Origin of the sequence: Pseudomonas sp. MS15a(2019), from assembly GCF_013277805.1 — a bacterium.
GTDB classification, from domain to species: Bacteria; Pseudomonadota; Gammaproteobacteria; order Pseudomonadales; family Pseudomonadaceae; genus Chryseomonas; species Chryseomonas benzopyrenica.
The window spans coordinates 226,651-284,001 of the sequence record NZ_VBTN01000007.1 but is presented as its reverse complement, the minus strand read 5'-3'; the positions used below and the strand labels follow the sequence as shown (position 1 = coordinate 284,001).

Genomic DNA, 57,351 nt, shown 5'->3' with positions numbered 1-57,351 from the left:
CAGCCCGGAACCGCTGACGGTGCGGGCGCGATTGCCTCGGGTGAAGGGATTGAAGATGTCCTGCAGGTCCTTGGGATCGATGCCGGGACCACGATCCATGACGCTCAGGGCGACATAGGGCGCCGTGGCCGATCCCGCGACCTGCCCGACCACCTCGATACCGCCACCGCCGCCATGGCGCAGGGCGTTTTCCACCAGGTTGGTCAGCAGCCGCTTGAAGGAGATGCGTCGCACCGGCAGCGGCGGCAGGACGTCCAGCATCAGCCGCACCCGCTCCGTGTGCTGGTTGTAGGGCGCCACCACCTGGCGAGCCAGCTCGTTGAGGTTGGTGAGTTCCTGAGGTTCGTCGCGACCGTCACGGACGAAGGCGAGGAACTGGTCGAGGATGGCGTTCATGTCCTCGATGTCGCGGATCATGTCCTCCGCCTCTTCGCGCTCGGCCGGCGGCATCAGCTCCACCGCCAGCCGCAGGCGAGTCAGGGGCGTGCGCAGGTCATGGGAGACGCCGGCCAGCATCAGCTCGCGCTCGCGACCGGCCTGCTCGACGTCTTCGGCCATCTGGTTGAAGGCGTGGTAGACGTCCTGGATCTCGCTGGGGGCATCGGTTTCCGGCAGCCGTACGCTACGCCCCTTGCCCAGCTCGCGCGCGGCATTCACCAGGCGACGCAAGGGCTGGTTGAGCTGCCGCACGAAGACCCAGGCGGCGCCGACGGACAGCAGGCCGATGGCCAGGAACCAGCCGAGTACGCTCCAGATGTGCTGACCGCGCAGGGGGTGGGCCATCAGCGGGATCTTGATCCAGTCCGGCCCAAGGGTGGGCGCCAGCACCCAGAGCGCTGGCCCGTGCTGGACCCGCACCCGCACCTCGGTCTCCTCGCCCAGCTCCTGTTTCATCTGGCGCTCGAAGATCTCGCTGTAGGGCCAGTGGTACTCCCCGGCCGGTACGGTCTCGGGCGACTCGTAGCGCAGGCCGGCGGCCTGGGCGATGCGCGGCCGCTCGGCTTCCGGGGTGGCCCAGTAGGCCCTGAGCGTCAGAGCCGCGCCATGACTGTACTGGCGATCGACCAGGACGTCCTCGTTGAGCAGCAGATAGACCAGGGTCAGCGCCTTGGAAAACAGCACCGCGAGCAGGACCATCCATAGCGAGCGGGCGAAGAAACTCTGGGGAAACCAGCTAGGCGCCTTCATCGACCAGGATTTCCGCGCAAAACGGCGCGAAAGCCATCACAACCTCTGGGGTTGCAGGGTTCAGATAGGCAACCCGACATGGAAACATTCGGATACATTTGCTCGTCCATTTTTTCCCTTCGACCTGGAGTTCTCTCGTGTCCGACATCTGCCAGACCGGCCTGGACATCGGCTTCGCCTCGCTCAGCTATGCGCAGATCGCCTTTCTCGGCGTGGTGCAGGGTATCACCGAGCTGCTTCCCATTTCGTCCACGGCGCACATGCGGGTGGTCCCGGCGCTGCTCGGCTGGCGCGATCCCGGTTCGGCCTTTTCCGCCGCCATGCAGATGGCGGCCCTAGCCGCGGTGATCAGCTACTTCTGGCGCGATGTCAGCGGTGTGACCCGGGGCAGCCTCGCTGCGGTGCGCCAGCGCGACTTCGACAGCCCGGACTTCCTGCTGGCAGTGATGATCGTGCTGGCGACCATTCCCATCTGCATCGCCGGACTCTTGCTGGCGCCCCTGCTCAACGCCTGCGACTCGCCCCTGCGCGGCCTGAGCGTTATCGGCTATGCCTGTCTGGCCATGGCCGCCCTGCTGGCCCTGGCGGAGCGGCTCTGCCGGCATAACAGAGACATCTCGCAGATGCGCCTGCGCGATGCCCTGATCGTGGGGATCGCCCAGGTCGGCGCGCTGATTCCGGGCGTGTCCCGCTCGGGCTCGACCCTGACCGCCGCCATGTTCCTCAATCTGCGTCGCGAGGAAGCCGCACGCTTCTCCTTCCTGCTGGGCCTGCCGGCCATCGCCCTGGCTGGACTCAAGGAGCTGGTGGTGCTCTGGCACGCGCACATCCCGGCCGAGGCCTGGTCGCTGCTGCTGGTGGGATTGCTGGTGGCGAGCCTATCGGCCTTTGCCGCGATCTGGGGCCTGATGCGCTTTCTGGAACGCTTCTCGACCTGGCCCTTCATCATCTATCGCGCGCTGCTGGGGATCTTTCTGCTGGTGGGCGTGCATCAAGGCTTGTTCGCCTGAGCCCCCCTTAGCCGGGGCGCGATGCCCCGGCTACCTGCCTTACTTGCCGGCGCCATCCGGCACGAAGACGTAACCCACGCCCCAGACGGTCTGGATATAGCGCGGCTTGGATGGATCGGGCTCGATCATCCGGCGCAGACGCGAAATCTGGACGTCGATGGAGCGCTCCAATGCATCCCATTCGCGACCGCGGGCCAGATTCATCAGCTTGTCGCGGGTCAGCGGCTCGCGGGCGTGATCGACCAGTGCCTTGAGCACGGCGAATTCGCCGGTGGTGAGCATGTGGGTCTCTTCGCCACGCTTGAGTTCGCGGGTGGCCAGGTGCAGGGCGTAGTCGCCAAAGGTCACCACCTCGTCGGTCCCGGCGGGGGCGCCAGGTACCACCGGGGCCTGTCGACGCAGCACGGCCTTGATGCGGGCCACCAGCTCCAGCGGGTTGAAGGGCTTGGCCAGATAGTCGTCGGCACCCTGGTCGAGGCCCTGGATGCGGCTGCCTTCGTCGCCCTTGGCGGTCAGCATGATGATGGGAATGCGATTGCCGCTCTCACGCAGCCGACCGCAGGCGGACAGGCCGTCTTCGCCAGGCATCATCAGATCGAGAACGACCAGATTGAAGACTTCCCGCGCCAACAGGCGGTCCATCTGTTCGGCGCTCTCGACGGTGCGTACGCGATAACCCTGTTCGGCTAGAAAACGCTCCAAGAGGCGGCGCAGCCGGGCGTCGTCATCGACGACCAGGATCTTTTCACCTTCTGGGGCAGCAGGGGTGCTCATAATATCTCCTTGTGATCTAGCACTGGATTATGCCGTAGGCCATCCGACCGCGGCGTTGGGCCATTGTTAGCAGATTTTGCCCCACCGCGGGCGGTGGTGGTGGCGCAGGAAGCGGCGGCCCGGTGGGCTCGGGTATACTGCGGCCCGCTTTTTCTTGTGCCAGCCAGGTAACCCGATGGATATCAATAGCCGTATCGCCGAGGAGCTCGGCGCCCGCCCGCAACAGGTCGCCGCCGCCGTGGCGCTGCTCGACGAAGGGTCGACCGTGCCCTTCATCGCCCGTTACCGCAAGGAAGTCACTGGCAGCCTGGACGACACCCAGCTGCGTCATCTCGAAGAGCGACTGCGCTATCTGCGCGAGCTGGAAGAGCGCCGCGGTGCGGTACTGGCCAGCATCGAGGAACAGGGCAAGCTGACCGCCGAACTGGCGCGCGAGATCAATCTGGCCGATACCAAGACGCGGCTGGAGGACCTCTATCTGCCCTACAAGCAGAAGCGCCGCACCAAGGGCCAGATCGCCCTAGAGGCCGGCCTCGGTCCGCTGGCCGAAGCGCTGTTGGGCGATCCGACCCTGAATCCCGAGTCCGAGGCGGCCGCCTATGTCGACGCGGACAAGGGCGTGGCGGACGTCAAGGCCGCCCTGGAAGGCGCCAAGTACATCCTCATGGAGCGCTTCGCCGAAGACGCCGACCTGCTGGCGCGGCTGCGCGGCGTCCTGCAGCAGGACGCCATCCTCAGCGCGCGCCTGGTGCCCGGCAAGGAGACCGAAGGCGCCAAGTTCAGCGATTACTTCGAGCATGACGAGCCCTTCAAGGCGGTGCCCTCGCATCGGGCCCTGGCGATCTTCCGCGGGCGCAACGAGGGCATCCTCAGCGCCGCGCTCAAGCTCGGCGACGAAGGCCCAGGCATCGCCCATCCCTGCGAAGGGCTGATCGCCGCGCATTTCGGCCTGAAGAACGAAGGTCGCGCCGCGGACAGGTGGCTGGCCGAGGTGGTGCGCTGGACCTGGAAGGTCAAGCTCTATACCTCCCTGGAAACCGATCTGCTCGGCGAGTTGCGCGAAAAGGCCGAAGAAGAGGCCATCGCGGTCTTTGCCCGCAATCTGCACGACCTGCTGCTGGCCGCGCCGGCCGGTCCGCGCACCACCCTGGCGCTGGACCCGGGTCTGCGCACCGGGTGCAAGGTCGCCGTGGTGGATGCCACCGGCAAGCTGCTGGCCACCGACACCGTCTATCCCCATGCGCCGCGCAATCAGTGGGACCAGACCCTGGCCACCCTCGGCGTGCTCTGCACCAAGCACGGCGTGGACCTGATCGCCATCGGCAACGGCACCGCCAGCCGCGAGAGCGACAAGCTGGCCGGCGAGCTGATCAGCAAGTACCCGGGCCTGGGCCTGACCAAGGTGATGGTCAGCGAAGCCGGCGCCTCGGTGTACTCCGCCTCGGAACTGGCCGCCCGTGAATTCCCCGAGCTGGACGTCTCCCTGCGTGGCGCCGTGTCCATCGCCCGCCGCCTGCAGGATCCGCTGGCCGAGCTGGTGAAGATCGAGCCCAAGTCCATCGGCGTCGGCCAGTACCAGCACGACGTCTCCCAGCTCAAGCTGGCGCGCAGCCTGGACGCCGTGGTGGAAGACTGCGTGAACGCCGTGGGCGTGGACGTGAACACGGCTTCCGCCGCCCTGCTGGCGCGGATTTCCGGCCTCAACGCCACCCTGGCGCAGAACATCGTGCAATTCCGCGACGCCAACGGCGCCTTCGCCACCCGCGAGGCGCTGAAGAAGGTGCCGCGGCTGGGCGAGAAGACCTTCGAGCAGGCCGCCGGCTTCCTGCGCGTCATGAGCGGCGCCAATCCGCTGGACGCCTCGGCGGTGCACCCGGAGACCTATCCGCTGGTGCAGCGCATCGCCGCCGACACCGGCCGCGACATCCGCTCGCTGATCGGCGACTCGGCCTTTCTCAAGCGCCTGGATCCGAAGAAATTCACCGACGAGAGCTTTGGCCTGCCGACGGTGACCGACATCCTCCAGGAACTGGACAAGCCGGGTCGCGATCCACGTCCAGAATTCAAGACCGCGGTGTTCCAGGACGGCGTGGAGAAACTCTCCGACCTCAAGCCGGGCATGGTGCTGGAGGGCGTCATCACCAACGTCACCAACTTCGGCGCCTTCGTCGACATCGGCGTGCACCAGGATGGCCTGGTGCACATCAGCGCCCTGTCGGAGAAGTTCGTCAAGGACCCCTACGAGGTGGTCAAGGCGGGCGACATCGTCAAGGTCAAGGTGATGGAGGTGGACGTGCCGCGCAATCGCGTGGGGCTGTCCATGCGCATGGGCGACACCCCCGGTGAGAAGGTCGACGGCAAGCCCGGCGGCCAGGCTCACGGCAACGGCGGCAAGCCCCGCGCCGACAAGAGCGCCCCGCGTCAGACCCAGGCCACGCCGGCCAACAATGCCATGGCGTCGCTGTTCGCCAACGCCAAGCAACTGAGGAAATAGGCATGAGCGGTTCTCCCGTAGGCAAGGACAGCGCCTTCAGCACCCTGCTGGGCATGACCATCCACAAAGCCGAGGCCGGCGAGTCCGAGGTGCGCATGAGCGTGCAGGACAGGCTCATCAACCTGCATGGCAAGCTGCACGGCGGGGCCATCTTCTCGCTGATCGACACCGCCCTGGGCCAGGCCAGCCACAGCCTGTTCGACGGCCAGCCCGGCAGCGTGACCCTGGAGTGCAAGGTCAACTACGTGCGTGGCGTCAGCGAAGGCGAACTGGTCTGTCGCGCCCGGGTGATCCACCCGGGTCGCAAGACCCATGTGCTGGAAGCCCAGGTGCATCAAGGCGACAAGCTGATCGCCCTGGCCCAGGCGACCTTCGCCTGTCTGTGACCGGCCAGCCCGGGCGGCAGCGAAGCGGCGCATATCGCCCTTTGCCGCTGCCTGAGCTACGCTGGGAGACAACTGAGCGGGTTGCGGTCTGAGGCTTGAACCCGGACCGCAGCAGTGACTGCTGCCCCCGCGTCGGCCCTGGCCGGCAACCCTCATTTCAGTCGGTTTCTTCTACCCTGCCCGGGGCGAGTACCGCCAAAGGAAGTCAACTTGAGCGATATCCTGTCCCGCCGCCTGGCCCTGCTCGGCGCTGATCCCACCCTTCTGGCCGAATGCCTGCACGGCATCGAGCGCGAGACCCTGCGGGTGGACGCCCGTGGCCAGTTGTCCCGGCACCCCCATCCGCAGGCGCTGGGCTCGGCCCTGACCCATCCGCAGATCACCACGGACTACTCCGAGGCCCTGCTGGAATTCATCACCCCCACCGGTACCCGCACCCCCGAGGTGCTGGCCGCCCTGGATCGGGTGCATCGCGCCGCGGTCGCCGAACTCGATGGCGAGCGCCTCTGGAGCGGTTCCATGCCCTGCGCGTTGCCGGCCGAAGACGAGATCCCCATCGCCGACTACGGCAGCTCCAACATCGGCCGGCTCAAGCACGTCTATCGGCGTGGTCTGGCCCTGCGCTACAGCCGCACCATGCAATGCATCGCCGGCATCCACTACAACTTCTCGCTGCCGGAAGCGGCCTGGGAACTGCTGCGCCAGCAGGAGGGTGACGCCCGCGACGCCCGCGACTACCAGTCGGCTCGCTACATCGCCCTGATCCGCAACTTCCGCCGTTATAGCTGGCTGCTGATGTACCTGTTCGGCGCCTCGCCGGCACTGGACGTGGGGTTCCTGCGCGGCCGGCCGCACCAGCTGCAGACCCTCGACGAGCGGACTCTGTACCTGCCCCATGCCACCAGCCTGCGCATGAGCGACCTGGGCTACCAGAGCAACGCCCAGGCCAGCCTGACGCCGGACTACAACGACCTGACCACCTACACCGAGAGCCTGAGACGCGCGGTGGGCACGCCCTACCCGCCCTATGCGGAAATCGGCACGCACCAGAACGGCGAGTGGGTGCAGCTCAACACCAACATCCTGCAGATCGAGAACGAGTACTACGCCACCATCCGCCCGAAGCGCGTCACCCGCAGCGGCGAGCGGCCGGTGCAGGCGCTGATGGCGCGTGGCGTGCAGTACATCGAGGTGCGCTGCCTGGACATCGATCCCTTCCTGCCGCTGGGCATCGATACCACCACCGCCCTCTTCCTCGACGCCTTCCTGCTCTATTGCGCCCTGGAAGGCAGCCCGCCGCTCAACGGCGAGTGCAGCGAATGCACCGACAACTTCGCCAGCGTGGTGCGCGAAGGCCGCAAGCCGGGTCTGCGCCTGCAGCGCCATGGCGCCTCGGTGACCATGATCGACTGGGCGGCGGAGATGCTCGACCAGATCGAGCGCTGCGCCGAGACCCTGGACGCCAGCCTGGGCGGTGACGCCCACCGCCGGGCGGTGGCGGCACAGCGGCAGAAGGTCGCCGACGTCCGCCTCACCCCCTCGGCGCGGATGCTGCAGGAGCTGCGCGAACGCGGCGAGAGCTTTGCCGACTTCGGCCTGCGCCAGAGCGAGGCTCATGCGGCCTATTTCGCCAGCCATCCGCTGAGCGAAGGCGAGCAGGCGTGCTATGCCCAGATGGCGCGCCAGTCGCTGGACGAGCAGGCGGAGATCGAGGCGGCGCCCCAGGGGGATTTCGATACCTTCGTGGCGGCCTATCAGGCGAGTATTCTGGCGACGATCGGGGTGTAGGCAGGTAGGTTGGGTTGAGACGGCTCCATCGTCGAAGCCCAACGTTGCGGTGCCAAAGAGTTTGTTGGTGCCCTAGCTGATTATCGTGTTCTGCTGGTGGATCTTGTTTCGCCCACCCGGGCGACTCACTTTTTTCAAACGCGAAAAAAGTAAGCAAAAACGCTTGCCCCACGTTTCGGCCCTCCGCTGCGTTGCGGGTCCCCTCGCTCCGGTGCCGCTCCAAGGGCACGGCACGAAGGGGCATCCTGCCCCTCGCGCCTTGCTCGGCGTCCTGCCTCGCATCCCCCTCCGCAACACCTACACTCGGCCTCACTGACGGGGCGGGGCGCTAGCCTGAGGCTTGGTGCTTACACCTTTGTAGCGTGGAAAACCGCGCAGCGTTTTCCATTGGTGGGTACCGACGCTATCAGTGGACAAGGCTTCGCCGTTGTCCACACTACGGACGGTTATGGCTCTTCAACCAACACTTTCAGGCTAGCGAACCGCCCCGTTCAGGAGGGCGAACGCCAGTGTCGTGGAGTGGGTCGAGCCGCATGGATGCGGCGAGAGGCCTAACGGGCCATGGACGGCCCGTGTAGGCCGACCCCGGAACGGCGCTGGGGTGAGCGGACCTGGAGCGAAGCGGAAGGCCGGATGGTCGGGGCAAGCGTTTTTGGTTACTTTTGCCGCGACTGGCAAAAGTGACTCGCCCGAGGGGGCGAAACAAAAACCATCTGAAAGCTCGGTAATCAGCCAGAAGCCAGCCAGAACGTTGGGCTTCGACGATAGAGCCGTCTCAGCCCAACCTACGAGCGCGCGCTCTTACAAGCCCTTCTCGAAGATCTTCGAATTGCGCTGGAAGTTGTACAGCGAGGCCCGCGCCGCAGGGAGCCGCTCCACGCTGCTGGGTTCGAAGCCGCGTTCGCGGAACCAATGGGCGGTCTTGGTGGTGAGCACGAACAGGGTGCCGAGGCCGCGCTCACGGGCGCGTTGTTCGATGCGTGCCAGCAGGGCGTCGCCGCGGCCGCCGTGGCGGTAGTCGGGATTGACCGCGAGGCAAGCCAGCTCGCCCGCCGCCGAGTCGGCGATGGGATAGAGCGCCGCGCAGGCGATGATCAGGCCTTCGCGTTCGACGATGCTGAATTGCTCGATCTCGCGCTCCAGCACCTCGCGGGAACGGCGCACTAGGATGCCCTGCTCTTCCAGCGGGCGGATCAGTTCCATCAGGCCGCCGACGTCGGCGATGGTCGCTTCGCGCAGGGTCTCGAAGGGTTCCTGGGCCACCAGGGTGCCGCTGCCGGCGCGGGTGAAGAGTTCGGTGAGCAGGGCGCCGTCCTCGGCGTAGCCGACGATGTGGCAGCGGCGAACACCGCCACGGGTGGCCTGGGCGGCGGCATCGAGCAATTCGGCCTGGTAGGAACTGCCCAGGCGCGCCAGATGGGTGGGGATCTGCTGCGGGCCGATCTCGCGGATCAGGGCGCCGTGCTCGTCCAGCAGGCCTGGCTCGGCGCCGTAGAGCACCAGCTTGTCGGCGCCCAGGTCGATGGCGGCGCGCATGGCGACGTCTTCGCAGGCCAGGTTGAAGGTCTCGCCGGTGGGGGAATAGCCCAGCGGCGAGAGCAGCACGATGGTGCGCTCGTCGAGCAGGCGACCAATGCCGCGGCGGTCGATGCGGCGGACTTCGCCGGTATGGTGGAAGTCGACGCCGTCCTGCACCCCCACCGGGCGCGCGGTGACCAGGTTGCCACTGGCGACCCTCAGCCGCGAGCCCTGCATGGGCGAGGCGGCCATGTCCATGGACAGCCGCGCCTCGATGGCGCTGCGCAGGCTGCCGACGGCATCGATCACCGCTTCCAGGGTCGGGCCGTCGGTGATGCGCAGGTCGTTGTAGAAGCGCGGCTCGATGCCACGGGCGGCCAGGCGCGATTCGATCTGCGGACGGGAGCCGTGCACCAGCACCAGGCGCACGCCCAGGCTGTGCAGCAGTACCAGGTCGTGGACGATGTTGCCGAAGTTGGGGTGGGCGACGCCGTCACCGGGCAGCATGACGACGAAGGTGGCGTCGCGGTGGGCATTGATATAGGGCGAGGCGTGGCGGAGCCAGTTGACGTAGTCGTGCATCGAGACGAAGACCCTTGGTGGATAGGCGTGAGGGTGAACGAGGGCAGGCAGGGCGTTCAGCGTCGTCGCAGCACGGAGGTTCCTCGACAGGGAGCGGATGGGCAGGGTCAGTAGACCGCCTGGAGTTTACAAAAAGTCACGCCAAGCGCGCGGATCTGTTCATCGGGCGACCGCCGCCTGCTCCAGGCAGTAGTGGCCGATCAGTTGCTGCAGCAGCTTGACGGTAGGTGCGATCCGCGCCAGCGCCAGGTGCTCCTCGGGCTGGTGCGCGCAGCCGATGTCGCCGGGGCCGAGGACCAGCACCTCCTGGGCGATCGCCTGCAGATAGGGCGCCTCGGTGGCGAAGGCCACGGCGTCGGCGGCGTGGCCGGTGAGGCGCTCGGCCAGGCGCACCAGCTCGGCGTCGGCCGGCTGCTCGAAGGGCGGCACGGCGGGAAACAGTGGCTGGTAGTCGATGCGTACCCCGAAGCGCTCGGCGACGGGCAGCAGGCGTCCGCGGATGGCCTGGCGCAGGACTTCGGGCTGCATGCCCGGCAGCGGGCGCAGGTCGAATTCCAGGGCGCACTGGCCGCAGATGCGGTTGGGGTTGTCGCCGCCATGGATGCAGCCGAGGTTGAGGGTCGGCTGGGGCACCAGGAACAGCGGATTGCGGTACTCGCGCTGCCACTGGGCGCGCAGGTCGAGCAGTTCGCCCATTACCGCCTGCATGGCCTCCAGGGCGCTGTGCCCCAGACTCGGGTCGGAGGAATGGCCGCTCTGGCCGAGGATGTCGATGCGCTCCATGAGGATGCCCTTGTGCAGGCGGATCGGCCGCAGCCCGGTCGGCTCGCCGATCACCGCGGCGCGGCCCAGCGGGCGACCGGCCTCGGCCAGCACCCGGGCGCCGTCCATGGAGGATTCTTCGTCGCAGGTGGCGAGCACGATCAGCGGCTGGCGCAACTGCCGCAGATCCAGTTCGCGTACCGCCTCGAGGATCAATGCGAAGAAGCCCTTCATGTCGCAACTGCCCAGCCCGTACCAGCGATCGTCGGCTTCGCGCAGACGCAGGGGATCGGCCTGCCAGAGCGCCTCGTCATAGGGCACGGTATCGGTATGACCCGCCAGCACCAGGCCACCCGGTCCGCTGCCCAGGGTGGCGATCAGGTTGAACTTGCCCGGCGCCACCTCCTGGGTCGCGCAGGCGAAACCCAGGGCGCCGAACCAGTCGCTCAGGCGGGCGATGACGCCGGCGTTGGACTGGTCCAGCGCCGGCTGGGTGCAGCTCACCGAGCTTTCGGCGATGAGGGTTGAGAACAGAGCTTTCAGCGCGGGCAGGGTCATGCGGGGTCTCCTGGTCACGGCTCCATCATGGCGCCATCCGCCGTGCGATGAAACCTTCATGGGCCTTGGCGACGCGGACCGGCTAAACTAGCGGCCACGTTCTCGCCGTCCGTCATCACGACGCGCTCGGCACGGAGCCGGACCGTTCTCTTCCGGCGCCAGGATCTTCCAATGGCCAAAGAAACCGAAATCAAGCTGCGCGCCAGTGCGGCCACCCTTGACGCCCTGCGCGCTCATCCGCTGCTGAAAAAGCGCTGCAAGGAAGGCTGGCAGCGCCACGAACTCTCCAATTGCTATTACGACACCGATACCCGCGACCTGGCCCATGCCAAGGTCGCCCTGCGCGTGCGGCGTGATGGCGACCGCTATATCCAGACGCTCAAGAGCCGCGGCCAGAGCCTGGCCGGGCTGTCCGAGCGCAACGAGTGGGAGTGGCCGCTGGCCGATGCCACCCTGGACACCGCGCTGTTCGACGACAGCTGCTGGCCGGCGGAGCTGGCCGACCTCGACCTGCGCCGCCTGCAGCCGGTGTTCGATACCGATTTCGTCCGCGACGCCGCGGAAATCGCCTGGGGCCGGGGCAAGACCCGTACCGTGATCGAGGTGGCCCTGGACCAGGGCGAGGTGCGCGTGGGCGAGCAGCGCGAGGCCATCGCCGAGGTCGAGCTGGAATTGCGCCAGGGCGAACCGGCGGCGTTGCTGGAACTGGCCGAGCAACTGGCGGCCGAATTCCCGTTGATGCCGTGCGACATCAGCAAGGCCGAGCGCGGCTATCGCCTGCACGATGCGGCCAGCTACACCCTCTATCTGTCCGCGCCGGAACTGGACGCCGAGACGCCGTTGGACGAAGCCGTCGCGCGCCTGGGCTGGCACCTGCTGGCCGGCAGTCAGCGCCTGGCCGAACAGTATCGCTGGAATGGCCACTGGCGCCTGCTGGTGGACTGGGTGCATCAGCTGATCGATCTGCGCGCCTTGCTCGGCAGTCTCGGCCAGGCCGCGCCGCGTGCCACCAGCCGCGAGCTGCGCCAGGCCCTCGATGACCTGCTCGCCGACTGGCGCCCGCTGGCGGCCATCGGCCAGGACGACGAAGAGGCCCGCCGCCAGGCGCCGCAGCGCTTCGCCGCCGAGCTGGAACAGCCGCGCTGGGGTCTGTTCTCCCTGCGTGCGGCGCGCTGGCTGCATGAGCGCGCCTGGATCCAGGGGCGTACCGGCCGCGGCGAGCGCCAGGGCGTGACGCCCCTAGGCCAATGGCTGCCGCGCCTGCTGGCCCAGGAGGCGGCCGAACTGCCGCTGCTGCGCGCCATCACCGAACCCGAGTTGATCCAGCAGCAGTTGCCCCGTCTGGAGCGGATGCAGGTCTGGCTGCACCTGGCGCGGGGCGCCCTGGACCTACCCGAAGCCGACCGCCTGTATGGCGAACTGGGCAAGCTGGCGCCGCTGAGCGCCCATGGCGATCTCGCCGGGGTGGCCGAACAGGCGCGCCTGGTCCATGGCCTGACGCCCTGGAAAGCCCTGGCCTGAGCCACCGGACGGCAGGAACGCCTGGCGCGCCCAGCCGTCCATCCTGATGGCACAAGGCCGCGAGCGATTCCTTAAAACAAAGTCGCTATGCTGGAGGAGGCGACCAACCTGGCGGTACGGCAGGCGGGTCGTTCCCGGTCAGGCACCGGGCGCCACCCGAGTGTGACCACCTTTTCAAGGAGTCCAGATGTCCGCCATAGCTTCCCCTTCCGCTGATCGTTGGCTCGACCTGGGCGACATCCTGCGCGAGCTGGTCAGCCAGCAGCGGATCGACCAGCAGACCGCTGAGCAGTGCCTGCTCTTGCGCCGTGGCTCGGCCAATCCGCAGCAGCATCCGCTGGAGTTCCTGGCGGCGCAGAGCGTGGACGACCTCAGCCGACCGGGGCGCAAGCTGGATCTGGACAGCCTGACCCGCTGGCTCGCCGAGTACTCGGGCCAACCCTTCTACCGCATCGATCCGCTCAAGGTGGACGTGGCCTCGGTCACCCCGCTGATGTCCTATGCTTTCGCCCAGCGCAACAAGATCCTCGCCGTGGCGGTGAGCCCGGACGAGGTGACGGTGGCCAGCGCCCAGCCCTTCGTGCACAGCTGGGAGAGCAACCTCACCCATGTGCTGCAGCGACCGATCAAGCGGGTGGTGGCCAGCCCCGCGGACATCACCCGCTATACCCAGGAATTCTTTCGCCTGGCGCGCTCGGTCACCGGCGCCTCGGCGGTGGAGCAGAAGACCAGCGGCGTCGGCAACTTCGAGCAGTTGGTCAATCTCGGTGCCGCCGATGGCGAGCCGGATGCCAACGATGCCCACATCGTCAACATCGTCGACTGGCTGTTCCAGTACGCCTTCCAGCAGCGCGCCAGCGATATCCACGTCGAGCCGCGCCGCGAGCAGGGCGCGGTGCGCTTTCGCATCGACGGGGTGCTGCACACCGTCTACCAGTTCCCCGCCCAGGTCACCCTGGCGGTGGTCAGCCGGATCAAGAACCTCGGCCGCATGAACGTCGCCGAGAAGCGCAAGCCCCAGGATGGCCGGATCAAGACGCGCATGGCCGGCGAAAAGGAAGTCGAACTGCGCCTTTCGACCATGCCCACCGCCTTTGGCGAAAAGCTGGTGATGCGGATCTTCGACCCGGACGTGCTGCTCAAGAGCTTCGACCAGCTCGGCTTCTCCGCCGATGACCTGCGCCGCTGGGCCGGCATGACCGGGCAACCCAACGGCATCATCCTGGTCACCGGCCCCACCGGTTCGGGCAAGACCACCACGCTGTACACCACCCTCAAGCAGCTGGCCACGCCCGAAGTGAACGTCTGCACCATCGAAGACCCCATCGAGATGGTGGAGGACGCCTTCAACCAGATGCAGGTGCAGCCCAATATCGAGGTGACCTTCGCCAGTGGCGTCAGGGCACTGATGCGGCAGGACCCGGACATCATCATGATCGGCGAGATCCGCGACCTGGAAACCGCCGAGATGGCCATCCAGGCGGCGCTGACCGGCCACCTGGTGCTTTCCACCCTGCACACCAACGACGCCCCCAGCTCGGTGAGTCGGCTGATCGAACTGGGCGTGCCCTATTACCTGATCCGCGCCACGGTGCTGGGCGTCATGGCTCAGCGGCTGGTGCGCACCCTCTGCCCGGCCTGCAAGACGCCCACCGAGCTGGACCCGGCAGCCTGGCAGGAACTGACCAAGCCTTGGAACGCGCCGCTGCCCACCGGGGCCATGCAGCCGGTGGGTTGTCCGGAGTGTCGCGACACCGGTTACCGCGGTCGTGCCGGGGTATACGAAATCCTCACCCTCTCCGATAGTCTGCGCGAACTGGTGACGGCGGATACCGACATCACCGCGCTGCGGCGGCAGGCGTTCAAGGAAGGCATGCGCAGCCTGCGGCTGTCCGGTGCGCAAAAGATCGCCGCCGGCTTCACCACCGTGGAAGAAGTCCTGCGCGTCACGCCCCAGAGCGAGCGTTAGCGCCCCAGCATCCCGCGAGCGGAACAAGGATAGCCAGCCGTGCAGACAACCGTCGTGAATCCTGCCGTAGGCGCCGAGGACCCCGAACAGCGCCGTCGCCGCCAGGAGGTCCTGACCGCTTACGGCGTGCTCGACGACCAGCCGGAGCCGGCCCTCGACGACCTGGTGGAACTGGCGGCCACCCTGTGCGAGACGCCCATCGCCGCGGTCAACCTGCTCGGTGAAGAGCAGCAGTTGTTCATCGCCGAGCGCGGCCTGGGCGTGGCGGAGATCCCCCTGGCCCTGTCCTTCTGCCAACACCTGCACGCGGCCCAGGAGGCACGGCAGATCGAAGACCTGAGCCAGGACCCACGCTTCACCGACAATCCCCTGGTCACCGATCCGGCCGGGCTGAGATTCTATGCCGGCGCTCCGCTGCGCACGGCGGACGGTGTCTTTCTCGGCACCCTCTGCGTGCTGGACTGGCAACCGCGCGAATTGAGCGCCGCGCGCCTGAGCGGACTCGAACGCCTGGCGCGCCAGGTGCTGCGCCTGTTCGAGACTCGCCTGCAGGCGGCGTCGCCCACCCGGCACAGCACCCTCGACGAAACCCATTACCGCGCCCTGATGGACGTCAATCCACAGATCATCTGGTTCGCGCGACCCGATGGCAGCTTCGAATACGCCAATCGCTACTGGTACGAATACAGCGGCCTGAGTCCGGCCAACGTGGTCGCCGATCCCGATCTCTGGGCCGGCGCCATCCATCCCGAGCAGCGCCCGCAATTGCTGCGCCGCTGGCGCGAGGTGCGCGAGCAAAGAGTCGCCGGCAGCCTGGAGTTGCAGCTGCGCGATGCCGAGGGTCGCTACCGCTGGTTCGAAACCCGCACCATGCCCTTCACCAATGCCAGCGGCGAGATCGAGCACTGGGTCGGCGTGGCCCAGGACATCGACAGCCGCAAGCGGGCGGAAACGGCGCTGCGGGAGAGCGAGGCCTTCGCCCATCTGCTCCTCGAATCGACCCACGAAGGCTTCTGCGCCCTGGATCGCGACGGCCGCGCCACCCTGTGCAATCGCGCCTTCCGGCAGATGCTCGGGCTGTCCGAGGAACGAGACCTCCTCGGCGAACGCCTGGATACGCGACTCAGCTCCGCCCGCAGCGAGGATGGCGCCCGAGCCCTGCAACGTGCTGCCAGCGAAGGCGCCACCCTGCACCTGTCCGCCGATGCGCTGTTGCGCGAGGACGGCAGTCTGCTGCCGGTGGAATGGCGCGCCCAGCCGCTGTGGCGCGACGGCGAGGTCCAGGGCGCCATCTGCACCTTCGTCGATCTCAGCGAACGCATCCGCAGCCATGATCGCCAGCGCTTCCTGCTCGAACTGGGCGATCTGCTGCATGGCGTGACCCACACCGGCGAGGTCGCCTCGGTACTGGGCGACAGCCTTGGCCACCTGCTGGCCGTGCAGCGCATCGGCTACGCCAGGGTCGGTCGCAACGGCAGCCTGACCATCGACAGCGACTGGCTCGAACAGGGCCGTACCCATCGCCTCAACCTGCCCAGCCTGGGTCACTGGCACACCTCGGCGGTGGAGGAATTGCGCCGTGGCATCATCGTCAGCGTGGAAGACAGCGCCCAGGACAGTCGCCTGGGCGAGATGCGCGCCCAGCTGGTCGAGCATGGCGTGCGCGCCGGCCTGGTGGTGCCCTTGCTCGCCGAAGAACAGCTGGTTGGCCTGTTGTTCCTCTATGCCGACACGCCCCGTCACTGGACCATCGGCGATGTGGCCCTGGTGCGCGAGGTGGCCGAGCGCATCCGCATCGTCATCGAACGCACCGCGGCGGCCGAGGCCCTGCGCCTGGCCGAGCAGCGCATCGCCCTGGCCATGGACGTGGCCGACCTGGGCGTCTGGGACTATGACATCGACCGTGACCTGATCAGCTGGGATTCCCGCCTCGCCCACCTGGTCGGTGCCGCCGAGCGCCGCTGCACGATGCGCGGTGCGGCCCTGCTGCGCGCCCTGCATCCGGCCGATGCGCCGCGGGTGCGCGCCTATGTGAGCGCGGCCATCCAGGGCGGCGGCAATGCCTATGACCTGCGGCTGACCTTTCGCGTCCGCACGTCACGCCAGGGCGAATCCGTATGGCTGAGCATCCGCGGGCGCGAGCGCCTGGAGCCCGGCGGGCAACGTCGGCTGGTGGGCATCGCCCGCGACATCACCCGTGAACGCCACGACGCCGATCGCATCAGCGAGACTAACCGCCAGTTGCGCCGACAGATCGAGGAGCGCCGCGCCGCCGAGGCGCGTCAGCACGCCCTCATCGAACTGGGCGACCGCTTGCGTGAAGGGGATCCGGAAAGCACCGGCGTCGCTGCCGCCCTGGAGCTGGTGGGTACGCGACTGGGCCTGCGCCGGGTCGGCTATGCCCATCTGGACGAGAATCGCGGCACCTTCGTCCCGCAGCAGATGTGGACGCCCAACGGCCATTGCGATCAGGCCCTGGCCTATCCCCTGCTCGCTCCCGACAGCCTGGGCAACCAGGAGGGCGCACCACCCCTGGTCATCGACGATGTCAGCCAGGATCCGCGGGCCCAGGCCAATGCCCAGCCCCTGCTCGAACTGGAGATCGCGGCGCTGGTGGACATCCCGCTCTATGAGGACGGTCGCCTGCGGGCGCTGTTCGTCGCCCATGACCAGCGCGCTCGGTTGTGGACGGAAGGCGAGGTGCAATTCCTGCGCGATGTCACCGACCGCCTCTGGGCGGCCATCTGCCGGCAGCGCTCCCAGGACGCCCAGCGCGAGAGCGAGGGCCGCTTCCGCCTCATGGCCGACAGCGCCCCGGTGCTGATCTGGGCCTGCGATGCCGATGGCCAGTTGCAATTCGTCAACCAGCGCTTCGCCCGCGAATTCGATCTGCACGACGCCGATCTGCATGACCAGGGCTGGAGTGCCCTGCTCCCGGACAGCGAATGCCCGGCCTTCGAGGGCGCCTTCAAGCAGGCCATCGCCACCCACAGCGCCCTGCGCGCCGAGGTGCGGGTGCGCAATGCCCAGGGTGAGTGGCGCTGGCTACGGCTGGAAGGTACGCCGCGACTGGAGCTCGACGGTGAATTCCATGGCCTGGTGGGCTGTGGCGTGGACGTCACCGAGGCGCGCCAGACCACCGACCAGCTGGAGCAGCGCATCGCCGAACGCACCCAGGAGTTGGGACGCAGCCATGCGCGGCTGATCGCCGAGATCTACGAACGCGAGCGCACCGAAGAAGCCTTGCGCCAGTCACAGAAGATGGAAGCCATCGGTCAGCTCACCGGTGGTATCGCCCATGACTTCAACAACATGCTCACCGGCATCGTCGGGGCCCTCGACCTGATCCGCCTGCGCATCGCCAACGGGCGCACCCAGGACCTGGATCGCTACATCAACGCCGCGGTCAATTCGGCCGATCGCGCCGCTGCTCTTACCCATCGGCTGCTGGCCTTCGCCCGCCGCCAGACCCTGGATCCGCAGCCGGTGGACGTGCACCAGCTGGTCGGCTCGCTGCAGGACCTGCTGGTGCGTACCGTGGGCGAGAACGTCGCTCTGCGCCTGGATCTGGCGCCGGTCGCCTGGCTCGCCCACAGCGATACCCACCAGCTGGAAAACGCCCTGCTCAACCTGGTCATCAACGGCCGCGACGCCATGCCGGCGGGCGGCGAGCTGTGCATCGCCACGGCCAACCTCAGCCTCGACGCCGAGGCCGCCGCGCGCGAATCCCTGACGCCGGGCGACTACGTGCGCCTGAGCGTGGCCGACACCGGCACCGGTATGCCGCCGGAGGTCAAGGCCAAGGCCTTCGAGCCCTTCTTCACCACCAAGCCGGCCGGCCAGGGCACGGGGCTCGGCCTGTCGATGATCTACGGCTTCGTCAAGCAATCCGGCGGCACCGCGCGCATCGACACCGAGCAGGGTCAGGGCACCACCATCAGCCTCTATCTGCCGCGTCATCCCGAGCTGGCGGCAGCCACCACCGAGCAACCGACGCTCAAGGTCGCGCCCCGTGCCGAGGCCGGCCAGACCGTGCTGGTGGTGGAAGACGAGTACGCGGTACGCATGATCGTGCTGGAGGTGCTCGCCGAACTGGGCTACATCGCGCTGGAGGCGAGCGACGCCGATGGCGCCCTGCCGATCATCGAGAGCGGCCAGCGGCTGGACCTGCTCATCAGCGACGTCGGCCTGCCCGGCATGAACGGCCGCCAACTCGCCGAGATCGCCCGCGGTCGGCGGCCCGAGCTCAAGGTGCTGTTCATCACCGGCTATGCCAAGAACGCCAAGGTGCGTGGCGAATTCCTCGGCGAGAACATGGACATGCTGATCAAGCCCTTCGACATCGATGCCCTGGCGGAACGCATCCACAGCATGATCCAGGGCTAAGCGCGGTCGGAAGGCGCCTGCACAGCCCTCTGGAACTCAAAGGATGTCTGAGCTCTCTATAGGAAACCTCAAGAAGGAGATCTCATCCATGCGCCTGAAGAAGCTTGCTCTGGTTTCCCTGATCGGCCTGCCGCTGTTGGCCGCGACCACCGCCGCCAATGCGGATGCGCGGTTCTGGCGGCATGCCGCGACCCTGGGGGCGACCTCCGGCTCGTTCTATACCACCAGCCGTGACGACCACAAGATCGTCGCCGCCACCCAGGACGACGCCAGCTCCTACCTGGCCAGCAACGGCCAGATCCGTGGTCCCTACCTGGAAGCCGCGCTGCGTGACATGCGCGCCGCCGAGCCGGGCCTCAAGGCCAGCGACAACGATCTCGCCATGCGTATCCTGACCCAATAAGGGCTAGGCAAAAAAGAACCCCGCCGGTCAACGCCGCGCGGGGTTCTTTTTTGCCGGTTGCCTGGGCGTGAGGCTGTCGCCTCAGCTCTCGCTGGCCGCGCGATAGCCGTCGGCGTCGAGCAGCCTGTCCAGCTCGGCCGCGTCCTGCGGCTTGAGCTTGAAGAACCAGGCGCCATAGGGCTCGCCATTGACCTGCTCGGGGGCGTCGGCCAAGGCCTCGTTGACGGCGATCACCTCGCCGCCCACCGGGGCATAGATGTCCGAGGCCGCCTTGACCGACTCCACCACCCCGGCCTGGTCACCGGCCGCGAGGGTCTTGCCGACGTCCGGCAGTTCGATGAAGACCACATCGCCCAGGGCTTCCTGGGCATGGTCGGAAATGCCGACGGTCACGCTACCGTCGGCTTCCAGGCGCGCCCATTCGTGGCTGGCGGCATAACGCAGGTCGGCGGGAATCTGGCTCATGAGGGGTCCTCGGGGCTGGCACGGTTAAAACTCAAGGGTAGCCTGCCGACCCCAGGGACCGCCATCGCTGACCGGGCTTAATTGGGCCCGATGCTGGCGCAGCTGGTGTTGTCGACGTACTTCTTCAGGGTCGCCCACTGGGGACGATCCACGCCGTTGATGGGTTCCACCGCCAGGTTGTAGTTGCCCCAGCCCGGACCGGCAGCCCAATAGCTGGCCGGGATGCAGTGCTGCTTGAGATAGGCCAGCATGTTGTCCATGGCCACCAGCCAGCGCGGATCGTCGTCCGGCACACCGAATTCGCCGATATAGCCCTGCTTGCCGTTCTTTTTCAGCCAGTCGACGAAGGGCTTGACGCGCTTCACCCCGACCTGGGGATCGAAGCCGCTCATGTCCTTGCTGGCGTACTGGCCGCCGCCGTCGTTGTCGAAATAGACGTGGGCGGAAAAGATCAGCTTGTTGGCCGGATCCTTGAGCGCCAGCAGCGGATCGTTCCACTGTGGCCAACGGGCGGCGCTGGACCAGCCGTTGCCCTCGACGATGATCGGATGGACGTTGTCCACGGTACGGATGCCGTTGATGCCATGCTGGGCGGCGGTCGGCCAGAAGGCCACGGCGTCGTGGGGCTCGTTCATGATGTCGTAGCCAAAGAGCGCCGGGTGCTTGCCGAAGCGGAAAGCCACGCGATAGGTCACGTCCCAGTAGTTGAAGTAGGTGACCTTGCCGGCGCCGATGACCTCGCCGCGATAGCGCGCATAGTTGTGCAGGTCGAGGATCACCTTGACGCCATGCTTCTGGGCGTAATTCAGCGTCTGGGTGACCAGGGCGCCGTAGTCCGGATCCAGCATCGAATTCAGGGTGGGCTGGATGCGCTCCCAGATGATCGGAAAGCGCACCAGCTTGATGCCCTTGGCGCTCCAGTCCTTGAAGTGCTGTTCGCTGGGAAAGATGTAGTTGCGGTTGTTGAGGCCGGGCAGCACCTGGCTGGCGAAGCCGGCACCGGAGAAGTTGAGACCGACCAGGTCGACCGCCTGGGCCGAACCCAGAAGAGCGCTGCTCAGGGCCAGGGTACCGGCCAGCCGCAGGGAAAACTGGCGCAAGCGCCGGGTAAGGGATTGCATGACTGCACCTGTGAAAAGAAAGACTCCCCGCCCCCGCAAGCTAGCGGGTTCTGGCGTAGGCGAGTTCAGGCGGCCGCGTCCGCTTGCGGCGCCGCTGGGTGCGACTTCGTCGTCATTGTTGGGGCAGCTATCGGCGTCACCGCCCCCAGCTTTAGTGAATTTTTTCCTGCAAAAACAGCCAGTTACGTCATGATTCGCGTCAGATAGCCGCCGTTTTTCCGCAACTGCCCGCGCAGCCGAGCTAACACCTTGAATCGACAAGACTTTCTGTATCCATAAAAGAACGGGTCAGACGCCGTGGCACGCAAAAAGACCAACATTCCCAAAAGAGTCATTTTCAAGACCCACTGGAGCGGACCTGCCGGATGACCCCAGGACCTAGCCCGGAACGTTCGCTGGAACCTGCGCTCTATCCTGCGAAGCCCACCGCGAGAGCCCTGCCATGCCCCTTACCCTGCGTACTCTGGCCGTGACCCTGGCCGCCATGGCCCTGCTTGGCTGTGGCGAGACCGCACGGCTGCAGCGCGAAGCCGGTTACGGCCCGGCACCGACCCTGCCGGAACCCCACAAGACCCTGCTGCCCACCATCAACGTGGCACCGGCGGTCGGCTGGCCCGAAGGCGGCAAGCCCACTGCCGCGCCGGGCACCCAGGTGCAGGCCTTCGCCGGCGGCCTGGACCATCCGCGCTGGCTCTATGTATTGCCCAACGGCGATGTGCTGGTGGCGGAAAGCAATGCGCCCAGGCGCGAGGACTTTCCCGGCATCAAGAACTGGATTGCCGGCCTGCTCATGAAGAAGGCCGGCGCCGGGGTGCCCAGCGCCGATCGCATCACCCTGCTGCGCGATGCCGACGGCGACGGCGTCGCCGAGACCCGCCTGGTCTTCGCCGAGCACCTGCATTCGCCTTTCGGCATGGCCCTGGTGGGCGAGGACTTCTATGTCGCCAACGCCGATGCCCTGGTGCGCTTCACCTACCGCCCCGGTGCCACCCGCCTGGAAGGCCAGGGCACCCAGGTCACCGACCTGCCGGCCGGCATCAATCACCACTGGACCAAGAACGTCATCGCCAGTCGCGATGGCCGGAAGCTCTATCTCACCGTGGGCTCCAACAGCAACGTCGGCGAAAACGGCCTGGACATCGAACAGGGTCGCGCCGCCATCTGGGAGCTGGATCGCGCCAGCGGCCAGAAACGCCTGTTCGCCACCGGCCTGCGCAACCCCAATGGCTTGGACTGGGAGCCCACCACCGGCAGGCTGTGGACGGTGGTCAACGAACGCGACGAGATCGGCAGCGACCTGGTCCCGGACTATGCCACCTCGGTACAGGATGGCGGCTTCTATGGCTGGCCCTACAGCTACTGGGGCAAGACCGTGGACAGTCGGGTGCAGCCACCCCGCCCGGATCTGGTGGCCAAGGCGCTGACCCCCGACTATGCCCTGGGCACCCACACCGCCTCCCTGGGCCTGGCCTTCGCGAGCGCCGACACTGGGCTGCCGGCCGCTTTTCACCAGGGAATGTTCGTTGGCCAGCACGGCTCCTGGAATCGCGATCCCAAGAGCGGTTACAAGGTCATCTTCGTGCCCTTCCAGGACGGCAAGCCCAGCGGCCCGCCGCGGGACCTGCTGACCGGTTTCCTCAATGCCAAGGAAGAGGCCCAGGGGCGCCCGGTCGGGGTGGTCAACGATGGTCGCGGCGGCCTGCTGGTGGCCGACGATGTCGGCAATACCATCTGGCGGGTCAGCGCCCAGCGCTGAGACCTTGTTAATCCGGCCTTAAGCGCCCGGGCCTAGGCTGGAAGCTGACCATCCTGGGGGATGGTCACCGCTCTTGCCGAGGCCGGCCCGGAGCGGTACAACCGCTCCACCGCCTGGGAAAAACCGATGAGAATACTGCTGGCCGAAGACGACATGTTGCTGGGCGACGGCATCCGCGCCGGCCTGGCGCTGGAAGGCGATACCGTCGATTGGGTGACCGATGGCCAGGCCGCCCAGGCGGCGCTGGAAACCGATCCCTTCGATCTGGTGGTGCTCGACATCGGCCTGCCCCGCCGCTCGGGACTCGAAGTCCTGGCCGCCCTGCGCAAGCGCGGCGACGCCACCCCGGTGCTGATCCTCACCGCCCGCGACAAGGTCACCGACCGGGTCACCGGGCTGGATACCGGCGCCGACGACTACCTGACCAAGCCCTTCGACCTCGACGAACTGCTGGCCCGGGTGCGTGCCCTCACCCGCCGCAGCGCGGGTCGGGCGCTGCCCCAGCTGGAGCACAACGATCTGCGGGTCGACCCGGCCACCCACCGGGTGACCCTGGCCGGCCAGCCAGTCGAACTGGCGCCGCGCGAATACGCCCTGCTGCGCCTGCTGCTGGAAAACATGGGCAAGGTGCTCTCGCGCAATCGCCTGGAGCAGGCGCTCTACGGCTGGGATGGCGACGTCGAGAGCAATGCCATCGAGGTCCATATCCATCACCTCAGACGCAAGCTCGGCAGCAGCCTGATCCGAACCGTGCGCGGCATCGGCTACGGCATCGACCAACCCGAGCGGCCGGCGCCGTGAGCGACGGCCCGGCCATCTCGCTGCGGCGGCGACTGCTGACGCTGCTGCTGTGCGGGATCTTCGCCTGCTGGCTGATCGCCGCCCTGGTGACCTACCAGCTGGTGCTGCGCCAGGTGAATCGCCTGGCGGACGAGGACATGCTCGACTTCGGCTCCGCAGCGCTGCACCTGGCCACCCTCGGCGCCGGCAACGATCACAGCCTGCCGCCCGCGGCGCGTGCCCTGGAGCGCAGCCGCACGGCCATCGCCGACTTGCCGCTGTTCAAGCGGCGCAACGCCTTGGGCTATCTGCTACAGGCCGGTGACCAGCGCCTCGGCACCCCGGCGCCACCTGCCGGCCTGGCCGAGCAGCCGCCCGGTTTCAGCAGTCTGCTGGCCGAAGGGCAGCACTGGCGCGTGCTGCGCCTGAGTAGCGGCGATGGACGCATCTGGATCTACGAAAACCTGGCCGATCGACGCGGCGCCACCAATCTGCTGCTGCTCGGCTCACTGTTTCCCCTGGCGCTGGCCCTGCCGGTGCTGGCCGCACTCATCTGGTTCGGCGTCACCCGCGGTCTCGAACCGCTGCGCCAGCTGGCCGCGCAGATCAAGCAGCGTTCCGCCCAGCGCCTGGAGCCCCTGGCACTGAACCGGGTCCCCTTGGAAGCCGCGGTGCTGGTCGAAGAGATCAACGCCCTGCTGCAACGCCTGGACGGCGCCCTGGAAGCGGAGCGCCGGCTGACCAGCGACGCCGCCCACGAGATCCGCACGCCCCTCGCCAGTCTGCTGACCCACACCCAGGTCGCCCTGAGATCCAGCGATCCCCAGGCCCACGCCCGGGGCCTGGTGCAGGTGCGCCGCAGCGCCGAACGCATCAGCCAGCTGATGGAGCAGATCCTGCTCCTGGCCCGCCTGGACAGTGGCGCCCTGCAGGAGCAGTTCGTCCCCGTCCACCTCGGTCGCCTGGCGGCGGACACCCTTTCGGAACTCGCGCCGCTGGCCATCGAAAAGCACATCGACCTGGTGCTGGAGGATCAGGAGGTCAAGCTGTCCGGCATTCCCACCTGGTTGGGGGTGCTGCTCACCAACCTGGTGGGCAATGCCATCCGCTACACCCCCAGCGGTGGCCAGGTGCTGGTGCGGGTCGTCGAGGATGTGCCCGGGCGGGTTCGGATTGATGTCTGCGACAGCGGACCCGGCGTCACCCCGGAAGAGCGGGCGATGATATTCACCCGCTTCTATCGCAGCGAGAGCGCCGGTCAGAACGTCGGCAGCGGCCTGGGCCTGCCCATCGTCAAACGCATCGTCGAAATCCATGGCGGCAGTCTGCACCTGGGCGAAGGCCTGCAAGGACGCGGGCTGGGCGTGTACGTCGAGCTGCCGGGCCTGGCCTGATCCAGCCGCCTACGACCAAGGCGATCTTTTACCCAGGCCGGCCTAGGGCTTACAGTGCAGGGCTTCGCCACCAGCGAAGGCAGTCCTGCCCTCTGGAGAGCCCGGCCCATGTCCATGATCCTGTACCACACTCCCGCCTCGCCCTTCGGTCGTAAAGTCGTGGTGATGCTCCACGAGACGGACCTGATCGAGCAGGTCGAAGTGGAAATCGTCCAGCAGACGCCGCTCAACCCCAATCGCGACGTTCTCGATACCAATCCGGCCGGCAAGATTCCCGCCCTGCGCCTGGCCGATGGCACCTGCCTGCACGACAGTCGCGTCATCCTTGACTATCTGGACACCCTGCACGAGCGCACCCCGCTGATCCCTTGCCAGGGCCCGGAGCGCTGGCGCCGCCTGACCCTGGCCTCACTGTGCGACGCCATGATGGAAGCCGCGGTGCAGATCCGCTACGAGAGCTTCATGCGCCCGCCGGGCATGCAATGGAAACTCTGGCTGGACAACCAGCAGGAAAAGATCGCCCGGGCGCTGGACTACTTCGAGCGCGAGGCCATCCAGGAACTGGACGGCGAATTCGACGTGGCCAGCCTGGGCATGGCCTGCCTGCTCGGCTATCTGGACTTCCGCATCCCCACCTTTGCCTGGCGCAGCGACTGTCCGCGCATTGCCGCCTGGTATGCCCGCACCGACGAACGCCCGTCGCTGCAGGCGACCCGCCCCTGAGCCGGCGCTAGGCCTGCTGCCAGAGCCGCTGCAGATTGCGAAAGCCCCACTCCTCCGGATCCTCGCGCCGCAGGATGCGTTCGTTGGCGGGGGGCCGGGCGAGATCCAGCAGTCGCTGCGGCAGGGGCGTGCGCGAGCGAGCGGAAAAGAACACCCGCACCCGCGGCGTCAGCAGGCTGTCCGGGTGCTGCTCGACCACCACCGCCAGCTGCTCGTTGCTCAGCCGCACCAGGGAGCCGATCGGATAGATACCCAGCGTCTTGACGAAGGCCTGGAACACCTGGGGATCGAAATGCCCCTGCCATTCCGCCATGCGCCGGATCGCTTCCGCCGGACTCCAGGCGGTCTTGTAGGGGCGGGTCGAGGAGATGGCGTCATAGACGTCGCAGACCGCGGCGATGCGCGACAGCAGACTGATCTGCGTCCCGGCCAGGCCACGGGGATAGCCAGTGCCATCGAATTTCTCGTGATGGTGCAGACAGACGTCGATCACCTCCGCGGCCGCGCCCCACTGCTGCAGCAGGGCGACGCCCTCCTCGGGGTGCCGCTGCATCACGGCGAATTCCGCGTCGGTCAGCTTGCCTGGCTTGTTCAGTACCTCCAGAGGGGTACGCATCTTGCCCACGTCGTGCAGCAGGCCAGCCTGGCCGGCGAGCTGCACCTGCTCCGCCGGCAGCTCCATCTGCCGCGCCACCGCCGTCATCAGGGCGCAGACCGACACCGAATGGATGTAGGTATACTCGTCAGCCGTGCGCAGCCGCGTCAGACTGATCAGCGCCGTGGGATGCCGCAGCACCGACGCCGATATCTGCTCGACCACGGTCGCCACCTCGCTCAGCTCGATGGCCTGGCCCAGGCGCACGTCCTGGAACAGTCGCGCCACCTCCTGCTTGGCATGGGCGCTCACGGCGGAAGCCTGGGCCATTTCCTGGGGACAACTGATGGCAGTGCCTGGGGCGCTGGTCGCGAAGGTGGTGGGCGTAGGCCGGGCTGGCGCGACGGCGGGTTCAGGAGGCGTGACCGGAGCTACGGGCATCGCGCGCTCGGCCGGGGGCTGGCAATCCCGCCCCTTGGCGATATCGATCCACACGGCGGTCACGGCGCTGTCCTGGATCTTCTGCAGATCGCGCGGCTCCTGGAGCAGGAAGCGCGCCTTCCAGAACGGATGATCGATCCAGTTGCCTTCGAATCTGTGGATGTACATGCCGAGGCAGACCTCGGCACTGGTAACCTTCTTGAGCATGGCGTTCACTTCGCAGCTGATCGGCAGCAGTCATCCAGAAGCAAATGATCGCAAAGTGCCAGGCCGCGCTAAAGACTATCGCCCTAAGTTCCAGACGAGAGAATCCATGCACCTCCTGACCGGTATCGCCGTCTCCCTGCTGCTCCTGCTGAACACCCTGGTCATGATCGGTCCGCTGCTGGCATTCGCCTTGATCAAGCTGCTGCCCAGCGTGGCGCTGCGCGATGTCTGCTCCCGGGTAGTCACGACCATCGCCGAGACCTGGGCCGAGATCAACAAGGTCATCTTCGCCCGGCTCACCCCTACCGTCTGGGACATCCGTGGCACCGAGGTGCTCAGCCGCGACAGCTCCTACCTGGTCATCTGCAACCACCAGTCCTGGGTCGACATCCCCGCCCTGATCGAAACCTTCAACGGCAAGGTGCCCTACTTCAAGTTCTTCCTGAAGAAGGAGCTCATCTGGGTGCCCTTCCTGGGTCTGGCCTGGTGGGCGCTGGACTACCCCTTCATGAAGAGATACAGCCGCGCCCAGCTGGCGCGCCGCCCGGAGCTCAAGGGCGCGGACCTGGCCATCACCCGCCGCGCCTGCGAGAAATTCCGTCGCCAGCCGGTGACCATCGTCAACTACCTGGAAGGCACCCGCTTCACCGCCGCCAAGCATGCCGAGCAGCATTCGCCCTATCGCCACCTGCTCAAACCCAAGGCCGGTGGCATGGCCTTCGTCCTCGCCGCCATGGGCGAGCAGCTGGACACCCTGCTGGACGTCACCCTGGTCTATCCGGACGGTCGCGTGCCCGGCTTCTGGGACCTGCTCTGCGGACGGGTCAAACGCGTTATCATCGATATCCGCGCGCGCCCTCTGGATCCGGCGCGCTGGGCGGGCGATTACAGTGAAGACGCGGAATTTCGCGCCGACTTCCAGCAATGGGTCAGCCAGCTCTGGGCAGAAAAGGACCAACGGATCGAGGCGCTACTGGATTCCCGCTCGCATTGAATCAGCGGGGCACCCTGCCGCCTGCCGACAGTCAGAGTGCGGGTAGTCGGCTGTCTCGACAAGGACCCCTCAATGCCCACCCCGACGCTCGATACCACCACGACCCGCTGGCTTCCCTGGCTGATCGCCGTCGCCTTCTTCATGCAGTCGTTGGACGCGACCATCGTCAACACCGCCCTGCCGCGCATGGCCGCCGACCTCGGCGAGAATCCCCTGCGCATGCAGGGGGTGGTGATCGCCTACCTGCTCACCGTCGCGCTGTTGATTCCTGCCTCGGGCTGGATTTCCGATCGTTTCGGCAGTCGCCGCGTCTTCTTTACCGCCATCGCCCTCTTCACCTTTGGCTCGCTGCTCTGCGCCCTGGCGCCCAGCCTCAACCTGCTGATCGCCGCCCGGGTAATCCAGGGCCTCGGCGGTTCGCTGATGCTGCCCGTGGGGCGGCTGGTGATCCTGCGCGTCTATCCGCGCAGCGAACTGGTGCGCATCCTCAGCTTCATCACCATTCCCGGCCTGATCGGCCCCCTGGCGGGCCCGGCGCTGGGCGGCTGGCTGGTGGAGGCCGTGTCCTGGCACTGGATCTTCCTGATCAACCTGCCGGTGGGCATCCTCGGCTGTCTGGCCACCCGCCGCCTGCTGCCGGACCTGCGCAGCCCTCTGCCACAGCGCTTCGATGGCCTGGGCTTTCTGCTGTTCGGCGCCTCCATGATCCTCATCAGCATCGCCCTGGAAGGCCTTGGCGAACTGCACCTGCCCCATGTGCGCGTGGTATTGCTGCTGATGGGTGGTATGGCCTGCATGGTCGCCTACTGGCTGCGCGCCCTGCATCACGACCAGCCGCTGTTTTCCGCCGAGCTGTTTCGTATCCGCAGCTTTGCCGTGGGCATCTTCGGCAATCTCTTCGCCCGTCTCGGCAGCGGCGCCCTGCCCTTTCTTATCCCGCTGCTGTTCCAGGTCGGCCTCGGCTATTCGCCGACCCAGGCCGGTCTGCTAATGATGCCCCTGGCCTTGTCGGCGATGCTGGCCAAGCCCATCGCCGGTCCGCTGATCGGCCGTCTCGGCTATCGGCGCCTGCTGGTGGGCAATACCCTGCTGCTGGGCTGCCTGATCGCCAGTCTCGCCCTGATCGGCCCTGCCACCCCCTTCGTCTGGCTGCTGATCCACCTGGGCATTCTCGGCGCGGTTAACTCCATGCAGTTCACCGCCATGAACACCATCACCCTCATCGACCTGCACGACCAGCAGGCCGCCAGCGGCAACAGTCTGCTGTCGGTGGTCATGCAACTGGCCATGAGCTTTGGCGTCGCCTGCGCCGCGGCGTTGCTGGGCGGCTTCCAGGACGACTATGGCGACACCGAGGTGCTGTCCGCCTTCCGCGCGACGTTCTTGAGCGTCGGAGCCCTGTCGATGCTGGCGGCGGCGATCTTCCTGCAGGCCTCCCGCGAAACCGGTCGCCGAATCAAGCCCCTGGCCGCCGAGCCGGAAAAGAGCGCGCAGAACGTGGAGTGACGCGGCCGCCAGGCCGATCGAATCGGCAGAAACGAAAAACCCCGGCCTGGCCGGGGTTTTTCGTGAGCTTCGGGCGACGTCAGGTGTCAGATGACCTGTACGCGCTCTGCCTGCATGCCCTTCTGGCCTTGCACGACTTCGAAGCTGACCTTCTGGCCTTCAGCCAGGGTCTTGAAACCAGTGCCTTCGATGGCGCGGAAGTGCACGAACACGTCCGGACCGCTTTCGGGAGTAATGAAGCCGTAGCCTTTGGTTTCGTTGAACCACTTGACGGTGCCGTTCTGACGATTCGACATGACGGGTGTTGCTCCTTGGAATAACGGGTTTGTTATTGACACGTGCTGGCGCGGCAGTGCGTTGCATAGACCAAACGCCTGGTACTGAGTTGCAAGGAGTAACAAGAATCGAGCAGCAAGGGGTGGACGAAGAGCCTACCGCCTCAGGTCACGATCGACGGCGACCCAAGCAAACACAGTTCTCGAACTCTACGCCATATTTTTCTGGAAAGCGATTACCCTCCGGAGGCCGAATTCGTTTTGGACAAAGCGCGTTTTACGCCGCTTCGAAAGGCACCGACAAGCCTGTTTTCGACCGCCTGGGCAGCACCCCGGAATCACCGCCACGCCTGCCTTTGCGCTTCCCGCCACAGCTGTCGAAGGGCACGAGATCCACTGCCCCGACCGTGAAATCCCCCTGCAAGGAATACCGATGAACCTTACCCCTGTGGAACTGCTGATCAGCGATTGCGATGGCGTACTGGTCGACAGCGAAATCCTCGCCGAACGCGTCGTCCTCGACGGTCTGGCCGCCCACGCACCGCGTGACGAACTCGAAGCCCTGCTGCACGGCACCTTCGGCCTGACCACCCGGGACATCTTCGCCCTGGTCGAACAGCGCTTCGGCATCACCCTGCCGCCCACGCTGTTCAGCGAGCTGCGCGCCCAGGCCGAGACCCTGATCGCCAGCAGCGTCGAACCCATTCCCGGGGTGAAACGTGCCCTGGAAAGCATTGATCTACCGTTGGCGGTGGCCTCCAACAGCCTCAGGCACAGCGTTGAATCCTCGGTGCGCCGGGCGGACCTGGTGGATCGGGTGGCGGGCCATGTCTTCAGCGCCGACATGGTGGCCCAGCCCAAGCCGGCGCCGGATGTCTACCTGCTCGCGGCCAAGACCCTGGGCGTTGCGCCGGAGCGCTGCCTGGTGATCGAAGACAGCGCCACCGGCGCGCGTGCGGCCCTGGCCGCCGGCATGCGGGTCATCGGCTTCACCGGTGCCAGCCATATTCCGCCGAACCACGGCGACACCTTGAGCGCCCTGGGCGTGACCGCCCTGATCGCCCACATGGATGAACTGCCCGCGACCGTCGCTCGCCTCCGCGCCGCCGCCACCGACGGGCAATGAAAAAGGGGCCCTCAGGGCCCCTTCGCTTTCCGCGTCAGCGGAATCAGGACAGGACCGCCCCGACCGCCTTGGGCAGTGCCATCGGGGCCAAGTCGGCAGCCGCGTTCCAGGCCGGCTCGCTCAACTGGGTTTCCAGCAGCTGGCGATGGATCGCCTCGCGATGCTGTTGCAGAACGATGTCCAGGGCGCGGCTGGGCGCCAGTTCGACGTCGTCGAAGGTGACGATCTGGCCGGGTTCCATGGCGCGCTTGAGCACGCTGTGCTTGAGCAGACCGATCGGCAGGTGATCCGGGCACTCGGCGATCTTCACGGCTTCGCCGCGCACGCTGTAGCCACCGATGCCGCGCTCGATGATGTCGCCAGCCGCCATGGGCTTCTTCATGATGGCGGCCACGCTCAGGGTCGGCGTGGTGGAGTTGTTGAGCAGGATCTTGCCACCGGCGATCACGCGACGCAGGGTCTTGCCGACTTCCAGGGAGCAGAGGTGGAAGGGGCGTACCAGGACATAGTACGGCCCCTTGCCCAGTTTGAAGTATTCGATGGCGCCGGCCTGGTCTTCGTCATGGCGACCGACGACGAAGACGCCACCGGCGGAATAGCCGCTCGGGATCACGTAGTCGACGATGGGTTGACCCAGTTGCTCGGCCATCTGCGCCAGGATGTTCGCGCTGTCCTGCAGATTGGTCGAATTCAGGCCCTCCAGCCCCTGGCGGGTGATGGTGGCGCCATAGTTGTTGCCGACCACCACCTGCTCGATCTGCACCTTGGTGCCATCGGTGAAGGAGGTGGTCTGGTCGACGCTGGTGCCCTGGCGCGCGGACCAGTAGGCCATGTCTTCCGGGGTCGGGTTGTGGTTCAGATAGCCCTTCATGTTGCCGTAGACCAGCGGCTTGAAGCCCATCTGCACCGCTTCTTCGTGCAGCGCCGCCAGCGAACCCGGCTGGTCGCCCTCGGCCTCGGTGAGAAAGCCCTTGCCCGCCAGGTAGGAGCCCGTCGTCACCTGCAGCTCGGCATTGATGGTGACCACCTTGATGCCGGCCTCGAAGGCGCGCTCGATGATCTCGGTGCCGTGGTAGGGATCGCCGCTGCACTCCACCAGCAGGTCGCAATGATCGATGAGATCCGCCACCGACTGGGTGAGCGCCTCGGTCAGCGGATAGTCGGTGACCGTGGCGATGGGCCGGCGGGTCAGCACGCGGGTCACGGTCATGTCGTCATAGTGACGACTGATGAGCCGGGCCAGGCAGCGCGAGATCATGCCGGTACCGACGATGCCGATACGGGTGACAGGGGATTGGGAGGACATAGGATCGATTCCTTTCAAAGAGAATGTCGGTAGCGAGCAAAGCCACCATGCGAAGTGCCGATCCCAACGACGTGTCCGATCTCTTGCAAATGGAAAAACCACTTCCATCAGAAATTCTTTGACTGGGATCAATCTTTCCGTGCGACTCGAAGCCAAAGCAAAAATTCATGACTTCGTAACAGATAGCGATCAATGGCTGCAGATCGCCATCTTTTTCCTTGCCGTCCAGTGACGGCCGTTCAACTCGTCGGTTCTGCGCGCTCCGTGCTGGCCTCACCGCGCGCCCAATAGCCGCGGCGGAACAGATCACGTTCGCCCAGGACCAGCAACAGCAGCAGAAGGCCCAGCATCGCCACGCTGATGCTGACGATCAGCTCCAGCAGGCCGACAGGCTTGGGCAACAGCACACTCAGCAGGGCCACGGCGCAGCCGGCGCCCAACCAGCGCAGCAGCAGCGACAGGTGCAGCCCGGCGAGGGAATGACGATAGAGTGCCAGCGCCATGAACACGGCCTGCAGGAAGGCGCCGGTGGTAAAGGAATAGGCCAGCCCCTGGGCGCCGAACGGCTGATAGAGCGCGGCATCCAGGGCCACGGTGATGAAGGAACTGGCCAGGGTGGCATAGAGGAAGGTCTTGGCGCGCTGCTGGGACAGCAGGGCCCGGCCCCATAGCAGGGCCAGCCCCATCCAGGGCAGGCCGAGGGCATAGGCCACCACCAGGGTCGCGGTCGCCGCGCTCTGCTCGGCCCCGAAGGCTCCGCGCTCCAGCAGCACCTTGACCACCGGCTCCGAATAGCTGAACAGCACCACGGCGGCCGGCACCAGGAACAGCAGGGTGCCGAGCAGCGCCTTGCGCATCAGCGCGCTGTACTTGTCCGCATTGCCCTCGTTCCAGCTGCGGGTCAGCTCGGGAAAGATCATCGCCAGGATGGACAGCGCATAGAGCGTCAGCGGAATGGTCACGATGCGGTAGGAGAAGGACAGCATGGTGATATTGCCCTCGGCCAGCAGCGAGGCGAAGAAGCGCTCCGCCAGCATGCAGCCCTGCTGGGCGCCGGCGGCGAGCAGCACCGGCGCGAAGGTCACGGCGAAGGGACTGCCCTCGGGCTTCTCGAAGGCGACCGAGCGCTGGCTGAGATAGCCCAGCCGCCGGTGCTGGATGACGATCAGCAGCACCTGGGGCAGCAGCATGCCGGTGAACAGCGCGATGCCACTCGGCTGCAGGATGACGATGGCCAGGATGGCGCCCAGATTGAGCATCAGCGTCCGGGTCATCGGCAGGATGAAGATGCGATCCAGGTTGAGCAGCGCGCCCTGGCAATAGAGGATGGCCTGCACGCAGATCAGCAGGGTGCCGACGGCGAAGACCAGCTTGCCGGTCTCGACCTGCTCATCGCTCCAGCCCGGAGCCAGGGCATGCATCAGCCAGGGACTGGCGAGGACACCGATCACCGACAGCAACAGGCCGAACAGGCCGATGCGCCAGTACAGCCAGCGGCCGACCTGCTCGTACTGGGCGTTGCAGCGGTCACGGATGCGTTGCAGATAGGGAATCATGGCATCGCGCAGGGCGAGACCGAAGAAGCTCTCGAAGAACACCGGCAGGATGAGCGCGACAAAGATCAGGTCGGCTTCCCAGCTCACGCCGAATTGCCGGGCGATCAGCAGGTCGCGCAGGAATCCCAGCAGGAAGCTGGCGACGGTGATGGCCAGGATGATCAGGGTCGAACTCACGCCCGCACCTCGGTCGACCCAGGCAGGCCACGTGCGGCAATAAGCGGACGGATAAAGATGGCAGGCATGGGCGGTCTCGTTCCGTGAGCCGGAGGTGATCCGGATAAAGGCGGGCAGAACTGCCCGTTTGGTCCAGACTCACAGACCAGCTTCCGCGCTTAAGTTTCCCGAGGCAATTCCAGAGACATGCAGAAATGTCGAACGATTGGCAAATTGCCATGACTGGTTGAGCACTGACCGCCGAGCGGTAGCCCTTGCAATCGGGCGGCAAGCCAACTACTGTATATATAACCAGATACAGAATACGAGGTGACGCATGGCCGTCGAAGTGTTGTATCGCAGCAGCCGAGATCCGGAGCGCCTGTTCATGGATAAAGCCGAAGCCGATCGTCACGATAAAATGTTGGAGCTGGCCGAGTCGCTCGCCAGTGTGCTGGACAAGGCCGTCCCCGGTCTTGCCGAAAAGCAGTGCGAAGACCTGGGGCTGTTCATGGCCCGCAATCGCGAAGTCTTTGCCCGGGCGTTTCGCAACCAGCCGGATGCGCTGGGCGAGTTGGACCTGCCCAGCTAGCGAGAGGCGCTGCCCCTCGGGTAGCCTGGGAAGAGATCTGAGCCGGAGAAAGCCTCTTGTCCCTTCCCATCATCTTCGATACCGATCCTGGCGTGGACGACGCCCAGGCCATCGCCCTGCTGTTTGCCGATCCCGCCTTCGAGGTGATCGGCCTGACCACGACCTTCGGCAACGTGCCGGTCAGCACGGCGACCCGTAACGCCCTGCTGCTCACCGAGCTGGCGGGCCGGGACACGCCCGTCGCCGCCGGTGTCGCCGAACCCCTGGTCAAGCCGGCCGGCAATCATGCCCTGCACGTGCATGGCCAGGATGGCCTGGGCAATCAGCAGCTCCCCGTGCCGCGCCAGGTGCCCCACGCCCTGGACGCCGCACGCTTCATCGTCGAGCAGACCCGCCTGCGATCGGGTGAGATCACCCTGGTGGCGGTCGGGCCGCTGGGTAACCTGGCCCTCGCCCTCGCGCTGGATCCCACGGTCGCCGACCGCGTCCGCGAGGTGGTGGTGATGGGCGGCGCCATCGTCGAGCCGGGCAACGTCACGCCGGTGGCCGAAGCCAACATCTTTTCCGACCCCCATGCCGCGGCGCGGGTCTTTGCCGCTCCCTGGCCGCTGACCCTGGTTAGCCTGGATGCCACCCACCGCGCCGTGCTCGACCCGCCACGCCTGCAGCGCATCGCCGCGCGTCAGGGCGCCCTGGGTGAGGTACTCGCCCGCAGCTATGACTTCTATGCGGACTTCTACCGCAGCGTGAAGGACATCGATGGCTGCCATCCCCATGACAGCTGCGCCCTCGCCTACCTACGGCGCCCCGAACTGTTCCACACCGCGCGCGGCCATCTCAGCGTTGGTACCGAAGGCCTGGCGGAAGGCCAGACCTTCTTCGCGCCCGAGGGTCGCGCCTACCTGGACGGGCGCTGGTCCGGCAATCCGCTGGTAACGGTCTGCCTGGGCATGGACGGCGCCGCCATGGTCGCCTGGATGGAAGAGGTCCTGACCGCAACCGAGCGGTAAGGCGCGGCGCGCCGCCGTTCATGCTCCAAGCGATCGACAGGCATAAAAAAAGGCCCCTTGCGGGGCCTTTTCTACATCCCGGATCAGTTGACCTTGGGATCCAGTTCGCCGCGGGCATAACGCTCGAACATGGCATCCAGGGAGATCGGCTTGATCTTGGAGGCCTGGCCGGCGGTGCCGAAGGCTTCGTAACGGGCGATGCAGACTTCGCGCATGGCGGTCACGGTCTTGGCGAGGTACTTGCGCGGATCGAACTCGCTGCGGTTCTTGGCCATGAACTCGCGGATGGCACCGGTAGAGGCCAGACGCAGGTCGGTGTCGATATTGACCTTGCGGACGCCGTACTTGATGCCTTCGACGATCTCTTCGACCGGCACGCCGTAGGTTTCCTTGATGTCGCCACCGTACTCGTTGATGATCTTCAGCCACTCCTGGGGCACCGAGCTGGAGCCGTGCATGACCAGGTGGGTGTCCGGGATGCGCGCATGGATTTCCTTGATGCGCTGGATCGACAGGGTATCCCCGGTCGGCGGCTTGGTGAACTTGTAGGCGCCGTGGCTGGTGCCGATGGCGATGGCCAGGGCGTCGACCTTGGTGGCCTTGACGAACTGGGCGGCCTCTTCCGGATCGGTCAGCAGCTGGCTGTGATCCAGGGTACCTTCGGCGCCCACGCCGTCTTCTTCACCGGCCATGCCGGTTTCCAGGCTGCCCAGGCAACCCAGCTCGCCTTCCACGGACACGCCGCAGGCATGGGCGAAGGCCACGGTCTGCTGGGTGACGCGCACGTTGTAGTCGTAGTCGGACGGTGTCTTGCCATCGGCCATCAGCGAGCCGTCCATCATCACCGAGGAGAAGCCCAGCTGGATGGAGCGCTGGCAGATGTCGGGGGTGGTGCCGTGGTCCTGGTGCATGACCACGGGGATGTGCGGGAATTCTTCCACCGCGGCCAGGATCAGGTGCCGCAGGAAGGGAGCGCCGGCGTACTTGCGGGCACCGGCGGAGGCCTGAACGATGACCGGCGAATCGGTCTTGTCGGCGGCTTCCATGATGGCGCGCATCTGCTCGAGGTTGTTGACGTTGAAGGCCGGGACGCCGTAGCCGAATTCGGCGGCGTGATCCAGCAGCTGACGCATGCTGACGAGTGCCATTGGTGATTATCTCCCTACAAAGGCGGTGGTGGCGCCAGCCTGCATGAGCGGCTGGCAGGGTTCAAGCGGCCGACCCCTGGCCGCTGTGGATTAATCGGTTCAGCTGACATTCGCCGGTTCAAGGCGTCCGGCAGCCGCGGCCGATGAGGTCGTTGTTGGCGATCCAGTAGACGAGCCCCTGGTCGCCACGAATATGGAAAGCCACCAGCCCATCGGTATAGGACTGGCCATCGGTGGCCGGTTCGCGGTTGAGATGACGGATCAGGCCATCGCCTTCCAGCTTGAGGTCGACGATGGACTGGCTGCGATCCACATAGCGCCAGTCGAAGGCCGCCTTGGAATCGCAGACCCAGTGCGTCCAGCCGCCGGTCTGCGGCGCGCTGCGGCCGGCACAGCCGGCCAACAGGGCGAGACCCAGCAGACCGAGGGCGAAGGTACGCCCCCTCACTGGGCGCAGCCGCTGGTGGGACGACCGGCGTTGGCGTTACCGGTGAGCGTATCGACGCGCTCGCCGTTCTGCGCCGTGGGCGTGGCGGCCGCCGCAGGGGGCGGCGCGAACACCGCGCAGGCCTTGTCGGCATTGCCACCGGCGCAACCGGCCAGCACGAATACAGCGGAACAGACGAGCAGCGGCGTACGCATCGCGATTACTCCTGGGCGCGTTGCTGGAGGACTTCCACGGCTGGCAGGACCTTGCCCTCGACGAATTCGAGGAAGGCGCCACCACCGGTGGAGATATAGGAGACCTTCTCACCGATGCCGTACTTGTCGATGGCGGCCAGGGTGTCGCCACCGCCGGCAATGGAGAAGGCGTCGCTGTCGGCGATGGCCTGGGCCAGGGTGCGGGTGCCTTCGCCGAACTGATCGAATTCGAAGACGCCCACCGGACCGTTCCAGAGGATGGTCTTGGCCGACTTCAGCAGGTCGGCGAATTGCTGGGCGCTGACCGGGCCGATGTCGAGGATCATGTCGTCGTCGGCCACATCGTTGATGGACTTGGTGACGGCTTCGGCGGTCTCGGCGAATTCCTTGGCGACCACTACGTCCACTGGCAGCGGCACGCTGACCTTGGCGGCGATGGCCTTGGCGGTATCCACCAGATCGGCTTCGTACAGCGACTTGCCGACCTTGTAGCCGGCCGCGGCCAGGAAGGTGTTGGCGATGCCACCGCCGACGATCAGCTGGTCGCAGATCTGCGCCAGGGAATTGAGCACGTCCAGCTTGGTGGAGACCTTGGAGCCGGCGACGATGGCGGCCATCGGGCGGGCGGGATTGCCCAGCGCCTTGCCCAGGGCATCCAGCTCGCCAGCCAGCAGCGGACCGGCCGCGGCGACCTTGGCGAACTTGGCCACACCATGGGTCGAGCCCTCGGCGCGGTGGGCGGTGCCGAAGGCATCCATGACGAAGACGTCGCACAGGGCGGCGTATTGCTTCGCCAGCTCATCGGCGTTCTTTTTCTCGCCCTTGTTGAAGCGTACGTTCTCCAGCAGCACCAGCTGACCTGGCTCGACCTGGAGGCCGTCCAGGTAGTCCTTCACCAGCGGTACCTCGCGGCCCAGGGCCTTGCTCAGGTAGGCGGCGACCGGTGCCAGACTGTTTTCTTCGCTGAATTCGCCTTCGGTGGGACGGCCCAGGTGCGAGCAGACGATCACCGCGGCACCCTTCTCCAGAGCCAGCTTGAGGGTCGGCAGGGCGGCGACCAGGCGGGCATCGCTCTTGATCTGGCCTTCCTTCACCGGAACGTTGAGGTCTTCGCGAATCAGGACGCGCTTACCCTTCAGATCGAGGTCGCTCATTTTCAACACGGACATACAGGCAATCCCTTAGTTGTGCTTGTTTCAGGTGGGCTTGGCGATGCGCAGCCAATGGCCGGCGACGTCGAGCATGCGGTTGGCGAAGCCCCATTCGTTGTCGAACCAGACGAGCAGGTTGACCAGCCGGGGGCCGGAGACGCGGGTCTGGCTGCCATCGACGATGGCGGAATGGGGATCGTGGTTGAAATCGCAGGAGGCGTGGGGCAACTCGGTGTAGTCGATCAGCCCGGCCAGGGGGCCGCTCTGGGCGGCGTCACGCAGCAGGGTGTTGAGCGCCGGCGCGGTGGTGTCCTGGCGGACGATGCAGGTGATGTCCAGGCAGGAGACGTTGACCGTGGGCACACGCACGGCGCGGGCCTGGATGCGCCCGCCGAGCTCCGGCAGCAGGCGTTCGATGCCCCGCGCCAGGCCGGTTGCAACCGGGATGATCGACTGGAACGCCGAACGCGTCCGCCGCAGATCTTCGGCATGGTAGGCGTCGATCACGGGCTGGTCGTTCATGGCCGAGTGGATCGTGGTGATGGAGACGTACTCCAGACCCAGGGTCTCGTGCAAAAGTTTCAGCACCGGGACACTGCAGTTGGTAGTGCAGGAAGCATTCGAGACCAGCATCTCGTCGCCGCGCAGGCTCAGCTGGTTGACGCCGTAGACCACGGTGGCGTCCACGTCGGTCTCGCTGACCATGGGCTGGGAGAACAGCACCCGCGGCGCGCCAGCGGCCAGAAAGCGCCCGGCCTCGGCCCGGGTGCTGAAGGCACCGGAGCATTCCAGCACCAGATCGACGTCCAGCGCCGCCCAGTCGACCCGCTCGGGTTCGGCCTCGCGGCGGATCTCCAGGGCCTGGTCGCCGATGCGCAGTCGCTCGCCGTCCAGCGCCACCCGGCCGGGAAAGCGGCCATGGGTGGAATCGAAGCGGGTGAGGTATTCCAGGCTGGGCCGGTCGGCCAGATCGTTGAGGGCGACGATGGCGAGCTCGGTGGCCGCGCCGCGCTCGTGCAGCGCACGCAACACGCAACGACCGATGCGACCGTAGCCGTTGAGAGCGAGGCGATAGCGAGCGGAACTCATGCGTGAACGGACCCGGGCGCAAGCGAAAGGCCGATTATGCGGCGGTTCGACGACGAATGGGAGTCGCCAGGGTAGCCCACCGGCCTTTCTCACTACAAAAAAGCGCCCTCCTTGGCAGACGCAGAAAAATTCCACCGTCTGGCTTGGGCGTCCTGCGGTATCCGGGTCGGAGCGTTGTCTGCCGTGAACAGATAGAGGTAGCTCCCAGGGAAGCAGGACTACCGGCCGGCCTGCGATGCCCTAGCAGAAACGGTCATCGAAAGCTGATAGAGCAGAGCCATGACCTGGATCAAAAACCCTACTTGTTGTGCTGTAGAAATTGCAAAACACCATATGTAGTATCTGGACCGAACTTGAGACCCAAGACGAGCTCCAACGAGAAGACCCGTGCCGCCACGGCAAACGCCGGCTGGCGTCAGGCTTTTTCCCTTGAGTTCGCCCCACTGAGGACAGGAGTCAGCCATGACCATCACCATCTACAGCAAGCCTGCCTGCGTGCAATGCAACGCCACCTATCGCGCCCTGGACCGTCAGGGGATCACCTATGAGGTGGTGGATATCGAGCAGGATGCCCAGGCGCGCCAGACCGTGGAGTCCCTGGGCTATCGCCAGGTGCCGGTGGTGGTGGCCGGTGATGACCACTGGGCCGGTTTCCGCCCGGACAAGCTCGGTCGGCTGGTGGCCTGAGGCCAGGGCCATGGGTGAGCTGCTGTATTTCTCCAGCACCTCGGAGAACACCCACAGATTCGTCGAGAAACTCGGTCTGCCGGCGCGGCGCATTCCTCAGGATCCCGCCGCCGAACCGCTCAAGGCCCGCGAGCCCTACATCCTGGTCTTGCCGACCTATGGCGGCGGCGGCAGCAAGGGCGCGGTGCCCAAGCCGGTGATCCACTTTCTCAACGATCCGCACAACCGGGCCCTGATCCGCGGCGTCATCGCCGCCGGCAACACCAACTTCGGCGAGGGCTACTGCCTGGGTGGACGCATCGTCGCCCAGAAATGCGCGGTGCCCCTGCTCTACCAATTCGAATTGCTCGGCACGACGGAGGATGTCGACCGGGTGCGCACGGGAGTGAACGACTTTTGGCAACGTCAGGCCTGACCCCGACCGGCAGCGACGCGGACTATCACGCACTCAACGCCATGCTCAATCTCTATGGCCCCAATGGCGAGCTGCAGCTCGACAAGGACCGCCAGGCGGCGCGGCAATACTTCCTCCAGCACGTCAACCAGAACACGGTGTTCTTCCATAACCTGGACGAGAAACTCGGCTATCTGGTGGACAAGGGCTACTACGAGGCCGCGGTGCTGGAGCAATACGCGCCGGCCTTCGTCAAGGCGCTGTTCGAGCGCGCCTATGCCTACAAATTCCGCTTCCAGAGCTTTCTCGGCGCCTTCAAGTACTACACCAGCTACACCCTCAAGACCTTCGACGGCCAGCGCTACCTGGAACGCTACGAAGACCGGGTGTGCATGGTCGCCCTGAGTCTGGCGCGCGGTGACGAACGCCTGGCCGAGTCCCTAGTGGACGAGATGATCAGCGGGCGCTTCCAGCCGGCCACCCCGACCTTCCTCAACGCCGGCAAGCGCCAGCGTGGCGAGCTGGTGTCCTGCTTCCTCCTGCGTATCGAAGACAACATGGAGTCCATCGGTCGCGCGGTGAATTCGGCGCTGCAGCTGTCCAAGCGCGGCGGCGGCGTGGCTTTCCTGCTGAGCAACGTGCGCGAGGTCGGGGCACCGATCAAGCGCATCGAGAACCAGTCCTCCGGCATCATCCCGATCATGAAGCTCCTGGAAGACGCCTTCTCCTACGCCAACCAGCTGGGGTCGCGCCAGGGCGCCGGGGCGGTCTATCTCAACGCCCACCACCCGGACATCCTCAGGTTCCTCGACACCAAGCGCGAGAACGCCGACGAGAAGATCCGCATCAAGACCCTGTCCCTCGGCGTGGTCATCCCGGACATCACCTTCGAGCTGGCCAAGCGCAATGCCGACATGTACCTGTTCTCGCCCTATGACGTGGAACGGGTCTATGGCGTGCCCTTCGCCGACATTAGCGTCAGCGAGAAATACGCGGAGATGGTCGCCGATGCGCGCATCCGCAAGCGCAAGATCAATGCCCGGGAATTCTTCCAGACCCTGGCGGAGATCCAGTTCGAGTCCGGCTATCCCTACCTGATGTTCGAAGACACGGTGAATCGGGCCAGCCCCATCGCCGGGCGCATCAACATGAGCAACCTCTGCTCGGAGATCCTACAGGTCAACACCCCCAGCCGTTTCGACGAAGACCTCGGCTACGCGCACATCGGCCAGGACATCTCCTGCAACCTGGGCTCGCTGAACATCGCCCGAACCATGGATTCGCCGGACCTGGGCCGCACCGTGGAAACCGCCATCCGCGGCCTAACCGCGGTCTCGGAAATGAGCGACATTCGCTGCGTACCCTCGGTGGCCGCCGGCAACGCCGCCTCCCACGCCATCGGCCTGGGGCAGATGAACCTGCACGGTTACCTGGCCCGCGAGCACATCCACTACGGCTCGGCGGAAGGCCTGGATTTCACCAACCTGTACTTCTACACCGTCACCTACCACGCGGTGCGCGCCTCCAATCGCCTGGCCATCGAACGCGGCCAGAGCTTCCAGGGCTTCGCCGATTCCAAGTACGCCAGCGGCGCCTATTTCGACCAGTACACCGAGGGCGACTTCATCCCCCGTACCCCGCGAGTAGCCGAGCTATTCGAGGTGGCCGGCATCCGCCTGCCGACCCGCGCCGACTGGCAGGAACTCAAGGCCTCGGTGATGCAGCACGGGCTGTTCAACCGCAACCTCCAGGCCATCCCGCCCACCGGCTCGATCTCCTATATCAACCACTCCACTTCGAGCATTCACCCCATCGTTGCCAAGGTGGAGATCCGCAAGGAAGGCAAGCTGGGCCGCGTCTACTACCCGGCGCCCTACCTGGCCGACGACAACCAGGAGTATTACCAGGACGCCTACGAGATCGGCCCGGAAAAGATCATCGACACCTATGCCGAGGCCACCCGCCATGTCGACCAGGGGCTGTCGCTGACGCTGTTCTTCCGCGACACCGCCACCACCCGCGACATCAATCGGGCGCAGATCTACGCCTGGAAGAAGGGCATCAAGACGCTCTATTACATCCGCCTGCGCCAGGCTGCCCTGGAAGGCACCGAGGTGCAGGGCTGCGTGTCCTGCAGCCTGTGAGGAAAAGGTCATGAATGCAGCTATGAACGCCCCGCGCCTGAATCGCATCAACGCCATCAACTGGAACCGCCTGCAGGACGAGAAGGACCTGGAGGTATGGAATCGCCTGACCGGCAACTTCTGGCTGCCGGAAAAGATCCCGCTGTCCAACGACATCCCCTCCTGGGCGACCCTGACGCCCAAGGAGCAGCAGCTGACCATCCGCGTCTTCACCGGCCTGACCCTGCTGGACACGATCCAGAATGCCGTGGGCGCTCCGACCCTGCTGGCCGATGCCGTCACCCCCCACGAGGAAGCGGTGATCGCCAACATCGGCTTCATGGAAGCGGTCCATGCGCGCTCCTACAGCTCGATCTTCTCCACCCTCTGCTCGACGCCGGACGTGGACGAGGCCTATCGCTGGAGCGAGGAGAATCCCTATCTGCAGACCAAGGCCGACCTGATCCTCGCGCGCTACCACGCGGACGACCCGCTGCTGCGCAAGGTGGCCAGTGTCTTCCTGGAGTCCTTCCTCTTCTATTCGGGCTTCTACCTGCCGATGTACTGGTCCAGCCGCGCCAAGCTGACCAACACCGCCGACCTGATCCGCCTGATCATTCGCGACGAGGCGGTGCACGGCTACTACATCGGCTACAAATTCCAGCAGGCCCTGGCCAAGGAAACGCCGGAGCGCCGCCAGCAGGTCAAGGACTTCGCCTACGAGCTGCTGCAGGACCTCTACGACAACGAGGTGGCCTACACCGAGGACCTCTACGACAGCGTGGGCTGGAGCGAGGACGTGAAGAAATTCCTCCACTACAACGCCAACAAGGCGCTGATGAACCTGGGCTTCGAGGCGCTGTTCCCCAGCAGCATGACCGACGTCAGCCCGGCGATCCTCGCCGCCCTGTCGCCCAGCGCCGACGAGAACCACGACTTCTTCTCCGGCTCGGGTTCGTCCTATGTCATCGGCAAGGCGGTCAGTACCGAGGATGAGGATTGGGATTTCTGAGCCAACCTCCTGCTCCGACCAGCCCCCTCTCCCCCTGGGAGAGGGTTGGGGTGAGGGTGTCCCGCGCGACGAAGTCCCAGTGGAAAAGGCTGCGCCGTTTTCCACGCTACGACGCTAAGTAATACGGCTTATCGCGGCAATGGCGGTCCGCCGATGCGGCCGCTCCTACAGGGCAGTGCTGCTTTTGTAGGAGCGGCCCATGGCCGCGATAGCACAGCTGCTCTATTGGCCTGCCCGCCCATGGCCGCGACAGCTCTCTACCTCGGCGGTCCCGTCCGAAAACGGCCAGTCACCCCTCCCCGGCGGTGCTAACCTGCCGCCATGAACGCCTTCCCCGATGTTCCCGCCTTCGAACGCGCCCGCCTGGCGCGCGACCCGCGTTTCGACGGCCTGTTCTACACCGCGGTGCTCACCACCGGCATCTATTGCCGGCCGGTGTGTCCGGCGCAACCGCCACGCCCGGAAAACGTCAGCTACTACCCCAGCGCCGCAGCCGCCGAGGCAGCGGGCTATCGCCCCTGCCTGAGATGCCGCCCGGAGCTCTCCCCCGCCAGCGGCCACTGGCAACGCGGCGATGCCACCCTGGCGCGGGCCCTGCGGCTGATGGACGAGGGCCTGGACGACGGCGGTCTGCCCGCCCTCGCCGCCCGCCTCGACCTCAGCGAACGCCAGTTGCGCCGGCTGTTCGTCGAGCGCCTGGGCGCCGCGCCCCTGGCGGTGCTCACCACCCGCCGACTGCTGTTCGCCAAGCAATTGCTCAGCGAGACCCGGCTGCCCATCACCGAGGTAGCCCTGGCCGCCGGCTTCGGCAGTCTCAGACGCTTCAACACCGCCTTTCGCGACGCCTACAGCCTGGCCCCCAGTCAGGTGCGCAAGGGTCAGGCCGCGGCTTCGCCCGTGCTGGTCCTGCGCCTGGCCTATCGTCCGCCCTACGACTTCGCCGCCCAGCTGGATTTCCTCCGTGGCCACGCCCTGCCCGGCGTCGAGGTGCTGGATGACCACAGCTACGCCCGGGTGATCGGTACCCCCGAGCAGCCGGGCTGGCTGCGCGTCTCGGCCTGGGACGCCGACACGCCGGCGCTGCGCCTGGAATTGCACGGCGCCGCGCCTAGGGAGCTGCAGGCCGCGGTGGCGCGCATCCGCCGCATGTTCGATCTGGACGCCGATCCCGAAGCCATCGCCCAGGGCCTGGCGATCGATCCAACCCTGGCCGAACTGGTGGCGCGCCGGCCCGGCCTGCGCCTGCCCAGCGGCTGGGACGGCTTCGAGATCGCCGTGCGCGCCGTCATCGGCCAGCAGGTCAGCGTGGTGGCGGCCACCACCATGACCGCCCGAGTGGTAAAGCGCTTCGGCCGCCCCTGGGGCGAGCCCGGTCACGAGGCCAGTCGACCACCCGCCGGTCTGCACCACTTCTTTCCCACGGTGGACGCCCTGGCCGATGCGGCCCTGGAAGACCTCACCGGCCTCGGCCTGATCCGCGCCCGCGCCGGTACCCTGGGTACGGTAGCCAGAGCGCTGCGCGCCGGCGAGGTGGACTTCGACACCGGCCGCACCCTGGACGATTTCGCCCGGCGCTGGATCGCGCTCAAGGGCATAGGGCCCTGGACCGCCCAGTACATCGCCCTGCGCGCCCTCGCCCATCCTGATGCCTGCCCGGTGGAAGACCTGGTGCTGCAGAAGCGCCTGGCGCCGCCCGGCGAGCGCCTGACCGCCAAGGCCCTGTATGCCCGCGCCGAAGCCTGGCGACCCTGGCGTGCCTACGGGGTGATGCAGGTCTGGCGCGAAGCCACCTGGAAGGCGCCCGCCGACGCCCCCGCCGAACCCGTTCCCACCCGTCTCGCCAAGGAGTCGCCCCGATGATCGCCTACTGCCTGCTGGACAGCCCCATCGGCCCTCTCACCCTGGCCGCCGACGACAGTGGCCTGCGCGTGGTGGAATTTCCCGAGAATCGCTACCTGGCCAAGCGTGACGCCAGCTGGAGCGCCGCCGATCACCCCATCCTCGACCTGGCCCGCGTACAGCTCGGTGAGTACTTCGCCGGCCAACGCCAGACGTTCGAGCTGCCGCTGGCACCGCGCGGCACCCCCTTCCAGCTGGCGGTCTGGCAGGCCCTGGCGGAGATCCCCCACGGCCAGACCTGGAGCTATGGTCAACTCGCCAGCCATCTCGGCCGACCCCAGGCGATGCGCGCGGTGGGCGCCGCCAATGGCCGCAATCCCTTGCCCATCGTGCTGCCCTGCCACCGGGTGATAGGGGCGTCCGGCGCCCTCACCGGCTTTGGCGGCGGCCTGCCGACCAAGCAATTCCTGCTGGAGCTGGAAGGCGCGCTGCCGCCGCCGCGGGATCTCTTCGCCGCCTCCCTGCCTGGCACTGCGCCAGAATCTGCCTGCTAAAAGGCTCTAGAATGCGTCTTTCAGCCCTTGAGCCGGTGCAACCCTATAGCGCACACTGGAACTTTCGATTCGCAAGGACGCGATGCGATGTTCAGCTCAGCCAATACCCCACTCTTCACCCTGACGCTGGACGGCGTCGCCCAGGATTTCCAGGTACTCGCCTTCGACGGCCACGAGGCCATCGGCCAGCCCTATCGCTTCCAGCTCGAGCTGGTCAGCGAGCGCCCGGACTGGCCGCTGGAAGCGCTGTTGCAGCGGCCCGCCTTTCTCGCCCTGGGTCCGGGTGACCAAGGCATCCACGGCCAGCTCGCTGCCGTGGCCCAGGGCGATACCGGTCGGCGCCTGACCCGCTATCGCGCCGAACTGGTACCGCGCCTGGCCAGCCTGGCCCACCGCGTCAATTCCCGCATCTTCCAGGGACTCGCCGTGCCCGAGATCCTGGCGCAGCTGCTCGAGGAGCACGGCATCCTCGACGGCGACTATCGCTTCGCCCTGGGGCCGACGCGCTATCCGCCGCGCGACTACTGCGTGCAGTACGGCGAAAGCGATCTGGCCTTTCTGACCCGCCTCTGCGAGGAAGAGGGCCTGCACTTTCACCACCAGCATCGCCGCGACGGCCATGTGCTGGTGTTTGGCGATGACGCCACCGGCTTTGCGCGGCTGGGTGCCACCCGCTATCGGCCCGGCAGCGGTCTGGTGGCCGACGAGCCCGTCATCAGCCGCCTGGCGGTCGGCCTGCGGATCCGCAGCAGCGCCAGCCTCCTGCGCGATCACGATCCGCTGCACCCACGGCTGCATCTGCAGAGCAGCACGGGAACTGCGGCCCAGCCCAGGCTGGAAGACTATGGCTTTCCCGGCCGCTTCACCGATCGCGCAGTCGGCCAGCGCCTCAACACTCGCCGGCTGGAGCGGCTGCGAGGCGACGTCCACCAGGCTCAGGGCGCGAGCGATCAGCCCAGCCTGGCGAGCGGGCATTTCCTGCCCTTGGAGCAGCATCCACGCGCCGACTGGAATCAGCTCTGGCTGCTGACCGACGTCCGCCATCAGGGGCGTCAGCCCCAGGTGCTGGAAGAAAGCCTGCCCCAGGCCTCCGCTGAGGACTTCTACCAGGGCTATCGCAATACCTTCGTCGCCCGGCCCTGGACGCTGCCCTTCCGCCTGCCCTTGCGTCATCCCAGGCCCGGGCTGCTGGGTGCCCAGACCGCCGTGGTCACCGGACCGACCGGCGAAGAGATCCACTGCGACGCCCTGGGCCGGGTCAAGGTGCAATTCCACTGGGATCGCCAGGGCCAGGCGGACGAGCGCACCAGCTGCTGGCTGCGCGTCGCCAGCGGCTGGGCCGGGGCGGGCTACGGCGCCCTGAGCGTGCCGCGGATCGGCATGGAGGTGCTGGTGGGCTTTCTCGAAGGGGATCCCGACCAGCCGCTGGTGATCGGCTGCCTGCATCACGCCGAACACCGACCGCCGCTGGAGCTGCCCCGGGACAGGACCCGCAGCACCTTCAAGAGCCTGAGCAGCCCGGGCGGCAACGGTTACAACGAACTGCGCCTGGAGGATCGCCAGAGCCAGGAGGAAATCCACCTCCATGCCCAGCGCGACTGGGACGAGCGTATCGGTCATGACCACCGCAGCGAGATTGGCCACGAGCGCCATCAGCGGATCGGCGCCAACAGCTACAGCACCTTCCACGCCGAAGAGCATCGCATCACCCATGGCGAACGCCGCACCGAGGTGCGCGCCGATGACCACCTGGACGTCAGCGAGAGTCAGCACCTGCGCCTGGATGGCGGCCTGTTCGTCGAAGCCGGTAGCGAAATCCAGCTGCAAAGCGGACAGAAGATCGTCCTAGAAGCCGGCGCCGGCCTGACGCTCAAGGCTGGCGGCAGTTTCGTCCAGCTGGATGCCGGGGGCGTCACCCTGGTGGGGCCGAGCATTCGGGTGAATCCCTGAGCGCCTGCTGAATGTCAGGCATGAAAAAGCCCCGCCTAGGCGGGGCTTTTCGTATTACAGCGGCACACTCAGTCTTCCAGCAACTCGCCGGCGACAGCCAGGACGTTGTCCAGGGTGAAGCCGAAGTGCTCGAAGAGCGCCGCCGCCGGAGCAGATTCGCCGTAGGTGTGCATGCCGATGATACGACCGTCGAGACCGACGTACTTGTACCAGAAGTCGGCGATGCCGGCCTCGATGGCGATGCGCGCGCCGACTTCCACCGGCAGGACCTGCTGGCGGTACTCGGGGCTCTGGCGGTCGAAGACGCTGGTGCTGGGCATGGAGACCACGCGCACCTGGCGACCTTCGGCGGTCAGGCGATCATGGGCCTGCACCGCCAGGCCGACTTCGGAGCCGGTGGCGATGAGGATCAGCTCGGGTTCGCCCACGCAGTCCTTGAGCACGTAGCCGCCACGGGCGGCGTTGCCCAGGGTGGCGGCGTCACGCACGCTGTGGGTCAGGTTCTGGCGGGAGAAGATCAGCGCGCTGGGACCGTCGCGACGCTCCAGGGCCGAGGTCCAGGCGATGGCGGACTCCACCGCGTCGGCCGGACGCCAGGTGTCCAGGTTGGGGGTGTAGCGCAGCGAGGCCAGCTGCTCCACCGGCTGGTGGGTGGGGCCGTCTTCGCCGAGGCCGATGGAGTCGTGGGTGAAGACATAGAGCACCCGCTGCTTCATCAGCGCCGACATACGCACCGCGTTGCGGGCGTATTCCATGAACATCAGGAAGGTGGCGCCGTAGGGCACCAGGCCGCCGTGCAGGGCGACGCCGTTCATGATGGCGCTCATACCGAATTCACGCACGCCGTAGTGGACATAGTTGCCGCTGGCGTCTTCGGCGGTGACGCCCTTGGCGCCCTTCCACAGGGTCAGGTTGGAGCCGGCCAGGTCGGCGGAACCGCCGAGCAGCTCGGGCAGCAGCGGACCAAAGAATTGCAGGGCGTTCTGGCTGGCCTTGCGGCTGGCGATGGTCTCGCCCTTGCTGGCGACGTCCTGGATGAAGGCGGCGGCGCGCTCGGCGAAGTCGGCGGGCAGGTCACCGGCCATGCGGCGCTTGAACTCGGCGGCCAGCTGCGGATGGGCCTGGGCGTAGGCGGCGAATCGCTCGTTCCACTCGGCCTCGGCGGCGGCGCCGCGTTCCCGGGCGCTCCACCCGGCATAGATGTCGGCGGGGATCTCGAAGGGCGCATGGGACCAGCCGAGCAATTCGCGCGCGGCCTGGATCTCGTCGTTGCCCAGGGGCGCGCCGTGGCACTCTTCCTTGCCCTGCTTGTGCGGGGCGCCGTAGCCGATCACGGTCTTGCAGCAGATCAGGGTGGGCTTGTCGCTCTTGCGCGCGGTGTCCAGGGCGGTCTGGATCTCGTCGGCGTCATGGCCGTCGACGTTGCGGATCACCTGCCAGCCATAGCTCTCGAAGCGCTTGGGGGTGTCGTCGGTGAACCAGCCCTCGACCTCGCCATCGATGGAGATGCCGTTGTCGTCGTAGAAGGCGATCAGCTTGGACAGACCCAGGGTGCCGGCCAGGGAGCAGGCCTCGTGGGAGACGCCTTCCATCATGCAGCCATCGCCGAGGAAGGCGTAGGTGTGGTGGTCGACGATGCGGTGACCGTCGCGGTTGAACTGGGCGGCCATGACCTTTTCCGCCAGGGCGAAGCCCACGGCGTTGGCGATGCCCTGGCCCAGCGGCCCGGTGGTGGTCTCGATGCCCGGGGCGTAGCCGTACTCGGGGTGGCCGGGGGTCTTGCTGTGCAGTTGACGGAAATTCTTCAGGTCGTCGATGGACAGGTCGTAGCCGGACAGGTGCAGCAGCGAATAGATGAGCATGGAGCCGTGGCCGTTGGACAGCACGAAGCGGTCACGGTCGGCCCACTGGGGATTGCCAGGGTTGTGCTTGAGCTGATCGTGCCAGAGCACTTCGGCGATATCGGCCATACCCATGGGGGCGCCGGGGTGGCCACTGTTGGCCTTTTGCACGGCATCCATGCTGAGGGCACGGATGGCGTTGGCTCGATCACGACGGCTGGGCATTGCGGTGTCTCCTGGCAGAGGCAGAGCGAAAGGGCGGCCATTTTCGCTCAGCCAGGGCACTTCCAGCAATCGGCGCGGTCGTGCAGGCGTTGCCTCAGCCCGTCGGGCACTCCGTGTCGCGATCGGCCACGAAGGCCCGGGCGACCGGCTCGATGCGCTTGGCCAGGGCGCTCAGCGCCTGGCGATGCGCCGCCACGACCTCGGCATAGGAGGCGCCGGTGGGCTGGCTGATCCGGCTGCCACAGGTGAGCACCCGCTCACCGCCCGGTTCGGCCAACCGCAGGGTCCAGAGCGCATCCTGCTGGACCCCACGTCCAGGCTGCGAATCGAAGCGCTGCAGATCCACCTTGATGCGCAGCACCGGTGCGCCGCTGCCACGGGGGGCATCGCCCAGGTCCAGGGTACCCAGGTCCTGGGACAGGTCGGCGGACAGCGCACTGCGCACCTCGTCGGCCAGGGGGGCGATCCAGCGCTCGTTTTCCAGCAGGGCGATGCCCTCGCCTTGGCGGATCACCAGCTGCGGCTGATCCACCTGCGGCGGGACCGAGACGCCCTGCAGGGCGAAGCGAAAGCTGGCCGGACGACTGTTGGCAGCGGGCTCCGCGGCGCTGGTGAGGGTGTGGTAGTTGAGCGGCGCCTTGGACGAACAGGCGGCCAGCAGCAGGGGCAGAGCCAGACAGGTCAGGCGCTTCATTGCAATTTTCCTTTGGCGGGATCGCGGGAGCCCGGTTCGAACTTGGGCGGCGGATCGGTCACCAGACCGCGGATCAGGGATTCCGGATGGCGGCCGAGGTAGTCGCCGAACACGCGCAGGGAGCGCGCCATGCGCTGCATCTCTTCGAGGGTCTGGGTCAGATTCTGCTGCACCGGGGAATCCGCGCCCAGGCTCTGGCTGGCGCTGCCGGTAAGCTGCTGCACGCCCATCAGGGTGGTGGTCAGCTGCGGTAGGACGCCCGCGTTGAGCTGCTTGAGGGTGCCGCTGAGCTGCGCCAGGCTGGTGTCGAGATTCTTGCCGATGGAATCGAAGGGGATCTTGTCGATCTTGTTGACGATGCCGGCCATCTGCTCCTGCAGGCGATCGAAACTGCCGGTGACGGTGGGGATCGACAGCGGCTTGGCCTGGGGATCGAAGGCCACCTTGGGCGCGTTGGGCACGAAGTCGACGGAAATGTAGAGCTGTCCGGTCAAGAGGTTGCCGGTACGGGCCTGGGCGCGCAGGCCACGGGCCACCCAGCCGGCGAACAGCCTGCCGTCGCGGTCCTTGGTCTCGATGCGTTTGCCGACATCACCCAGCCGCTGGGGATAGATGACCGCGCCGACGATCAGCGAGAAGCGATCCTGGGCATCTTCGTAGTCGGGGGTCAGGGAAACTACCCGGCCGACGTTCATGCCGAGGAATTCCACTGGCGCGCCGGTGGCGAGGCCACGCAACGACTGCTGGAATCTCATCCGCACATAGATGGGCTCGCCATCCGGCGGGGCCAGGGCGCTGGTCTGGTCGTCGAACAGGGTGAAACTCTGGTCTTCCTGGGCCGCCTCGGGATCCTTGGGCCATTCCGGAGTGACGAAGGCGATGCCGCCCGCCACCACCGTGGCCAGCGACTGGGTATTGAGCTTGAGTCCGGAGGCGCTGAGCGAGACATCGACGCCGCTGGCGTTCCAGAAGCGGCTGTTGGCGGTGACGAAGCGGTCGTAGGGCGAATCGACGAAGATCTGGGCGCTGACGCCCTTGCCATCTTGGTTGAGGTGGAAGGACACCACCCGGCCGACCTGGATGCGCCGGTAGTAGACCGGTGAACCCACGTCCAGGGAACCGATGTCGTCGGCGGTGACGATGAATCTCTTGCCCGAGGCGCCGTGGATCAGCGCTGGCGGCTGTTCCAGGCCGCGGAAGTCGCGATGGGACTCGGTGGAATCGCCGATGTCGGCGCCGATGAAGGCGCCCGACACCAGGGTGTCGACCCCGGAGACGCCGTTGACGCCGAAGCGCGGCCGCACCACCCAGAAGCGCGCGTCCTTGGTGGCGAAGCCCTCGGCGGACTTTTCCAGTTCGATGGTGGTGATCACCCGATTGCGATCCGGCGCCAGCTGGATGTCGCTGACGGTGCCGATCACCACGTTCTTGTACTTGACCTGGGTCTTGCCGGCTTCCAGGCCTTCGGCGGTGAGAAAGGTCACCGTGATGGTCGGTCCGCGCGAGGCCCAGCTGTGGATCACCATGGACAGCCCGATCAGGGCCGCCACAATGGGCACCAGCCAGATCAGCGATACGCTCCAGCGACTGCGGCGTACCTCGGGGGTAGGCGCCAGGGCGTCGGGTTCATGCCTGTCCGTCATCGTTCACCTCTGCATCCCAGATCAAGCGGGGATCGAAACTCATCGCGGCGAGCATCGTCAGCACCACCACGAAACCAAAGAACACGATACCCAGGCGCGGCGCCGCCGAACTCAGGGCACCGAAGTGCACCAGCGCCGAGACCAGGGCCACCACGATCACATCGAGCATCGACCAGTAGCCGATCAGCTCGACGAAGCGATAGAGCCGGGCACGCTGGGCAGTGGCCCAGTCGCTGCGGCGCTGGCAGGTCACCAGCAGGGTGCCGAGCACCAGAAACTTGATGGAGGGCACCGCTACGCTGGCGATGAAGATCACCAGGGCGACGCCCCAGGAGCCGCCTTCCCAGAATTCGATCACCCCTTCGAGAATGGTGCTCTCCACGCCGCGCCCCAGGGTACCGGTGAACATCACCGGCAGGGTATTGGCCGGGATATAGAGAATCAGCGCGGCGATCAGGTAGGCCCAGGTCTTGGCATAGACATTGGGCTTGCGGCGGTGCAGCGCCGAGCCGCAGCGCGGGCAGCCGGCCTTGTGGTGGCGCGGCGCGGTGCAGACCTTGCCGCAGACGTGGCACAGGCAGAGGCCGAGTTCGTCGGCGCGGGGTGGCAGCTGGGGCGCGGTCACGGCTCGCGCTCCCCGACAGCGTCCCACAGCGGATGCAGGTCGCGCTTGGCGATGATCAGCAGGACCACCATCAGCCCGACCATGCCGAACAGCCCCAGGCCCACCACCACGTGCAGCAGCCCGGCGAGCTTGATCACCGCCACCAGGGCGCCGAGCACGAAGACCTCGATCATGCTCCAGGGCCGCAGGTAATGCAGGGTGACCATGGCCGTGGCGAAGCCGGGCGCGCGGCGACCGGCCTGGGCGAAGCCGAGGACCCAGAGCAGCAGCGCGATCTGCAGCAGCGGCACCACGAACAGGGTCATGGCCACCACCAGCGCCATGGGCCCGGCGAAGCCGCGACTCATGGCGATCACCGACTCCAGCAGGGTCGCCTCGCTGTGCAGGCCGCGAAAGCTGAGCTGCAGGATGGGCCCGACATTGGCGATCACGAACAGCACCGCCGCAGCGATCGCCAGGGCCAGCAGACCCTGGATGTCCAGGCGGCTGGCGCGATAGAGCAAGGCGCCACAGCGCAGGCAATGCGCCCGCTCGCCCGCCGCGAGGGGCTCGAGGCGATGCACCGAATCGCAGTGCTCGCAGATCACCAGGCGCGTGCCGGTGGCGGGCGCGGAAGGGGACGGTGGCTGGACGGACATGGGGCTACCCGGTGACGCTCCTGGAAGGGGGCTGCAGGTTGGACGCGCGAGTTTCGCGGTCGTTACCGCAAGGCCGCGACGACTGCCGGCCAAACGGCTCCGGCATCTTACCTACCTCGACGAAGGTATGCGCGGCCAGCCGCCCCCAGAAAAGCATCAAAACTTTTTGATGCTTTTCTTGCGAGGTCTGGGACGGGTCTCTAGACTAGCGCCCCATGACCCCGCTACGCGTGCCGGCGCTCGGCCAAGAACCAGGAGATACCCTCGCCGCCCTGTGCAAGGCTGGCGGCGATCCCCTGCGCCTGAACGTCCTGCGCGCCCTGCACAGCGCCTCCTTCGGCGTGCTGGAGCTGGCGCAGATCTTCGCCACCGGCCAGTCCGGCATCAGCCATCACCTCAAGGTGCTGGCCCAGGCGCAGCTGGTGGCCACCCGCCGCGAGGGCAATGCCATCTTCTATCGCCGTGCCCTGCCGCGTCCCGGCAGCCTGGGTGGCGCCCTGCACGCCGCCCTGCTCGAAGAAGTGGACGCCCTGGCCCTGCCCAGCGCGGTACAGACGCGGATCGGCGAGGTGCATGCCCAGCGCGCTGCGGTGAGTCGCGACTTCTTCGCGCGGGTGGCGGAAAAATTCCAGGCTCAGCAGGATCTCATCGCCGGTCTGCCGCAGTATCGCGACGGCCTGCTCAGCCTGCTGGACGCCCTGGCCCTGGATCCGCGCGGTTGCGCCCTGGAAGTGGGCCCCGGCGACGGCGCCTTCCTGCCGGATCTGGCGCGCCGCTTCGCCCGCGTGGTGGCGGTGGACAACAGCCCGGCCATGCTCGAACTGGCGCGCCAGCGCTGCCAGCGCGACGGCCTCGCCCAGGTCGAACTGCAGCTGGCCGACGCCCTCGCCGAGCCGCTGCCAGCGGCCGACTGCGTGATCCTCAACATGGTCCTGCATCATCTGGCCGCACCGGCGGAGGCCCTGCAGCAGCTGGCCCGCCGCGTGGCGCCGGGTGGCAGCCTGGTGATCACCGACCTCTGCCCCCACGACCAGACCTGGGCGCGCGCCGCCTGTGGCGATCTCTGGCTCGGCTTCGACCAGGACGAACTGGCCCGCTGGGCCCAGGCGGCCGGCCTGCAGGCGGGCGAAAGCCTCTACCTCGGCCTGCGCAACGGCTTTCAGATCCAGGTGCGCCAGTTCGCGCGCCCGGATCAGGGAAACACCCCGTCATGAGGCCACCTGGCCAGTGGCGGGCGGACCCGACGCTCAAGGGCGTCATGTCCAGCAAGGAAACTGCTGTCTCGACCGGCCTGCGGGCCCCTACCCCTTGGTAATTTAGGAACCATTCGATGAGCGAATATTCCCTGTTCACCTCCGAGTCCGTGTCCGAAGGCCATCCGGACAAGATCGCCGACCAGATCTCCGATGCCGTGCTCGACGCCATCATCACCCAGGACAAGCACGCCCGCGTGGCCTGCGAGACCCTGGTCAAGACCGGTGTGGCCATCGTCGCCGGTGAGGTCACTACCTCCGCCTGGGTCGACCTGGAGCAACTGGTGCGCGACGTCATCGTCGACATCGGCTACGACAGCTCGGACGTTGGCTTCGACGGCGCCACCTGCGGCATCGTCAACATCATCGGCAAGCAGTCGGTGGACATCGCCCAGGGCGTCGATCGCAGCAAGCCGGAAGACCAGGGCGCCGGTGACCAGGGCCTGATGTTCGGCTACGCCTGCAACGAGACCGATGTGCTGATGCCTGCACCCATCACCTTCTCCCACCGCCTGGTGGAGCGTCAGGCCGAGGCGCGCAAGTCGGGCCTGCTGCCCTGGCTGCGTCCGGACGCCAAGTCCCAGGTGACCTGCCGCTACGAAGGCGGCAAGGTGGTCGGCATCGACGCCATCGTGCTGTCCACCCAGCACAATCCCGAGGTCAAGTACGCCGACCTGCGCGAAGCCGTGATGGAGCTGATCGTCAAGCACGTCATCCCCGCCGAGCTGCTGCACAAGGACACCCAGTTCCACATCAACCCGACCGGCCAGTTCATCATTGGCGGCCCGGTGGGTGACTGCGGTCTGACCGGCCGCAAGATCATCGTCGACAGCTACGGCGGCATGGCCCGTCACGGCGGTGGCGCCTTCTCCGGCAAGGACCCGTCCAAGGTCGACCGTAGCGCCGCCTATGCCGGTCGCTACGTGGCCAAGAACATCGTCGCCGCCGGTCTGGCCGAGCGTTGCGAGATCCAGGTGTCCTACGCCATCGGCGTGGCCCAGCCCACCTCCATCTCGATCAACACCTTCGGCACCGCCAAGATCAGCGACGAGCGGATCGTGCAGCTGGTGCGCGAGCATTTCGACCTGCGCCCCTACGCCATCACCACCATGCTCGACCTGCTCCATCCGATGTACCGCGCCACCGCGGCCTACGGTCACTTCGGTCGCCATCCCCAGGAAATCACCGTGGGCGATGACACCTTCACCACCTTCACCTGGGAACGTACCGATCGCGCCGCCGCCCTGCGCGCCGCTGCCGGTCTGTAAGACGCCTCCCGTCAAAGAGCCCCGCCACCGCCGGTGCCGGGGCTTTTTTCTGGGTCTGCAACCGGGATCCCAGCGCTTTCTTGCGCCAGTCCACAGGCTGGCACGCGCGATGCAACCTCTGGGCGTCCGGTGGTCAGAATGCCTCGTCTTCTCCAGGAGTCTGCTTATCCATGTGGCTGTTCATCACCAACTTCGGCGATTCCTCGGTGATGCTTCCCTGCGCCGTGCTGATCGCGCTCTGGCTGCTGGCCGGCCTGTCCGCGCGGGCGGCGCTGCTCTGGTTGCTGCTGTTTGGTGCTGCCAGCCTCAGCGTTGCCCTGTCCAAGATCGCCTTCTTCGGCTGGGGCCTGGGCATTCCGCGTCTGGATTTCACCGGATTCAGCGGCCACTCCATGCTGGTGGGCAGCGTGCTGCCAGTGCTGGGCTGGCTGCTGGCCAGTCGGGCGCGACCGTCGCTACGGCTGACCGCAGCCGCCCTGGGCGCACTGTGCGCCCTGCTCATCGCCGTCTCGCGGGTGGTGCTGGGCTATCACTCGATCTCGGAAGTGGTGACCGGCCTGCCCATCGGCTATGCCGCCAGCGGCACGCTGCTCTGGCTGCTGCGTGGCCAAGAGGTCAACCTGAGGCCACGCCAGGCCGCCCTGGGCGCCAGCCTGCTGCTGTTGCCCCTGCTGTTGCTGCATGGCACCAACGCGCCGACGCAACGGGTGCTGGAACGGCTGGCGGTCAAGTTCGCCGACGAGCAGAAGCCCTGGACCCGCGCCCATCAGCGCGCCGGGGTGGCGCCCTTGCAGAATTGAGGAACATCGCCAAGCGCATGCAATAGACGACGCCGCGACTGGCGAATACGGGCAAGCCTCCTAGACTGGCAGAAGCCCTGAATTTCCTGGGGTGAACGTGCGGGCTCTTCGGCCCCTCCTATAGAAGTCAGCCCTTGCCGCCGAGTCGTCCGCATGCGCTACTGCCTCCCCCTTGTCTGCAGCCTGGTGCTCACCGGGCTGCCCGCGTCACCCGTGGCGGCTGCCGAGCCCTTGCGGCTCTATACCTGGGAAGGCTATTTCAGCGATACCCTGCTGCAGCGCTGGGCCAAGGCCCATTCCCCCGTGCAGGAAATCCATTTCGACAGCAGCGACGTGCGCGATGCCACCCTGGCACGCGGCGATGCCGATCTCGACCTGGTGGTGATCAACGAGGTCAGCGCCACGCGTCTCGGCCAGGACGGCCTGCTGACGC

48 protein-coding genes (2 of these 48 cut by a window edge) are annotated in these 57,351 nt (G+C 66.6%); 28 read left to right on the top strand and 20 right to left on the bottom strand.

The genetic code is table 11. The annotated features are described in order from the left end of the window. On the bottom strand, positions 1-1,188 hold the 5' portion of the coding sequence (locus FEZ61_RS11675) for an ATP-binding protein (RefSeq protein WP_017639500.1). It extends 132 nt beyond the left edge of the window; 1,188 of the gene's 1,320 nt are visible here — the first part of the coding sequence; the start codon lies at positions 1,186-1,188; its stop codon lies off the left edge, out of view. 137 nt (positions 1,189-1,325) lie between these two features. Here FEZ61_RS11675 and FEZ61_RS11670 point away from each other — a divergent pair, with 137 nt between their 5' ends. Continuing rightward, positions 1,326-2,198, top strand: a complete 873-nt coding sequence (locus FEZ61_RS11670) for an undecaprenyl-diphosphate phosphatase (RefSeq protein ID WP_064308151.1) — start codon at positions 1,326-1,328, stop codon at positions 2,196-2,198. Between the two features lie 39 nt (positions 2,199-2,237). Here the strand turns inward: FEZ61_RS11670 and ompR are convergent, their stop codons facing one another. Then, the gene (gene ompR / locus FEZ61_RS11665) at positions 2,238-2,972 is read right to left on the bottom strand and encodes a two-component system response regulator OmpR (RefSeq protein WP_007161260.1); all 735 of its coding nucleotides are present in this window, start codon (positions 2,970-2,972) and stop codon (positions 2,238-2,240) included. Between the two features lie 175 nt (positions 2,973-3,147). Between ompR and FEZ61_RS11660 the strand changes: the two genes are divergently transcribed. From FEZ61_RS11660 to gshA, 3 genes are all read left to right on the top strand, one after another. Then, positions 3,148-5,466, top strand: a complete 2,319-nt coding sequence (locus FEZ61_RS11660) for a Tex family protein (RefSeq protein WP_173148721.1) — start codon at positions 3,148-3,150, stop codon at positions 5,464-5,466. Between the two features lie 2 nt (positions 5,467-5,468). Further along, positions 5,469-5,852 (top strand): PaaI family thioesterase, encoded by a 384-nt coding sequence (locus tag FEZ61_RS11655; RefSeq protein ID WP_017639497.1) that lies wholly within the window; start codon positions 5,469-5,471, stop codon positions 5,850-5,852. A 210-nt stretch (positions 5,853-6,062) separates the two neighbouring features. After that, positions 6,063-7,640, top strand: coding sequence for a glutamate--cysteine ligase (gene gshA, locus FEZ61_RS11650; RefSeq protein WP_064308153.1), 1,578 nt, complete (start codon positions 6,063-6,065; stop codon positions 7,638-7,640). Positions 7,641-8,441: 801 nt separating this feature from the next. Here gshA and argA read toward each other — a convergent pair. Together argA and argE are read right to left on the bottom strand one after the other, a co-directional pair. Continuing rightward, positions 8,442-9,740, bottom strand: a complete 1,299-nt coding sequence (gene argA, locus FEZ61_RS11645) for an amino-acid N-acetyltransferase (RefSeq protein ID WP_017639495.1) — start codon at positions 9,738-9,740, stop codon at positions 8,442-8,444. A gap of 159 nt (positions 9,741-9,899) precedes the next feature. Further along, positions 9,900-11,060 carry an acetylornithine deacetylase gene (argE, locus tag FEZ61_RS11640; protein ID WP_160921990.1) on the bottom strand — a complete coding sequence of 387 codons (1,161 nt, stop codon included), beginning with the start codon at positions 11,058-11,060 and terminating at the stop codon, positions 9,900-9,902. 171 nt (positions 11,061-11,231) lie between these two features. On the opposite strand from argE, the gene FEZ61_RS11635 reads away from it, so the two are divergent. The 4 genes from FEZ61_RS11635 (at position 11,232) to FEZ61_RS11620 (ending at position 19,339) form a co-directional block, all read left to right on the top strand. Further along, on the top strand, positions 11,232-12,581 hold the full coding sequence (locus tag FEZ61_RS11635; protein WP_173148719.1) for an inorganic triphosphatase: 1,350 nt from the start codon (positions 11,232-11,234) through the stop codon (positions 12,579-12,581). 187 nt (positions 12,582-12,768) lie between these two features. Continuing rightward, positions 12,769-14,550 carry a GspE/PulE family protein gene (locus FEZ61_RS11630; protein ID WP_027598246.1) on the top strand — a complete coding sequence of 594 codons (1,782 nt, stop codon included), beginning with the start codon at positions 12,769-12,771 and terminating at the stop codon, positions 14,548-14,550. A gap of 39 nt (positions 14,551-14,589) precedes the next feature. Then, complete coding sequence (locus FEZ61_RS11625; protein ID WP_173148717.1) at positions 14,590-18,936, top strand: PAS domain S-box protein; 4,347 nt, start codon at positions 14,590-14,592, stop codon at positions 18,934-18,936. Positions 18,937-19,024: 88 nt separating this feature from the next. Further along, positions 19,025-19,339, top strand: a complete 315-nt coding sequence (locus FEZ61_RS11620) for a DUF2388 domain-containing protein (RefSeq protein ID WP_064308157.1) — start codon at positions 19,025-19,027, stop codon at positions 19,337-19,339. Between the two features lie 81 nt (positions 19,340-19,420). Here FEZ61_RS11620 and gcvH read toward each other — a convergent pair whose 3' ends face one another. Further along, a complete protein-coding gene (gene gcvH, locus FEZ61_RS11615; RefSeq protein ID WP_064308158.1) occupies positions 19,421-19,804 on the bottom strand; it encodes a glycine cleavage system protein GcvH in 384 nt (127 codons plus the stop codon). 77 nt (positions 19,805-19,881) lie between these two features. After that, positions 19,882-20,925: a glycoside hydrolase family 5 protein gene (locus FEZ61_RS11610; RefSeq protein WP_173148715.1), complete on the bottom strand. Its 1,044-nt coding sequence runs from the start codon at positions 20,923-20,925 to the stop codon at positions 19,882-19,884. A 442-nt stretch (positions 20,926-21,367) separates the two neighbouring features. Between FEZ61_RS11610 and FEZ61_RS11605 the strand changes: the two genes are divergently transcribed. From FEZ61_RS11605 to FEZ61_RS11590, 4 genes are all read left to right on the top strand, one after another. Then, the gene (locus FEZ61_RS11605) at positions 21,368-22,681 is read left to right on the top strand and encodes a sorbosone dehydrogenase family protein (RefSeq protein WP_173148713.1); all 1,314 of its coding nucleotides are present in this window, start codon (positions 21,368-21,370) and stop codon (positions 22,679-22,681) included. Positions 22,682-22,807: 126 nt separating this feature from the next. Continuing rightward, on the top strand, positions 22,808-23,482 hold the full coding sequence (locus FEZ61_RS11600; protein WP_064308173.1) for a response regulator: 675 nt from the start codon (positions 22,808-22,810) through the stop codon (positions 23,480-23,482). Then, positions 23,479-24,855 (top strand): ATP-binding protein, encoded by a 1,377-nt coding sequence (locus FEZ61_RS11595; RefSeq protein WP_173148711.1) that lies wholly within the window; start codon positions 23,479-23,481, stop codon positions 24,853-24,855. Before FEZ61_RS11600 ends, FEZ61_RS11595 begins: the two co-directional genes overlap by 4 nt. 108 nt (positions 24,856-24,963) lie before the next feature. Continuing rightward, positions 24,964-25,578: a glutathione S-transferase family protein gene (locus tag FEZ61_RS11590; protein ID WP_173148709.1), complete on the top strand. Its 615-nt coding sequence runs from the start codon at positions 24,964-24,966 to the stop codon at positions 25,576-25,578. A gap of 7 nt (positions 25,579-25,585) precedes the next feature. Here the strand turns inward: FEZ61_RS11590 and FEZ61_RS11585 are convergent, their stop codons facing one another. After that, positions 25,586-26,821 carry an HD-GYP domain-containing protein gene (locus FEZ61_RS11585; protein ID WP_173148707.1) on the bottom strand — a complete coding sequence of 412 codons (1,236 nt, stop codon included), beginning with the start codon at positions 26,819-26,821 and terminating at the stop codon, positions 25,586-25,588. A gap of 106 nt (positions 26,822-26,927) precedes the next feature. Here FEZ61_RS11585 and FEZ61_RS11580 point away from each other — a divergent pair, with 106 nt between their 5' ends. Further along, the gene (locus FEZ61_RS11580) at positions 26,928-27,815 is read left to right on the top strand and encodes an acyltransferase (protein WP_093256909.1); all 888 of its coding nucleotides are present in this window, start codon (positions 26,928-26,930) and stop codon (positions 27,813-27,815) included. Positions 27,816-27,887: 72 nt separating this feature from the next. Then, the gene (gene mdtD, locus FEZ61_RS11575; protein WP_017639481.1) at positions 27,888-29,321 is read left to right on the top strand and encodes a multidrug transporter subunit MdtD; all 1,434 of its coding nucleotides are present in this window, start codon (positions 27,888-27,890) and stop codon (positions 29,319-29,321) included. 86 nt (positions 29,322-29,407) lie between these two features. Here the strand turns inward: mdtD and FEZ61_RS11570 are convergent, their stop codons facing one another. After that, a complete protein-coding gene (locus tag FEZ61_RS11570) occupies positions 29,408-29,617 on the bottom strand; it encodes a cold-shock protein (RefSeq protein ID WP_017639480.1) in 210 nt (69 codons plus the stop codon). A 412-nt stretch (positions 29,618-30,029) separates the two neighbouring features. On the opposite strand from FEZ61_RS11570, the gene FEZ61_RS11565 reads away from it, so the two are divergent. Next, complete coding sequence (locus FEZ61_RS11565) at positions 30,030-30,722, top strand: HAD-IA family hydrolase (protein ID WP_017639479.1); 693 nt, start codon at positions 30,030-30,032, stop codon at positions 30,720-30,722. 43 nt (positions 30,723-30,765) lie between these two features. Here FEZ61_RS11565 and FEZ61_RS11560 read toward each other — a convergent pair whose 3' ends face one another. Together FEZ61_RS11560 and FEZ61_RS11555 are read right to left on the bottom strand one after the other, a co-directional pair. Next, positions 30,766-32,028 (bottom strand): saccharopine dehydrogenase NADP-binding domain-containing protein, encoded by a 1,263-nt coding sequence (locus FEZ61_RS11560; RefSeq protein WP_017639478.1) that lies wholly within the window; start codon positions 32,026-32,028, stop codon positions 30,766-30,768. A gap of 239 nt (positions 32,029-32,267) precedes the next feature. Next, positions 32,268-33,761 carry a lipid II flippase MurJ gene (locus FEZ61_RS11555; RefSeq protein ID WP_064308162.1) on the bottom strand — a complete coding sequence of 498 codons (1,494 nt, stop codon included), beginning with the start codon at positions 33,759-33,761 and terminating at the stop codon, positions 32,268-32,270. Between the two features lie 316 nt (positions 33,762-34,077). Here FEZ61_RS11555 and FEZ61_RS11550 point away from each other — a divergent pair, with 316 nt between their 5' ends. Together FEZ61_RS11550 and FEZ61_RS11545 are read left to right on the top strand one after the other, a co-directional pair. Then, positions 34,078-34,332 (top strand): YebG family protein, encoded by a 255-nt coding sequence (locus FEZ61_RS11550; protein WP_007161283.1) that lies wholly within the window; start codon positions 34,078-34,080, stop codon positions 34,330-34,332. Positions 34,333-34,388: 56 nt separating this feature from the next. Next, positions 34,389-35,342 carry a nucleoside hydrolase gene (locus FEZ61_RS11545; RefSeq protein WP_173148705.1) on the top strand — a complete coding sequence of 318 codons (954 nt, stop codon included), beginning with the start codon at positions 34,389-34,391 and terminating at the stop codon, positions 35,340-35,342. A gap of 83 nt (positions 35,343-35,425) precedes the next feature. On the opposite strand, the gene fba is transcribed toward FEZ61_RS11545, so the two are convergent. The 5 genes from fba to epd all read right to left on the bottom strand — a co-directional run bounded on the left by fba (position 35,426) and on the right by epd (position 39,372). Beyond that, positions 35,426-36,490, bottom strand: a complete 1,065-nt coding sequence (gene fba / locus FEZ61_RS11540; protein WP_059316498.1) for a class II fructose-bisphosphate aldolase — start codon at positions 36,488-36,490, stop codon at positions 35,426-35,428. A gap of 118 nt (positions 36,491-36,608) precedes the next feature. After that, a complete protein-coding gene (locus FEZ61_RS11535) occupies positions 36,609-36,938 on the bottom strand; it encodes an MliC family protein (protein WP_173148703.1) in 330 nt (109 codons plus the stop codon). Continuing rightward, positions 36,935-37,132, bottom strand: coding sequence for a hypothetical protein (locus tag FEZ61_RS11530; RefSeq protein WP_017639473.1), 198 nt, complete (start codon positions 37,130-37,132; stop codon positions 36,935-36,937). The genes FEZ61_RS11535 and FEZ61_RS11530 overlap by 4 nt, the downstream gene beginning before the upstream one ends. Positions 37,133-37,137: 5 nt before the next feature. Then, positions 37,138-38,301: a phosphoglycerate kinase gene (locus FEZ61_RS11525; RefSeq protein ID WP_173148701.1), complete on the bottom strand. Its 1,164-nt coding sequence runs from the start codon at positions 38,299-38,301 to the stop codon at positions 37,138-37,140. A 27-nt stretch (positions 38,302-38,328) separates the two neighbouring features. After that, positions 38,329-39,372: an erythrose-4-phosphate dehydrogenase gene (epd, locus tag FEZ61_RS11520; protein ID WP_173148699.1), complete on the bottom strand. Its 1,044-nt coding sequence runs from the start codon at positions 39,370-39,372 to the stop codon at positions 38,329-38,331. A 462-nt stretch (positions 39,373-39,834) separates the two neighbouring features. Between epd and nrdH the strand changes: the two genes are divergently transcribed. The 7 genes from nrdH (at position 39,835) to FEZ61_RS11485 (ending at position 47,931) form a co-directional block, all read left to right on the top strand. After that, a complete protein-coding gene (nrdH, locus tag FEZ61_RS11515) occupies positions 39,835-40,059 on the top strand; it encodes a glutaredoxin-like protein NrdH (RefSeq protein WP_173148697.1) in 225 nt (74 codons plus the stop codon). Between the two features lie 10 nt (positions 40,060-40,069). Next, positions 40,070-40,474 (top strand): class Ib ribonucleoside-diphosphate reductase assembly flavoprotein NrdI, encoded by a 405-nt coding sequence (gene nrdI / locus FEZ61_RS11510; RefSeq protein ID WP_027598230.1) that lies wholly within the window; start codon positions 40,070-40,072, stop codon positions 40,472-40,474. Then, positions 40,456-42,597: a class 1b ribonucleoside-diphosphate reductase subunit alpha gene (nrdE, locus tag FEZ61_RS11505; protein ID WP_173148695.1), complete on the top strand. Its 2,142-nt coding sequence runs from the start codon at positions 40,456-40,458 to the stop codon at positions 42,595-42,597. Before nrdI ends, nrdE begins: the two co-directional genes overlap by 19 nt. Positions 42,598-42,607: 10 nt before the next feature. After that, positions 42,608-43,588: a class 1b ribonucleoside-diphosphate reductase subunit beta gene (nrdF, locus tag FEZ61_RS11500; RefSeq protein ID WP_305366737.1), complete on the top strand. Its 981-nt coding sequence runs from the start codon at positions 42,608-42,610 to the stop codon at positions 43,586-43,588. A 321-nt stretch (positions 43,589-43,909) separates the two neighbouring features. Further along, the gene (locus tag FEZ61_RS11495) at positions 43,910-45,448 is read left to right on the top strand and encodes a DNA-3-methyladenine glycosylase 2 (RefSeq protein ID WP_017639466.1); all 1,539 of its coding nucleotides are present in this window, start codon (positions 43,910-43,912) and stop codon (positions 45,446-45,448) included. Further along, complete coding sequence (locus tag FEZ61_RS11490; RefSeq protein WP_173148693.1) at positions 45,445-45,981, top strand: methylated-DNA--[protein]-cysteine S-methyltransferase; 537 nt, start codon at positions 45,445-45,447, stop codon at positions 45,979-45,981. The genes FEZ61_RS11495 and FEZ61_RS11490 overlap by 4 nt, the downstream gene beginning before the upstream one ends. Before the next feature lie 87 nt (positions 45,982-46,068). Beyond that, positions 46,069-47,931 carry a type VI secretion system tip protein VgrG gene (locus FEZ61_RS11485; protein ID WP_173148691.1) on the top strand — a complete coding sequence of 621 codons (1,863 nt, stop codon included), beginning with the start codon at positions 46,069-46,071 and terminating at the stop codon, positions 47,929-47,931. Between the two features lie 68 nt (positions 47,932-47,999). On the opposite strand, the gene tkt is transcribed toward FEZ61_RS11485, so the two are convergent. The 5 genes from tkt to FEZ61_RS11460 form a co-directional block, all read right to left on the bottom strand. Next, complete coding sequence (tkt, locus tag FEZ61_RS11480) at positions 48,000-49,997, bottom strand: transketolase (protein WP_173148689.1); 1,998 nt, start codon at positions 49,995-49,997, stop codon at positions 48,000-48,002. 94 nt (positions 49,998-50,091) lie between these two features. Then, on the bottom strand, positions 50,092-50,691 hold the full coding sequence (locus tag FEZ61_RS11475; protein WP_173148687.1) for a PqiC family protein: 600 nt from the start codon (positions 50,689-50,691) through the stop codon (positions 50,092-50,094). Further along, the gene (locus tag FEZ61_RS11470) at positions 50,688-52,334 is read right to left on the bottom strand and encodes an MlaD family protein (RefSeq protein ID WP_017639461.1); all 1,647 of its coding nucleotides are present in this window, start codon (positions 52,332-52,334) and stop codon (positions 50,688-50,690) included. Before FEZ61_RS11470 ends, FEZ61_RS11475 begins: the two co-directional genes overlap by 4 nt. Then, positions 52,318-52,911 carry a paraquat-inducible protein A gene (locus FEZ61_RS11465; protein ID WP_242455150.1) on the bottom strand — a complete coding sequence of 198 codons (594 nt, stop codon included), beginning with the start codon at positions 52,909-52,911 and terminating at the stop codon, positions 52,318-52,320. Before FEZ61_RS11465 ends, FEZ61_RS11470 begins: the two co-directional genes overlap by 17 nt. 44 nt (positions 52,912-52,955) lie before the next feature. Next, positions 52,956-53,597 (bottom strand): paraquat-inducible protein A, encoded by a 642-nt coding sequence (locus FEZ61_RS11460; RefSeq protein ID WP_017639459.1) that lies wholly within the window; start codon positions 53,595-53,597, stop codon positions 52,956-52,958. Between the two features lie 215 nt (positions 53,598-53,812). Between FEZ61_RS11460 and FEZ61_RS11455 the strand changes: the two genes are divergently transcribed. From FEZ61_RS11455 to FEZ61_RS11440, 4 genes are all read left to right on the top strand, one after another. Continuing rightward, positions 53,813-54,811: a metalloregulator ArsR/SmtB family transcription factor gene (locus tag FEZ61_RS11455; RefSeq protein ID WP_017639458.1), complete on the top strand. Its 999-nt coding sequence runs from the start codon at positions 53,813-53,815 to the stop codon at positions 54,809-54,811. 116 nt (positions 54,812-54,927) lie between these two features. After that, positions 54,928-56,118, top strand: a complete 1,191-nt coding sequence (gene metK, locus FEZ61_RS11450; RefSeq protein ID WP_068384733.1) for a methionine adenosyltransferase — start codon at positions 54,928-54,930, stop codon at positions 56,116-56,118. A gap of 170 nt (positions 56,119-56,288) precedes the next feature. After that, positions 56,289-56,918, top strand: a complete 630-nt coding sequence (locus tag FEZ61_RS11445) for a phosphatase PAP2 family protein (RefSeq protein WP_017639456.1) — start codon at positions 56,289-56,291, stop codon at positions 56,916-56,918. Positions 56,919-57,071: 153 nt separating this feature from the next. Beyond that, positions 57,072-57,351 carry the 5' end (the start) of a spermidine/putrescine ABC transporter substrate-binding protein gene (locus FEZ61_RS11440; protein ID WP_173148685.1) on the top strand. Its footprint extends 770 nt past the window's final position, so only the first 280 of its 1,050 coding nucleotides appear in the window; the start codon lies at positions 57,072-57,074; its stop codon lies off the right edge, out of view.

Excerpts from the sequence above, each read along its gene's own strand:
- FEZ61_RS11635 (WP_173148719.1), top strand. The coding sequence starts at position 11,232 with ATGGCCAAAGAAACCGAAATCAAGCTGCGCGCCAGTGCGGCCACCCTT.
- nrdF (WP_305366737.1), top strand. The coding sequence starts at position 42,608 with ATGAATGCAGCTATGAACGCCCCGCGCCTGAATCGCATCAACGCCATC.
- tkt (WP_173148689.1), bottom strand. The coding sequence starts at position 49,997 with ATGCCCAGCCGTCGTGATCGAGCCAACGCCATCCGTGCCCTCAGCATG.
- argE (WP_160921990.1), bottom strand. The coding sequence starts at position 11,060 with ATGACCCTGCCCGCGCTGAAAGCTCTGTTCTCAACCCTCATCGCCGAA.
- FEZ61_RS11565 (WP_017639479.1), top strand. The coding sequence starts at position 30,030 with ATGAACCTTACCCCTGTGGAACTGCTGATCAGCGATTGCGATGGCGTA.
- argA (WP_017639495.1), bottom strand. The coding sequence starts at position 9,740 with ATGCACGACTACGTCAACTGGCTCCGCCACGCCTCGCCCTATATCAAT.
- FEZ61_RS11470 (WP_017639461.1), bottom strand. The coding sequence starts at position 52,334 with ATGACGGACAGGCATGAACCCGACGCCCTGGCGCCTACCCCCGAGGTA.
- FEZ61_RS11455 (WP_017639458.1), top strand. The coding sequence starts at position 53,813 with ATGACCCCGCTACGCGTGCCGGCGCTCGGCCAAGAACCAGGAGATACC.
- FEZ61_RS11610 (WP_173148715.1), bottom strand. The coding sequence starts at position 20,925 with ATGCAATCCCTTACCCGGCGCTTGCGCCAGTTTTCCCTGCGGCTGGCC.
- FEZ61_RS11490 (WP_173148693.1), top strand. The coding sequence starts at position 45,445 with ATGATCGCCTACTGCCTGCTGGACAGCCCCATCGGCCCTCTCACCCTG.
- mdtD (WP_017639481.1), top strand. The coding sequence starts at position 27,888 with ATGCCCACCCCGACGCTCGATACCACCACGACCCGCTGGCTTCCCTGG.
- FEZ61_RS11560 (WP_017639478.1), bottom strand. The coding sequence starts at position 32,028 with ATGTCCTCCCAATCCCCTGTCACCCGTATCGGCATCGTCGGTACCGGC.
- FEZ61_RS11605 (WP_173148713.1), top strand. The coding sequence starts at position 21,368 with ATGCCCCTTACCCTGCGTACTCTGGCCGTGACCCTGGCCGCCATGGCC.
- FEZ61_RS11580 (WP_093256909.1), top strand. The coding sequence starts at position 26,928 with ATGCACCTCCTGACCGGTATCGCCGTCTCCCTGCTGCTCCTGCTGAAC.
- metK (WP_068384733.1), top strand. The coding sequence starts at position 54,928 with ATGAGCGAATATTCCCTGTTCACCTCCGAGTCCGTGTCCGAAGGCCAT.
- FEZ61_RS11530 (WP_017639473.1), bottom strand. The coding sequence starts at position 37,132 with ATGCGTACGCCGCTGCTCGTCTGTTCCGCTGTATTCGTGCTGGCCGGT.
- FEZ61_RS11590 (WP_173148709.1), top strand. The coding sequence starts at position 24,964 with ATGTCCATGATCCTGTACCACACTCCCGCCTCGCCCTTCGGTCGTAAA.
- nrdI (WP_027598230.1), top strand. The coding sequence starts at position 40,070 with ATGGGTGAGCTGCTGTATTTCTCCAGCACCTCGGAGAACACCCACAGA.
- FEZ61_RS11585 (WP_173148707.1), bottom strand. The coding sequence starts at position 26,821 with ATGCTCAAGAAGGTTACCAGTGCCGAGGTCTGCCTCGGCATGTACATC.
- FEZ61_RS11475 (WP_173148687.1), bottom strand. The coding sequence starts at position 50,691 with ATGAAGCGCCTGACCTGTCTGGCTCTGCCCCTGCTGCTGGCCGCCTGT.
- FEZ61_RS11485 (WP_173148691.1), top strand. The coding sequence starts at position 46,069 with ATGTTCAGCTCAGCCAATACCCCACTCTTCACCCTGACGCTGGACGGC.
- FEZ61_RS11620 (WP_064308157.1), top strand. The coding sequence starts at position 19,025 with ATGCGCCTGAAGAAGCTTGCTCTGGTTTCCCTGATCGGCCTGCCGCTG.
- FEZ61_RS11445 (WP_017639456.1), top strand. The coding sequence starts at position 56,289 with ATGTGGCTGTTCATCACCAACTTCGGCGATTCCTCGGTGATGCTTCCC.
- FEZ61_RS11570 (WP_017639480.1), bottom strand. The coding sequence starts at position 29,617 with ATGTCGAATCGTCAGAACGGCACCGTCAAGTGGTTCAACGAAACCAAA.
- FEZ61_RS11655 (WP_017639497.1), top strand. The coding sequence starts at position 5,469 with ATGAGCGGTTCTCCCGTAGGCAAGGACAGCGCCTTCAGCACCCTGCTG.
- nrdH (WP_173148697.1), top strand. The coding sequence starts at position 39,835 with ATGACCATCACCATCTACAGCAAGCCTGCCTGCGTGCAATGCAACGCC.
- ompR (WP_007161260.1), bottom strand. The coding sequence starts at position 2,972 with ATGAGCACCCCTGCTGCCCCAGAAGGTGAAAAGATCCTGGTCGTCGAT.
- FEZ61_RS11525 (WP_173148701.1), bottom strand. The coding sequence starts at position 38,301 with ATGTCCGTGTTGAAAATGAGCGACCTCGATCTGAAGGGTAAGCGCGTC.
- FEZ61_RS11660 (WP_173148721.1), top strand. The coding sequence starts at position 3,148 with ATGGATATCAATAGCCGTATCGCCGAGGAGCTCGGCGCCCGCCCGCAA.
- FEZ61_RS11630 (WP_027598246.1), top strand. The coding sequence starts at position 12,769 with ATGTCCGCCATAGCTTCCCCTTCCGCTGATCGTTGGCTCGACCTGGGC.
- fba (WP_059316498.1), bottom strand. The coding sequence starts at position 36,490 with ATGGCACTCGTCAGCATGCGTCAGCTGCTGGATCACGCCGCCGAATTC.
- FEZ61_RS11460 (WP_017639459.1), bottom strand. The coding sequence starts at position 53,597 with ATGTCCGTCCAGCCACCGTCCCCTTCCGCGCCCGCCACCGGCACGCGC.
- epd (WP_173148699.1), bottom strand. The coding sequence starts at position 39,372 with ATGAGTTCCGCTCGCTATCGCCTCGCTCTCAACGGCTACGGTCGCATC.
- FEZ61_RS11550 (WP_007161283.1), top strand. The coding sequence starts at position 34,078 with ATGGCCGTCGAAGTGTTGTATCGCAGCAGCCGAGATCCGGAGCGCCTG.
- FEZ61_RS11600 (WP_064308173.1), top strand. The coding sequence starts at position 22,808 with ATGAGAATACTGCTGGCCGAAGACGACATGTTGCTGGGCGACGGCATC.
- FEZ61_RS11495 (WP_017639466.1), top strand. The coding sequence starts at position 43,910 with ATGAACGCCTTCCCCGATGTTCCCGCCTTCGAACGCGCCCGCCTGGCG.
- gcvH (WP_064308158.1), bottom strand. The coding sequence starts at position 19,804 with ATGAGCCAGATTCCCGCCGACCTGCGTTATGCCGCCAGCCACGAATGG.